Origin of the sequence: Deinococcus aerius, assembly GCF_002897375.1 — a bacterium.
In the GTDB taxonomy this organism is placed as follows: domain Bacteria; phylum Deinococcota; class Deinococci; order Deinococcales; family Deinococcaceae; genus Deinococcus; species Deinococcus aerius.
Map to the genome: position 1 here is coordinate 115,060 of NZ_BFAG01000010.1, position 55,993 is coordinate 171,052.

Annotated in this window: 52 protein-coding genes (2 of these 52 running past the window's edge); 22 read left to right on the top strand and 30 right to left on the bottom strand. The window is 71.4% G+C overall.

Translation table 11 applies throughout. The annotated features are described in order from the left end of the window. The 8 genes from DAERI_RS14210 to DAERI_RS14245 all read right to left on the bottom strand — a co-directional run. Positions 1 to 222, bottom strand: the beginning of a protein-coding gene (locus DAERI_RS14210) for an ATP-binding protein (RefSeq protein WP_103130088.1). It extends 2,850 nt beyond the left edge of the window; the window shows 222 of its 3,072 coding nt (coding positions 1-222); it begins with the start codon at positions 220 to 222; its stop codon lies beyond the left edge, outside the window. Positions 223 to 434: 212 nt separating this feature from the next. Beyond that, entirely contained in the window at positions 435 to 1,364 is a 930-nt protein-coding gene (locus tag DAERI_RS14215; RefSeq protein WP_103130089.1) for a glycoside hydrolase family 43 protein, read from the bottom strand. A gap of 19 nt (positions 1,365 to 1,383) precedes the next feature. Next, positions 1,384 to 2,394 carry a glycoside hydrolase family 43 protein gene (locus DAERI_RS14220; RefSeq protein WP_103130090.1) on the bottom strand — a complete coding sequence of 337 codons (1,011 nt, stop codon included), beginning with the start codon at positions 2,392 to 2,394 and terminating at the stop codon, positions 1,384 to 1,386. Next, positions 2,391 to 3,275 (bottom strand): carbohydrate ABC transporter permease, encoded by an 885-nt coding sequence (locus tag DAERI_RS14225; protein ID WP_103130091.1) that lies wholly within the window; start codon positions 3,273 to 3,275, stop codon positions 2,391 to 2,393. Before DAERI_RS14225 ends, DAERI_RS14220 begins: the two co-directional genes overlap by 4 nt. Before the next feature lies 1 nt (position 3,276). Beyond that, positions 3,277 to 4,218, bottom strand: coding sequence for a carbohydrate ABC transporter permease (locus DAERI_RS14230; RefSeq protein ID WP_103130092.1), 942 nt, complete (start codon positions 4,216 to 4,218; stop codon positions 3,277 to 3,279). A gap of 235 nt (positions 4,219 to 4,453) precedes the next feature. Then, entirely contained in the window at positions 4,454 to 5,758 is a 1,305-nt protein-coding gene (locus tag DAERI_RS14235; protein ID WP_103130093.1) for an ABC transporter substrate-binding protein, read from the bottom strand. A gap of 322 nt (positions 5,759 to 6,080) precedes the next feature. Next, entirely contained in the window at positions 6,081 to 7,700 is a 1,620-nt protein-coding gene (locus DAERI_RS14240; protein WP_103130094.1) for a catalase, read from the bottom strand. A gap of 171 nt (positions 7,701 to 7,871) precedes the next feature. Next, positions 7,872 to 8,699, bottom strand: coding sequence for a hypothetical protein (locus DAERI_RS14245; RefSeq protein WP_103130095.1), 828 nt, complete (start codon positions 8,697 to 8,699; stop codon positions 7,872 to 7,874). An 83-nt stretch (positions 8,700 to 8,782) separates the two neighbouring features. Between DAERI_RS14245 and DAERI_RS14250 the strand changes: the two genes are divergently transcribed. Further along, complete coding sequence (locus DAERI_RS14250) at positions 8,783 to 9,178, top strand: hypothetical protein (protein ID WP_103130096.1); 396 nt, start codon at positions 8,783 to 8,785, stop codon at positions 9,176 to 9,178. A 47-nt stretch (positions 9,179 to 9,225) separates the two neighbouring features. Beyond that, positions 9,226 to 9,456, top strand: a complete 231-nt coding sequence (locus tag DAERI_RS14255; RefSeq protein WP_103130097.1) for a hypothetical protein — start codon at positions 9,226 to 9,228, stop codon at positions 9,454 to 9,456. An 8-nt stretch (positions 9,457 to 9,464) separates the two neighbouring features. Here the strand turns inward: DAERI_RS14255 and hutH are convergent, their stop codons facing one another. Genes hutH through hutU form a run of 4 tightly spaced genes read right to left on the bottom strand, consistent with a single transcriptional unit; the run spans position 9,465 to position 14,776 of the window. Then, a complete protein-coding gene (gene hutH, locus DAERI_RS14260; protein ID WP_103130098.1) occupies positions 9,465 to 10,979 on the bottom strand; it encodes a histidine ammonia-lyase in 1,515 nt (504 codons plus the stop codon). After that, a complete protein-coding gene (hutI, locus tag DAERI_RS14265) occupies positions 10,976 to 12,196 on the bottom strand; it encodes an imidazolonepropionase (protein ID WP_103130099.1) in 1,221 nt (406 codons plus the stop codon). Before hutI ends, hutH begins: the two co-directional genes overlap by 4 nt. Then, positions 12,189 to 13,100: an arginase family protein gene (locus tag DAERI_RS14270; RefSeq protein ID WP_103130100.1), complete on the bottom strand. Its 912-nt coding sequence runs from the start codon at positions 13,098 to 13,100 to the stop codon at positions 12,189 to 12,191. Before DAERI_RS14270 ends, hutI begins: the two co-directional genes overlap by 8 nt. Further along, the gene (gene hutU, locus DAERI_RS14275) at positions 13,097 to 14,776 is read right to left on the bottom strand and encodes a urocanate hydratase (RefSeq protein WP_103130165.1); all 1,680 of its coding nucleotides are present in this window, start codon (positions 14,774 to 14,776) and stop codon (positions 13,097 to 13,099) included. Before hutU ends, DAERI_RS14270 begins: the two co-directional genes overlap by 4 nt. A 109-nt stretch (positions 14,777 to 14,885) precedes the next feature. Between hutU and DAERI_RS14280 the strand changes: the two genes are divergently transcribed. After that, on the top strand, positions 14,886 to 15,638 hold the full coding sequence (locus DAERI_RS14280) for an IclR family transcriptional regulator (protein ID WP_103130101.1): 753 nt from the start codon (positions 14,886 to 14,888) through the stop codon (positions 15,636 to 15,638). 9 nt (positions 15,639 to 15,647) lie between these two features. On the opposite strand, the gene DAERI_RS14285 is transcribed toward DAERI_RS14280, so the two are convergent. Beyond that, positions 15,648 to 16,595 carry a LysM peptidoglycan-binding domain-containing protein gene (locus DAERI_RS14285; protein ID WP_235610402.1) on the bottom strand — a complete coding sequence of 316 codons (948 nt, stop codon included), beginning with the start codon at positions 16,593 to 16,595 and terminating at the stop codon, positions 15,648 to 15,650. A gap of 612 nt (positions 16,596 to 17,207) precedes the next feature. Here DAERI_RS14285 and DAERI_RS14290 point away from each other — a divergent pair. Beyond that, on the top strand, positions 17,208 to 17,417 hold the full coding sequence (locus tag DAERI_RS14290) for an N-acetylmuramoyl-L-alanine amidase family protein (RefSeq protein WP_235610403.1): 210 nt from the start codon (positions 17,208 to 17,210) through the stop codon (positions 17,415 to 17,417). A gap of 266 nt (positions 17,418 to 17,683) precedes the next feature. Here the strand turns inward: DAERI_RS14290 and DAERI_RS14295 are convergent, their stop codons facing one another. Continuing rightward, on the bottom strand, positions 17,684 to 19,618 hold the full coding sequence (locus DAERI_RS14295) for a pectate lyase-like domain-containing protein (RefSeq protein WP_201262764.1): 1,935 nt from the start codon (positions 19,616 to 19,618) through the stop codon (positions 17,684 to 17,686). A gap of 442 nt (positions 19,619 to 20,060) precedes the next feature. Between DAERI_RS14295 and DAERI_RS22440 the strand changes: the two genes are divergently transcribed. Next, positions 20,061 to 20,219 (top strand): hypothetical protein, encoded by a 159-nt coding sequence (locus DAERI_RS22440; RefSeq protein WP_165794217.1) that lies wholly within the window; start codon positions 20,061 to 20,063, stop codon positions 20,217 to 20,219. Between the two features lie 95 nt (positions 20,220 to 20,314). Here DAERI_RS22440 and DAERI_RS22595 read toward each other — a convergent pair whose 3' ends face one another. From DAERI_RS22595 to DAERI_RS14310, 5 genes are all read right to left on the bottom strand, one after another. Further along, a complete protein-coding gene (locus DAERI_RS22595) occupies positions 20,315 to 20,644 on the bottom strand; it encodes an NmrA family NAD(P)-binding protein (protein ID WP_201262765.1) in 330 nt (109 codons plus the stop codon). 35 nt (positions 20,645 to 20,679) lie between these two features. Further along, a complete protein-coding gene (locus DAERI_RS23130) occupies positions 20,680 to 20,802 on the bottom strand; it encodes a hypothetical protein (protein ID WP_268806549.1) in 123 nt (40 codons plus the stop codon). A 67-nt stretch (positions 20,803 to 20,869) separates the two neighbouring features. Continuing rightward, positions 20,870 to 21,163, bottom strand: a complete 294-nt coding sequence (locus DAERI_RS22600) for an NmrA family NAD(P)-binding protein (protein ID WP_201262766.1) — start codon at positions 21,161 to 21,163, stop codon at positions 20,870 to 20,872. An 80-nt stretch (positions 21,164 to 21,243) separates the two neighbouring features. After that, positions 21,244 to 21,459, bottom strand: coding sequence for a hypothetical protein (locus DAERI_RS14305; RefSeq protein WP_103130103.1), 216 nt, complete (start codon positions 21,457 to 21,459; stop codon positions 21,244 to 21,246). A 50-nt stretch (positions 21,460 to 21,509) separates the two neighbouring features. Continuing rightward, the gene (locus DAERI_RS14310; protein ID WP_133162042.1) at positions 21,510 to 24,494 is read right to left on the bottom strand and encodes an ATP-binding protein; all 2,985 of its coding nucleotides are present in this window, start codon (positions 24,492 to 24,494) and stop codon (positions 21,510 to 21,512) included. Positions 24,495 to 24,625: 131 nt separating this feature from the next. Between DAERI_RS14310 and DAERI_RS21800 the strand changes: the two genes are divergently transcribed. The 9 genes from DAERI_RS21800 (at position 24,626) to DAERI_RS14360 (ending at position 32,358) form a co-directional block, all read left to right on the top strand. Next, on the top strand, positions 24,626 to 26,059 hold the full coding sequence (locus tag DAERI_RS21800; RefSeq protein ID WP_165794218.1) for an FAD-binding oxidoreductase: 1,434 nt from the start codon (positions 24,626 to 24,628) through the stop codon (positions 26,057 to 26,059). Between the two features lie 9 nt (positions 26,060 to 26,068). Beyond that, on the top strand, positions 26,069 to 26,683 hold the full coding sequence (locus DAERI_RS14325) for a winged helix-turn-helix transcriptional regulator (RefSeq protein WP_103130105.1): 615 nt from the start codon (positions 26,069 to 26,071) through the stop codon (positions 26,681 to 26,683). A 189-nt stretch (positions 26,684 to 26,872) separates the two neighbouring features. After that, positions 26,873 to 27,724 (top strand): carboxypeptidase-like regulatory domain-containing protein, encoded by an 852-nt coding sequence (locus DAERI_RS14330; RefSeq protein WP_103130106.1) that lies wholly within the window; start codon positions 26,873 to 26,875, stop codon positions 27,722 to 27,724. A 23-nt stretch (positions 27,725 to 27,747) separates the two neighbouring features. After that, the gene (locus DAERI_RS14335) at positions 27,748 to 28,266 is read left to right on the top strand and encodes a hypothetical protein (protein WP_133162043.1); all 519 of its coding nucleotides are present in this window, start codon (positions 27,748 to 27,750) and stop codon (positions 28,264 to 28,266) included. Positions 28,267 to 28,643: 377 nt separating this feature from the next. Next, the gene (locus DAERI_RS14340) at positions 28,644 to 29,684 is read left to right on the top strand and encodes a LacI family DNA-binding transcriptional regulator (RefSeq protein WP_235610404.1); all 1,041 of its coding nucleotides are present in this window, start codon (positions 28,644 to 28,646) and stop codon (positions 29,682 to 29,684) included. 158 nt (positions 29,685 to 29,842) lie between these two features. Next, a complete protein-coding gene (locus DAERI_RS14345; protein ID WP_103130108.1) occupies positions 29,843 to 30,349 on the top strand; it encodes a hypothetical protein in 507 nt (168 codons plus the stop codon). A gap of 53 nt (positions 30,350 to 30,402) precedes the next feature. After that, positions 30,403 to 30,606: a hypothetical protein gene (locus DAERI_RS14350; protein ID WP_103130109.1), complete on the top strand. Its 204-nt coding sequence runs from the start codon at positions 30,403 to 30,405 to the stop codon at positions 30,604 to 30,606. Between the two features lie 290 nt (positions 30,607 to 30,896). Then, positions 30,897 to 31,661: a glutaminyl-peptide cyclotransferase gene (locus DAERI_RS14355; protein ID WP_235610412.1), complete on the top strand. Its 765-nt coding sequence runs from the start codon at positions 30,897 to 30,899 to the stop codon at positions 31,659 to 31,661. Positions 31,662 to 31,791: 130 nt separating this feature from the next. Next, on the top strand, positions 31,792 to 32,358 hold the full coding sequence (locus DAERI_RS14360) for a hypothetical protein (RefSeq protein ID WP_103130110.1): 567 nt from the start codon (positions 31,792 to 31,794) through the stop codon (positions 32,356 to 32,358). A gap of 184 nt (positions 32,359 to 32,542) precedes the next feature. Here the strand turns inward: DAERI_RS14360 and DAERI_RS14365 are convergent, their stop codons facing one another. From DAERI_RS14365 to DAERI_RS14380, 4 genes are all read right to left on the bottom strand, one after another. Continuing rightward, positions 32,543 to 33,949: a LamG-like jellyroll fold domain-containing protein gene (locus DAERI_RS14365; RefSeq protein WP_103130111.1), complete on the bottom strand. Its 1,407-nt coding sequence runs from the start codon at positions 33,947 to 33,949 to the stop codon at positions 32,543 to 32,545. A gap of 145 nt (positions 33,950 to 34,094) precedes the next feature. Further along, entirely contained in the window at positions 34,095 to 34,676 is a 582-nt protein-coding gene (locus tag DAERI_RS14370) for a hypothetical protein (RefSeq protein ID WP_103130112.1), read from the bottom strand. Continuing rightward, positions 34,676 to 39,064 (bottom strand): alpha-2-macroglobulin family protein, encoded by a 4,389-nt coding sequence (locus tag DAERI_RS14375; protein WP_103130113.1) that lies wholly within the window; start codon positions 39,062 to 39,064, stop codon positions 34,676 to 34,678. Before DAERI_RS14375 ends, DAERI_RS14370 begins: the two co-directional genes overlap by 1 nt. A 165-nt stretch (positions 39,065 to 39,229) precedes the next feature. After that, positions 39,230 to 39,838 (bottom strand): TetR/AcrR family transcriptional regulator, encoded by a 609-nt coding sequence (locus DAERI_RS14380; protein ID WP_103130114.1) that lies wholly within the window; start codon positions 39,836 to 39,838, stop codon positions 39,230 to 39,232. An 86-nt stretch (positions 39,839 to 39,924) separates the two neighbouring features. Between DAERI_RS14380 and DAERI_RS14385 the strand changes: the two genes are divergently transcribed. Beyond that, complete coding sequence (locus DAERI_RS14385; protein WP_103130115.1) at positions 39,925 to 40,935, top strand: glycoside hydrolase family 113 protein; 1,011 nt, start codon at positions 39,925 to 39,927, stop codon at positions 40,933 to 40,935. Between the two features lie 134 nt (positions 40,936 to 41,069). Here the strand turns inward: DAERI_RS14385 and DAERI_RS14390 are convergent, their stop codons facing one another. Then, positions 41,070 to 41,777, bottom strand: a complete 708-nt coding sequence (locus tag DAERI_RS14390) for a DUF1175 family protein (protein ID WP_165794219.1) — start codon at positions 41,775 to 41,777, stop codon at positions 41,070 to 41,072. A gap of 769 nt (positions 41,778 to 42,546) precedes the next feature. Here DAERI_RS14390 and DAERI_RS14395 point away from each other — a divergent pair. The 3 genes from DAERI_RS14395 to DAERI_RS14405 all read left to right on the top strand — a co-directional run bounded on the left by DAERI_RS14395 (position 42,547) and on the right by DAERI_RS14405 (position 46,085). After that, entirely contained in the window at positions 42,547 to 44,292 is a 1,746-nt protein-coding gene (locus tag DAERI_RS14395) for an ABC transporter ATP-binding protein (RefSeq protein WP_103130169.1), read from the top strand. 240 nt (positions 44,293 to 44,532) lie between these two features. Then, entirely contained in the window at positions 44,533 to 44,853 is a 321-nt protein-coding gene (locus DAERI_RS14400; protein ID WP_103130117.1) for a hypothetical protein, read from the top strand. 263 nt (positions 44,854 to 45,116) lie between these two features. Then, positions 45,117 to 46,085, top strand: a complete 969-nt coding sequence (locus tag DAERI_RS14405) for an SMP-30/gluconolactonase/LRE family protein (protein ID WP_103130118.1) — start codon at positions 45,117 to 45,119, stop codon at positions 46,083 to 46,085. Between the two features lie 160 nt (positions 46,086 to 46,245). Here the strand turns inward: DAERI_RS14405 and DAERI_RS14410 are convergent, their stop codons facing one another. Together DAERI_RS14410 and DAERI_RS14415 are read right to left on the bottom strand one after the other, a co-directional pair. Beyond that, entirely contained in the window at positions 46,246 to 47,370 is a 1,125-nt protein-coding gene (locus DAERI_RS14410) for an NAD(P)/FAD-dependent oxidoreductase (RefSeq protein WP_103130119.1), read from the bottom strand. Further along, the gene (locus DAERI_RS14415; RefSeq protein WP_103130120.1) at positions 47,367 to 48,188 is read right to left on the bottom strand and encodes an SDR family NAD(P)-dependent oxidoreductase; all 822 of its coding nucleotides are present in this window, start codon (positions 48,186 to 48,188) and stop codon (positions 47,367 to 47,369) included. Before DAERI_RS14415 ends, DAERI_RS14410 begins: the two co-directional genes overlap by 4 nt. A gap of 230 nt (positions 48,189 to 48,418) precedes the next feature. Here DAERI_RS14415 and DAERI_RS14420 point away from each other — a divergent pair, with 230 nt between their 5' ends. Then, positions 48,419 to 49,336 (top strand): aldo/keto reductase, encoded by a 918-nt coding sequence (locus tag DAERI_RS14420; protein ID WP_103130121.1) that lies wholly within the window; start codon positions 48,419 to 48,421, stop codon positions 49,334 to 49,336. Between the two features lie 11 nt (positions 49,337 to 49,347). On the opposite strand, the gene DAERI_RS14425 is transcribed toward DAERI_RS14420, so the two are convergent. Continuing rightward, complete coding sequence (locus tag DAERI_RS14425) at positions 49,348 to 51,153, bottom strand: putative bifunctional diguanylate cyclase/phosphodiesterase (RefSeq protein WP_103130122.1); 1,806 nt, start codon at positions 51,151 to 51,153, stop codon at positions 49,348 to 49,350. Between the two features lie 480 nt (positions 51,154 to 51,633). On the opposite strand from DAERI_RS14425, the gene DAERI_RS14430 reads away from it, so the two are divergent. Then, positions 51,634 to 52,014 carry a hypothetical protein gene (locus tag DAERI_RS14430; protein WP_103130123.1) on the top strand — a complete coding sequence of 127 codons (381 nt, stop codon included), beginning with the start codon at positions 51,634 to 51,636 and terminating at the stop codon, positions 52,012 to 52,014. A 524-nt stretch (positions 52,015 to 52,538) separates the two neighbouring features. Continuing rightward, entirely contained in the window at positions 52,539 to 53,579 is a 1,041-nt protein-coding gene (locus DAERI_RS14435; RefSeq protein ID WP_103130124.1) for a zinc-dependent alcohol dehydrogenase family protein, read from the top strand. On the opposite strand, the gene DAERI_RS14440 is transcribed toward DAERI_RS14435, so the two are convergent. The 3 genes from DAERI_RS14440 to DAERI_RS14450 all read right to left on the bottom strand — a co-directional run bounded on the left by DAERI_RS14440 (position 53,576) and on the right by DAERI_RS14450 (position 55,556). After that, positions 53,576 to 54,703 (bottom strand): cytochrome P450, encoded by a 1,128-nt coding sequence (locus DAERI_RS14440; RefSeq protein WP_103130125.1) that lies wholly within the window; start codon positions 54,701 to 54,703, stop codon positions 53,576 to 53,578. The genes DAERI_RS14435 and DAERI_RS14440 overlap by 4 nt on opposite strands. Before the next feature lie 224 nt (positions 54,704 to 54,927). Continuing rightward, positions 54,928 to 55,317, bottom strand: coding sequence for a type II toxin-antitoxin system VapC family toxin (locus tag DAERI_RS14445; protein WP_235610405.1), 390 nt, complete (start codon positions 55,315 to 55,317; stop codon positions 54,928 to 54,930). Beyond that, a complete protein-coding gene (locus tag DAERI_RS14450) occupies positions 55,314 to 55,556 on the bottom strand; it encodes a type II toxin-antitoxin system Phd/YefM family antitoxin (protein ID WP_103130127.1) in 243 nt (80 codons plus the stop codon). The genes DAERI_RS14445 and DAERI_RS14450 overlap by 4 nt, the downstream gene beginning before the upstream one ends. Before the next feature lie 388 nt (positions 55,557 to 55,944). On the opposite strand from DAERI_RS14450, the gene DAERI_RS14455 reads away from it, so the two are divergent. Then, positions 55,945 to 55,993, top strand: the 5' portion of a protein-coding gene (locus tag DAERI_RS14455) for a tyrosine-type recombinase/integrase (RefSeq protein ID WP_103130128.1). Its footprint extends 902 nt past the window's final position; 49 of the gene's 951 nt are visible here — the first part of the coding sequence; it begins with the start codon at positions 55,945 to 55,947; the stop codon falls past the right edge of the window.

Genomic DNA, 55,993 nt, shown 5'->3' on the forward strand with positions numbered 1-55,993 from the left:
CCAGCGGCCCAGCAGCTCCGCGCGCTCGCCGGGGTGCAGCACCTCCGTAAAGGCCCGCCCCAGCACGTCCGCCTCGTCCCGGCCGGTGTAGGCCCGCCACGCGCGGTTGACCAACGTGAGGTTGCCGGAGGCGTCCACCAGCCACAGCGGGTTCGGCAGCGCGTCGTAGAGGGGGCGGGCGTGGGAGGGGAGCAGGGTCTCGGCCCCCGCGCTGGGCTTCATGGGCGGATTCTAGCGTTCCCGCCCGTCCCCCGCAGGAGAAAAATCCCCGCCCCCGGAAGGTCGGGGCGGAGACGGGGCCGCGGCGAGTCAGGCGAAATGGCGGCGAGTCGAAGACGAGGGCCGAGCGGAGCGAGTGGCAAAGCATACGGCTGGCGGCGACGGAAGAACATCCGGTGCTTTCCCGGATGTTCTGGAATCAGAGCCAGCCCGTATCAGACGGGTTCGGGCAGCGCGGTGGGCCTCCCGTTCACCCACCGCAGGGGTGCGGCGTGCAGTTGGCGCCGGGTGCGCTCCTCGTTCCAGGCGTGAAACACCAGGATGTCCTCCTCGCCCCGCCGGGTGACGCTCGCGTGCCCCGGGCCGCGCAGGTGCCCGGCGGTGCGCAGCACGTTCGCCCCGGGCTGGGGCTCGGTCCAGGGCCCCAGCGGGTGATCGGCGACCGCGTGCCCCACCCCGTACGTCTCGTTCGTCCACGCGCCGCCGGAGTACAGCAGGTGGTACCGCCCGTCCCGGAACAGCACGAAGGGTCCCTCCAGCGTGTGCCAGTCGTACACCGCCCCGTACATCGGGCGGGCGCGCTGGTACACCTGCCAGTCGCCGCTCGCGCGCAGGATGGTGCGCGTCTCCCCCAGCCGGGTCATGTCGTGCAGCGGCGCGGCCGCCAGCAGCGTCCCGGGCCGCTCGCCCGTCAGGTCGTCCCGCGCGTAGAAAAGCCACCACGAGCCGTCCGGCGCCCGGAAGGGGTGCGGGTCGATGGCGAAGGGCTCCTCCGGGGTGAGGTTGAGCCCCTGGTCCACGAAGGGGCCGAGCGGTGAGGACGCCTTGGCCACCCGCAGGTGGTGGCCCTTGTCCCCCCGCCCCACCGAGTAGTACAGGAAGAAGGTGTCGCCATTGCGCGCGACCTCGGGCGCCCAGTAGTCCTGCTCCTCGTCGCCCAGCGGCTCCAGCGCCCCCCCGTGCGAGGTCCAGTGGACGAGGTCGGGCGAGGACAACACCTCGAAGGCCCGCTGCCCGGCCTTGCCGTTGAGACCGGTGCCGTAGGCGTAGTACGTGCCGTCCACCAGGAGTACGAAGGGGTCGGCAAAGTTGCCGGGATACAGGGGGTCTTGCGGCAGTGGGCCGGAGTGAAGGGTATGGGTCATCGGTGGTGCCTTTCGGGAGTCAGGGCGTCGGCGCCCGCTGCGGGGTCAGGGTCGGTCCCGCCACCGTCACCTTGCCGCCCGCGAAGGTGATGGGATCGAGCCGCAGGCTGCGGTATCCCGCCGCGTCGCCGATCCGCCCGGCGGTCCAGGCGTGGTAGGCGAGCCAGGTTTTCCCGGCGCCGTCCGTCACGACCGTCTGGTGCCCGGGTCCCGCCACCGCGCCCTTGCTGACGAGGATGGGGTTCTCGGGGGCCTTGCGGTACGGCCCGGTAATGCGGCTGGCCGTCGCGTAGCCCACCGCGTAATACTCGCTGTCGAACGGCCCGCCCGAGTACAGCAGGTAGTACACGCCGCCCTGGCGGTAAAGGGTCGGCGCCTCGATCACGTTCCCCTCCCAGAGCTGGAAGTTCTGGATCAGGGCGGTCGCCTTGCCGGTCAGCCGCAGGCCGGTCGCGTCGAGGGGTTGCAGGTAGATGTGGGTGGCCTGGTTGCAACAGTTGCCGTCGTTCTTCCACAGCAGGTAGCGCTGGCCGTCGGTGTCGAGGAAGGGGCTGGCGTCGATGCTCCCGCCCTCCCCTACCTGGCAGACGAGCGGCTTGCCCGAACTGTCCCTGAAGGGCCCGGCGGGCGAGGTCGCCGTCGCCGCGCCGATGCACTGCCGCCCGCTGTCCTCGTCCTGCGCGGTGTAGTACAGGACGTAGCGGTTGCCGACCCGCGCCACCTCCGGCGCCCAGGTCCGCCCGCCCTGCGCCCACGTCCCCAGCACCGGCATCGCGTCCCCCACGAACTCCCAGCGCACGAGGTCGCGGCTCACCGCGTGCGGCACGTTCGCGTTCGCGCTGTTCGTCGCGTAGGCGTGATAGGTGTTCCCCACCTTGAGGATGAAGGGGTCGGGGAAGTTCTCGTCGATCACCGGGTTGCGGAAGGTGGTGGGCGCGGCGGGCCGGGTGACCGCGGGGCCGCTGCCGCCCGCCAGCATTCCCGGGGGGGCGAGCAGCGCGCCGAGCGTGAGGGCCAGGGCGCGGCTCATTCCTTCAGCCCGGTTGTGGACAGGCCCGAGATCAGGTAGCGCTGCGCGAGCAGGTACGCGATCAGCACCGGCACGCTGGCGATGGCGGTGGAGGCCATCAGCTTGCCGTACTCGGTCACGTAGCGCTGCGAGAAGGTGTTCACGCCGACCGGCAGCGTGAGCTTGTCGATGTCGGTCACCACGAAGGTCGGCCAGATGAAGTTGTTCCACGAACCCATGAAGGCGAACACGGCCAGCGTGACGAGCGCGGGGATGCTCAGCGGCAGGATCACGTGCCACAGCACCTGCAGCGAGTTTGCCCCGTCAAGCCGCGCGGCCTCCTCCAGCTCCTTGGGCAGGGCCATGAAGAACTGCCGCAGCAGGAACACTCCGAAGGCCCCCGCCAGTCCCGGCCAGATCAGCGAGTGAAACGAGTTGATCCAGTTGAACTTCAGCATCATCAGGTACGTCGGGATCAGGCTGACGACCCAGGGGATCATCATCGAGCCCAGGATGATCCAGAAGATCGTGTCGCGCCCCTTGAAGCGCATGCGGGCGAGGGGATAGGCGGTCAGGGCGCACAGGGCGACGTGCAGCACCGTGAAGACGCTCGCCACGAAAAAGGAGTTCCACATCCAGCGCAGGATGTTGCCGTCCGGCGAGGTGAACACCTCGCGGTAGTTGTCCAGGGTGGGCCGCAGCGGGACCCACTGGGTCGGCGTGGCGATCACGTCCGTCTCGGCCTTGAGGGACGTGGCGACCATCCAGTACATCGGCGCCAGGAAGATCACGGCGAGCAGGCACAGCAGCAGGAAGCGCGGAATGTCGCGCGGACCCCGGCGGCGGGGCCCACTCTCGCGCGTGGTGGTGACGGCCGGCAGGTCACGGGCGGGTGCGGCCATCTCAGCTCCCCTCTCTGGCGTCGCGCGCCATGATGCGGAATTGCAGGAACGTGAAGATCAGCATGACCAGCCCGAACATGAACGCCATCGCCGAGGCGCTGGAGAACTGGTTGTTGGTAAACGCCTCCTCGGTGATGTACTGAATCGCGCTCTGGGTGGTGCGGTTGGGCCCGCCAGCCGTGATCACCAGCGTCTGGCCGAAGAGCTGGAAGCTCGCCAGCACCGTGGTCACGAAGACGAACAGCGTGACGGGGCCCAGCAGCGGCCAGGTGATGAACCGGAATTTGGGCCAGGCGGTCGCGCCGTCGATCTCGGCGGCCTCGTACAGGCTCTGCGAGATGTTGCCCAGCGCGGCGAGGTACAAGGTCATGTTGAAGCCGATGGTCCACCACAGGGTGCCGACGATAATCGGAATCCAGGCGAGGCCCTCGGTGGACAGGAAGGGCAGCGGCTGCAGGTGGAAGATGTCGGTGCGGACGGCGTTGACCAGGCCGATCTGGTTGTCGAACATCCACCGCCACAGAATGCCCATCACCGAGACGGTCAGCACCCCCGGCAGGAAGAACACCGCCCGGAAAAAGGCCCGCCCGAAAATCGGCCGGTACAGCAGCAGCGCGAGGCCCAGTGCCGTGGCGACGAGCAGCGGCACGCTGACGATCGTGAAAAAGGCCGTGTTCCTCATCGAGTTCCAGAAGAACTGGGCCTGCGGAGTGCTGAAGTCGAAGAGGTTGCGGTAGTACTCCAGGCCGACGAAGGGCCGCGTCTCGGCGAGCAGGTCCCAGCGGTGCATGCTCACGTAGAAGCCGTACCCCACCGGGTAGACCACGAAGACGAAAAACAGCAGCGCGAAGGGCAGCAGGTACAGGTACGGCACCAGGCCGCTGCTCTCGCCGCCGCGTCTGCGGCGGGGCGGAACATTCTCGCGCGGCAGGCTGAGGCTCATGGGCGGCCTCCCGCGGCGCCCGCAGGCGGGCAAGGCAGGCGCGAGTACCGGGGGGCGCGGCACTCGCGGGGGGCGTGCTGGAAGGTGTGTGAGGTCATCAGGCACCTCTTCTTTCCGGGAGCGGGAGGCCGGGGAAGCGCAAGGCGCCGGTCACGGCCTCCACTTTGGACATCTGAGCTTGTCCTGGGCTGCGCGCGTGACCGGCGTGCTGGGTGAATTCAGGCCGTCAGAAGCTTTACTGGAAGGACTTGCGGGCCTGCTGGATCTGCTTGTTCGACTCGCTCACCCCGGCGTCCAGGGCGGCCTTCACGCTCTGCTTGCCGCTGTAGGCGTTCGCCCAGGCGTTGTCGAAGGGGCCCAGCACCTGGCCGCTCCAGGGAAAGCCGCTCGTGGCGTAGATGGAGCCCAGCTTGGGGAAGATGCCCGCGATGGGACGGCCCGCGAACTTGGGGTTGCTCGCCACGGCGGGCATGGTGGGCAGGCTGCCCGCCTCCGTCCAGGTCAGATTCTGGGCCGGGAGCGTCATCCAGTTGATGAACTCCAGCGCGGCGCGGCGCTTGTTGGCGTCGTACCCGGCGCGCTGCTTGGGCAGGGTGAGGTGGCTGCTGCCACCCCACGCGGCGTCCTTTTGCGAGCCGACGCGCGGCACAAAGGCCACGCCGAAGTTCATCTTCTGCTGCTCGAAGCGGTCGGTGTACCACTGCCCGCTGGGGAAGAAGCAGACCTTGCCCTGGCTGAAGGCCGCGAGTTCCGCCTCCTCGGTGGAGTTGGGGCGCGCGACGCCGTGCTTCTGCACCAGGTCGACCAGGAACTGCACCGCCTCGACCGCCTGCGGGGTGTTGAAGTTGGCGTTCAGGTTCTTGTCGACGAGCGAGCCGCCGTTTTGCAGGATCGCGGCGTAGGCCATGCGCGACCCCACCCAGTTGTTGTACAGGCTGACGCCCCAGGTGTCGAGGTTCGCCTTGTCAAAGCCCGCCTGACCGGCCTTCTTGCCGCTCTTGTCGGCCGTACACTGCTGCGCGGCCTTCAGGAACTCCGCGCGGGTGGTGGGCACCTTGGTGATGCCCATCTTGTTCATGAGGTCCTTGTTGTAGAACATCACGTACGCGACCGAGGAGATGGGCACCCCATAGGACTTGCCCTCGTAGTCGGCCGTCTTGAACAGGGGGCCGTAGAAGCGCGCCTTGTTGATCGCCGCCGCCTTCAGCTCCGCGTCGGTCAGGGGGGACACGGCGCCGCGCGCGATGAACTGGGTGATCTGGTCCTCGTTGATCACGACCACGTCGGGCGCGCGGCCCGAGGCGACCAGCGAGGGGAGCTGCTGCCAGGTTGTGCCCCAGGGCTGGGCCTGGGCGCGCACCTGGATGTTGGGGTGCGCCGAGTTGAACTGCGCGATCAGGCGCTCCATCACCGGGCGGTCGGCGCCGGTGAAGCCGTGCAGGAAGGTGAGCTGCACCTTGGGGCCGGAGTAGGTCTGGGCCCCGGCCCCGCCGAGAACGAGCAGGGCCAGCAGCGAGGTGCGGCGAAGGGAGTGGGTCATAACAGGAAATCCTCCGGGGAATGGGCCCCGCGCGGGGGCGGCGAAACGCCAGACCGGGACATCCGGCGGGCAGCGAACGGTCAGGAGGTATAGATGAGTGTTCGTCTGGCAGACTACACCTCGCCCCGAATGGCGTCAAACCCCACTGACACGCTCCCGCCCGCGCCGGGAGAGCATGAACGGCCCCTCTAGGCAGAGCTAATCCTGGCAGGACCGTGATGAGGCACCCAGTGCGCCGCCGCGGGCCTTGGCGCCCCTCTCCGGGGAGGCCGACAGCCGGGGCCGCCGGGAACAGGCTCCCTGGCGGCCCCGCTGGCCCGTGTCAGTAGGGCTGAGCTTCCCGGCTGCGCTCCCCGGCCTGCTGCACCGCCTCGCGCTCGCGCTCCTCGCGGCCCCGGCGGACCTGCTCCAACCCCTCGGCGACCCGGCGGCCATAGTCCTCGTCGCATTGAGTAAACAGCTCGACCATGCGCGCCTGCACCTCAGGGGTGGCCGCCGAGATGTTCTCCACGAGGTTCTGAATCAGGTCGTCGCGCTCCCAGTCCTCGAAGGCGCGGTACTGTTCGCCCGCCTGCTTGAAGTTGTTCGTGCGCTCGATGGGGGCGCGCTGGAGGTGCCCCTCCACCCAGGGGGTGTACTCGATCACGTCGCGCGGGGCCTCGACGAGGCCGTTCATGCTGGAGGGCTCGTAGTTCACGTGCGGGTTCTGCCCCGGCGCGGTGTCCACCCGGTAGGTCATCTGCCCGTCGCGCTGGTTGGTCGCCACGTGCTTTTTCGGCGCGTTGATCGGGAGCTGGAGGTAGTTCGGCCCCACCCGGTACCGCTGCGTGTCCGAGTACGAGAAGGTCCGGCCCACCAGCATCTTGTCGTCACTGAAGTCCAGCCCGTCTACGAGCACGCCCGTCCCGAAGGCCGCCTGCTCGACCTCCGCGAAGTAGTTCTCGGGGTTGCGGTCCAGCGTCATCCTGCCCACCGGCAGCCAGGGGAACTGGTCGCGCGGCCAGATCTTGGTGTCGTCGAGGGGATCGAAGTCCAGCTCCGGGTGGTCGCCGTCGGGCATGATCTGCACGAACAGCTCCCACTGGGGGAAGTCGCCGCGCTCGATGGCCTCGTACAGGTCCTGGGTGGCGTGGTTGATGTTCTTCGCCTGAATGGCTTCGGCCTCGCGCTGGGTGAGGTTCCTGATGCCCTGAAGCGGCTCCCAGTGGTACTTGACCAGCACCGCCTCGCCCCGGTCGTTCACCCACTTGTAGGTGTTCACGCCCGAGCCCTGCATCTGGCGGTAGTTCGCCGGAATGCCCCAGGGCGAGAACAGCAGCGTGAGCATGTGCACCGCTTCGGGCGTATTGCTCATGAAGTCGAAGATGCGCCCGCCGTCCTGCCGGTTGGTCACCGGGTCGGGCTTGAGCGCGTGGATCACGTCCGGGAACTTGATCGCGTCGCGGATAAAAAAGACCTTGAGGTTGTTCCCCACGAGGTCCCAGTTGCCGTCTTCCGTGTAGAACTTCACCGCGAAGCCGCGCGGGTCGCGCATCGTCTCCGGCGAGTGGCTGGAGTGGATCACCGTGGAGAAACGCACGAAGACGGGGGTGCGCTTGCCGGGCTCCTGAAAGAGCTTGGCCCGCGTGTATTTGCTGGCGGGCTCGTCGCCGACCTTGCCGTAGGCCTCGAAATAGCCGTGCGCCCCGGCGCCGCGGGCGTGGACCACCCGCTCGGGGATGCGCTCGCGGTCGAAGTGGCTGATCTTTTCCAGGAAGTGGTAGTTCTCCAGGGTGGCCGGGCCGCGGGAACCCACCGTGCGCTGCTGCTGGTTATTGCGAACCGGGTGCCCCTGGCGGGTGGTCAGGGTGCGGCCCTGCTCGCCCTGGCCCATGCGGGAATCCTGGGTGCCGCCCACGCCCTCGGCGGCGGTGTTGTGGTCGGGAAGCGGGTGGTCGCTCATAGCGTCTCCTGGGTGGGACCGGCCACGGGGGCGGGGAGAAACGGTGGGGCCGGGACTCTGGCCCGCTGAAGGCTTCCCGGTCCCGTTGGGCGCCAAAATCATAATGACGCGGCCCCGTCCTGTCCACCGGGCGGCTTCCTGTCTAAAGGGAAAGCGAAGCCGCGGCGCGCCTCACTGCGCCGCCCAGTTCGTGCGGACCCAGGCGCGGAAGCTGGGGTACTGCCCGCCCAGCAGGCGGCGCAGGGCCGCGTCCTGGTCCCGCAGGAAGGCAGTCATGCGGGCGCCCAGGGCCCCCGGATCGGAGGACGCCCCCGCCGCCGCGTTCGCCCGCACGAAGGCCGCGTCCCGGGCCACCAGCCGGTCGAAGGCGGCGCGCTGCGAGGGGGTCAGGTCCAGCCAGCGGTCCAGGCCGTAGGCGGCGCGCTCGCCCCCCCGCAGGAAGCTCAGCACGGGCTTCAGGCCCCACACGTCGGGAACGAGCGTGAGCAGGCGCGGAATGCGCTCGTCGCGGTACAGCCGTACCGTCAGGGACCAGTCGGGCCCCGCGCCGCTGTCCTCCACGACCTGCACCGTGTAGACCGCCCCGCCGCGCAGCAGATGCACCACGAACGGGCTGACGTTCTCCTCCCGCGCCCGGCGCACCTCGTCCGGGGAGGCGCGGCTCGCCCGCCGCACGTCGCGCTCCGTCACCGGCACCCCGGCTGCGGCGGAGAGGAATTGCGCGATCACCGGGAATTTCGCCCCGCCGCCCCCCTCCGGGCGGTGCAGGACGTAGGTGGCGCCGGGCACCCCGCTCCCGTCCCGCCAGACCCGCAACTCGGCCCGGCTGGGGCCGCGGAAGGTGTACAGCTCCAACCGGGTGCCCGGCGTGACGGTCAGGCTGCCGACCGCCACGCACCCGTACCGCTGGCAGAAGGCCGTGTTCTGGAACGCGGGGGGCGCGGCGAGGGCGGTGGGCAGCACGGCGAGGACCGTCAGGGCGGCGCGCACGGGAACCATGGGGATCGGGACAAGTCTGCCACAGCGGAGCGACGCTGGGTTGATCCTCAACATCGGGGGCCGGGCAGCCGCTACGGTGGGGCATGGGCAGGCTGTGGGGCAGGCGGGGACACGCGGCGGTGGACTACCTGACGGCACCCGCGCTGTTCGTCCTGGCGCGCCGCACCGGTCTGCGGGGCACGCCGCTGCGCTTGGCCGACACCTTCGCGGCGCTCATCCTGCTCGCCGTCACGACCACCCGCACGCCCCTGGGGGTGGTCCCCCTGGTGCCCTTCCGCTGGCATGGCCGGGCGGAACTCGTCAGCGTCCTCGTTCAGTACGCGCTGCCCTGGCTCGCGGGGTTCTCGGGCGAGCGCCGGGCCCGCGGCTTTTTCCTGGGCCTCGCCACCTACAACCTCCTGGTGTGGTGGGCGACCGACTGGGCCGCCCCGGAGCCAGCGCCGCGCCCTTCCCGTAAGGCTCGCTCAAGGCCGCGCTGAGAAAATGCCATAGCCGGGCGCCCCCGCCCCCTCCTACCCTGACCCCCATGAACACCCCAGCAAACGAGGTCCTGGGCCGCGCGTGGGACTTCCTGAAAAAGGCACACTGCGAGCTGAGGGAAAGTGATGTCCGGGTGCTGTCGGGAGACCGCCTGGAGTGCGTCGAGGTCCGCCGGGCCGGTGTCCCCATCGCCAAGGGCTGCGGCCCGGACTTCGAGAAGGCCGCCACGCTCGCCTTTCTCGCGGCGGCGCAGCAGGTGCGGGACGAGGGCAACTGACCCGGCCCTCAGGCCCCCCGCGCCGCCCGCAGCAGTTCCCCACCCGCCACCAGGTCGCGCAGCCGCAGCAGGTCCGGGCGGTAGTAACGGTCCCCCTCCAGCGGGGCCACCTCCCGCCGAATCCGCTCGTGGGCCGCCCTCACCCCCCGCCCCGCCGCGAGGGGCTGGAAGTCCAGCGCCTGCGCCGCGCACAGCAGCTCGATCGCCAGCACCGTCCGGGCGTGTTCCACGATCTGCCGCAGTTGCCGCGCCCCGTGCGCGCCCATCGAGACGTGGTCCTCCTGGTTGGCGGAGGTGGGGATCGAGTCCACGCTCGCGGGGTGGGCCAGCACCTTGTTCTCGCTCACCAGGGCGGCGGCGGTGTACTGCGCGATCATCAGCCCGCTGCTGAGCCCCCCCTGGGTCGTCAGGAACCCCGGCAGCCCCGAGAGCGCCGGGTTGAGCAGTTGCTCGGTGCGCCGCTCGGAGATCGAGGCGAGTTCGGCGACCGCGACCTTGAGCGCGTCGGCAGTCAGCGCGAGCGGCTGCCCGTGGAAATTCCCGCCCGAGATCACCTCGCCCCCCGCCGGGTGAGCACTGTCGGGGAAGATCAGCGGATTGTCCGTCACCGAGGCGAACTCGACCTCCAGCACCCGCGCGGCCTGCGTCAGCGCGTCGAGCGTCGCCCCGTGAACCTGCGGCACCGCGCGCAGGCTGTAGGCGTCCTGCACCCGCCCGCAGTTCGCGTGCGCCGGGGCGATGGCCGACTCCCGCAGGAACGCCCGCAAGTCGGCGGCCACCTCCAGCGCCCCGGGGTGGGGCCGCAGCCGCACCACGCCCTCCGAGAAGGGCCGGTGGCTCCCCGACAGCGCCTCCACCGTCATCGCGGCGGCGAGGTTGGCCGTCCCCAGCAGCGTGCGGGCGTCGTGCAGCGCGAGCGCGAGCAGGCTCCCCATGAGCTGCGTCCCGTTGATCAGGGCCAGCCCCTCCTTCGCCTCCAGCACGAGCGGCGCGAGGCCCAGCTCAGCAAGCACGTCGGCGGCGGCCCGCACCTCACCCCGGTACTCCAGCTCGCCCAGCCCGATCAGCGCCAGGGCGAGGTGGGCCAGCGGCGCGAGGTCCCCCGACGCCCCCACGCTCCCCTGGGCGGGCACGACCGGATGCGCCCCCGCGTTCAGCAGCGCGAGCAGGAGTTCGACGACTTCTGGCCGCACCCCCGAGTGCCCCAGGGCGAGCGACTGCGCCCGCAGCAGCAGCATCCCGCGCACGACCTCCCCGGGCAGGGGATCGCCCACCCCGACCGCGTGCGACACGATCAGGTTGTGCTGAAGCTGCCGCAGGTCCCCCCGCGCGACCCGGACGGTGGCGAACTTGCCGAACCCCGTGTTCACCCCGTACACGGCCTCGGGGCCGTCCACGATCCGCTCGATAACCTCCCGTGCTCGCCCGATCCGTTCCCGCGCCGCGCCGGGGAGCGTCACCTCCTCCCCGCCGCGCACCACCCGGATAAAATCCCCCAGCGTCAGTTGCCGATCCAGAATCACAGCGTCGTCTCCTTGATGTGTTGCCCCCCCACGACCACGTCGCGGACAGGATTCTCCCCCAGCGTGTAGACCAGGTCGCGCCAGTCGGCCGAGTGCAGGGCCAGAAAATCCGCCCGCGCCCCCGGCACCAGGGCCCCCCGGTCCCTCAATCCCAGCGCGGCGGCGGCGTTCACCGTGCCCGCCGTCAACGCCTCGGCCGGGGTCAGGCCGCACAGCCGCACCGCGAGCGCCAGGGCCAGCGCCGCGCTGAAGAGGGGCGAACTCCCCGGGTTGAGGTCCGTGCCGACCGCCACACACGCGCCCGCGTCCACCAGTCTCCGGGCGGGCGCGGCGGGCAGCCCCAGGTGCAGCGTCACCCCGGGGAGGACGGTCGCCACCGTGTTCGAGGCCGCCAGCGCCGCGACCTGCCCCTCCCCGCTCGCCTCCAGGTGGTCCACGCTCAGCGCCCCGAGTTCGCAGGCGAGTTCCACCCCGCCGAGCGCGTGGAACTGGTCGGCGTGGAGCTTGACGCCCAACCCGCGCGCCCGCGCCGCCATCAGGATGGCTCGCGTCTCCTCCACCGTGAACGCCTCGCGCTCGCAGAACACATCCACGGCGGTGGCGAGGCCCCGCGCGGTGACGGCGGGAATCAGCTCCTCGCACACGCCGCGCACGTACTCTTCCCGGCCTTCAGTGGGCGGGACGTGGATCAGCAGCGTGGGAGCGAGGGTGCCCGGAAAGGTCGCCTCCAACTCCCGCACTGCTTCCAGCATCCGCACCTCGGCCCCGAAGTCCAGCCCGTACCCGCTCTTGACCTCGGCGGTGGTCGCGCCGGAGCGGAGAAGGGCTTCCAGCCGGGGCCGGGCGAGGTGGACGAGTTCCCCCACCGAAGCGGCAGCCGTCGCCCGCATCGTCGAGCGGATGCCGCCGCCACGGGCCAGAATCTCCTCGTACGGCACCCCCGCCAGCCGCGCCTCGAAGTCGGCCAGACGGTCCCCGGCCCAGATCGCGTGCGTGTGCGGGTCTATCAGGCCGGGAACCACGGCCACGCCGCCGAGGTCGTGGGTCTGGCTGACCTTCGGAGCGTCCTTCTCCGCTCCCACCCACGCGATCACCCCATCCCGCACGAGGAGCGCCGCGTTCTCCAGCCTCGCCAGCTCCCGCATGGCCGCGCCGCGCTGCGGGCCGGGCGCCGGGGTCACGAGCTGGGCAATCCCCGTGAACAGCGTCTCAGCCATCCAGCGCCTCCGCCAGCGTCTCCAGGATCAGCCGCGCCCCGATGAGCGAACTGCGGCCCGAGGGGTCGAGGTTGGGGGCGAGTTCCACCAGGTCCATCCCGACCAGGTGATGCCGCCGCACGACCTCCCGGATCACCCTCATCGCCAGCCCGTACGTGAAGCCGTCCGGCTCGGGGCTGCTCGTGCCCGGGAGCACGGCGGGGTCGAAGGCGTCGGCGTCCACGCTGAGGTAGACCGGGCGGCCCTCAGGAAGCGCCCCGATCACGTCCCGGAACAGGTCCTCCACCTCCTCCATGGGCACGAGCGTGTGGCCGCGTTCCCCCGCCGCCGCCACCGCCTCGGGGTCGAAGCGCAGCCCACGCAGCCCCAGGGTCGTGATGTGGACGAGGTTGGGAAGGTCCTCCACCGCCCGCCGGAAGGGGCTGGAGTTGCTGTAGCGCGTGTCATTCCGCACGTCGGTGAAGTCCAGGTGCGCGTCGAGCTGGATGATATGCAGATCCGGTACATCATGAAAAGCGCGCAGCAGCGGATAGGTGACGCTGTGATCCCCACCCAGAAAGACGGGGAGGCGGGAGCGCGACCGGACCTGCCCCGCCGCCTGGGTGATCCGCTCCCGCGCCAGTTCCGGTTCCAGACTGGGCAGCACCACGTCCCCCGCGTCGGCGAGGGTTACGCCTGCCAGCCGGGTCCGGCCCGAGAGGTCGGTGAAGGGTGGGACGTAGCGCAGGCTGGCTTCCCGCAGGGCTCGCGGCGCGTACCTGGCCCCGGGCCGGAACCCCAGCGCAATGTCGAAGGGAATCCCCAACACCGCCACGTCCGCGCTCCATTCTCCCCCGGGCTCGACGACGGGGGCCCGGGCGAAGGAGGCGATGCCGCTGTAAGGGAGGTGGGAGGGTTGACTCATCGCCGGTCCGTGACCCCCAGGCTCGGCAGGTCCAGCCCCCGCTCCCGCGCCACGCCCAGCGCCCGCTCGTACCCCGCGTCCGCATGCCGGATCACGCCCATCCCGGGGTCGTTCGTCAGGCAGCGGCTGAGCCGCAGGGCCGCGTCCGGCGTCCCGTCCGCGACCGCCACCAGCCCCGAGTGCTGCGAGAAGCCCAGCCCCACCCCGCCCCCGTGGTGGAAGCTCATCCACGCCGCGCCGCTGGCGATCCCCACCCCAAAGTTGAGCAGCGGCCAATCTGACACCGCGTCCGAGCCGTCCGCCATCGCCTCCGTCTCCCGGTAGGGGCTGGCGACGCTCCCCGCGTCGAGGTGGTCGCGCCCGATCACGACCGGGGCCTTCAGCCGCCCGTCCGCCACCATCTCGTTGAACAGCAGGGCGGCTTGGTCGCGCTCCTTGTACCCCAGCCAGCAGATGCGCGCGGGCAGGCCCTGGAAGGTGATCTGGTCGGCGGCGTAGGTGAGCCAGGCTTGCAGCCGGGTATCTTCTGGAAACAACTCCAGCAGCGCCCGGTCGGTCGCCCGGATATCCCCCGGGTCACCCGAGAGCGCCACCCAGCGAAAAGGGCCCCGCCCCTCGCAGAACGAGTCGCGGATGAAGGCGGGCACGAAGCCGGGGTAGTCGAAGGCGTCCTCCACCCCCGCCTCGCGCGCCCGGTGCCGCAGGTTGTTCCCGTAGTCGAAGGCGACCGCGCCCCGCCGCTGGAGTTCCAGAATCGCCCGCACGTGCGCCGCCATCGCCGCGTAGGCCCGCTCGCGGTAGAGCGCGGGTTGCTCCGAGCGCAGCGTGTCCGCGTCCTCGTCCGGCTTCAGGACCGGGATATAGCCCCACATCGGGTCGTGCGCGCTCGTCTGGTCGGTCACGAGGTCGGGCGTGTAGCCGATCTCCACCAGCCGGGGCAGAAGCTCGGCGGCGTTGCCGAGGAGCCCGATGGACCGGGCCACCCCCTCCGCCTTGTACCGCTCGGCCCGTCCGATAGCGTCCTCCAGCCCCTGGGCCACCTCGTCCAGGTACCGCGTTTCCAGGCGGCGCCCTATCCGGTGCGGGTCGATCTCGATATTGATGCTCACCCCGCCCGCCAGCTTCACGGCGAGGGGCTGCGCGCCGCCCATCCCGCCCAGGCCCGCCGTGACCGTGACCGTCCCCTTCAGGCTGCCGCCGAAATGCTTGTTCGCCGCCCCCGCGAAGGTCTCGTAGGTCCCCTGGAGGATGCCCTGGGTGCCGATGTAGATCCAGCTCCCGGCGGTCATCTGGCCGTACATCATGAGCCCGGCGGCGTCCAGGCGGTCGAATTCCTCCCAGGTCGCCCAGTTCGGCACGAGGTTGGAGTTGGCGAGGAGCACCCGCGGCGCCCACTCGTGGGTTCGCAGCACCGCGACCGGCTTGCCCGACTGGATCAGCAGCGTCTCGTCGTTCTCCAGCCGGTCGAGCGTCTCCACGATGCGGTGAAAGGCTGCCCAGTTCCGCGCCGCCTTGCCCCGCCCGCCGTACACGATGAGTTCGGCGGGGTTCTCGGCCACCTCGGGGTCGAGGTTGTTCATCAGCATCCGCTTGGCGGCCTCCTGAATCCAGCCCTTGGCGGTGCGTTGGGGGCCTCGGGGAGCGCGGATCACGGGGGGAGCAGTGGGTTCGGTCATGGAGGTGTCCTTTCGGGAGGGGCGGGAGATGTGGCCCATCGTCCCCCCGGGCCGCCCCGCCCACAAGCCGACTTTCCGGTATCCCCGGAAAAGACGCTACCCTCGCCCCATGCCCCGCACCCTCAGCACCGTGGACGGCGCCGTGCGCGTCCTGGAGGCCTTCGACGCCGACCACACGGAATGGACGCTCAGCGACCTGGCGCGGCACCTGGGGCAGCCCACCTCCACCCTGCACGAGCACCTGACCACCCTGATGGCCTCCGGGCTGCTGACCCGGGTGGGGCGGGGGCGCTTCCGGCTGGGGTGGCGGCTGCTCAAGCTCTCCAGCGCCCTGTACGGCAGCGTGCCCTGGTACGCCGCCGCCCACGACGCGATGACGGCCCTGGCGCGCGGCACCCACCTCCTCGCCTTTGTCTGCGTGCTGGAGGATGGGGACACGCCCCGGGTCCTGTGCGTCGCCCGCTCGGTGCAGGGCCGTGACGGTCCCCCGGTCGTCGGCGAGACGCAATTCGAGCTGCCCGCCCACGCGACCGCGAGCGGGAAACTGCTCCTCGCGCTCAGTGGTTTGCCCCTGCCGGCGGGAGGCGCGCCCTTCACCCCCCACACCCTGACTGGCCCGGCAGCGTGGCAGGCCGAGGCGGCGACCATCCGCGCTGCCCGCTTCGCCCTGAGCCGCGACGAGTGGGCTCCCGGCACGAGCGGCCTGGCGGTGCCCCTGCTCGGCCCGGGGGGGGAAGTGCTCGCCGCCCTGGGCGTAAGCTTTCCTACCGGACGCCTGCGGGAGCGCGAGACCCTCCTGCGCCGCCTGCGCGACGCGGCGGACGGGGCGACCTGGGCGCTGGGCTACCGCCCGCCGTCCTGACCCGCCGCCCTACCCCGTCCGGGTGAGCTGCCGGACCGCCGCGTCGTAGCCCTTGGGGTAGACCGGGAAGAGTTGGCGGCCCTGGGCGTTCCACAGGGCGTCGAAGCTGCGGTAGCTCAGGTAGGCCAGCGGGCCCACCATGCTGTCACTCACCCAGAACACCCCGGCCTGGTCGTCGTAGCCGCGCACCACCCGGAAGTGGGGGATGTGCCCGGGGCGGTCGTACCATTGCAGGACGATCACCGGAATACCCAGCGCGAGCAGCCGTTTGACCTGCGAGAGCCGCCCCCCGCGGATGGTGAGGGTCCTGAGCCCGAACTTCGCCAGCTCCGGCGCGATGGCGCTGATCTGCATGTAGCCGCCGCCGGGCCGGGCGGTGCGCTGAATCACGTCCTGGCCGATCTTCACCCGGTAGAAGCCCAGGACCGCCGAGAGGGCGCTCGGCCCGCAGTTGTTGTAGGTCTGGAAGTCGAACGCCAGCCCCCGCAGGTAGGTCCGCACCGGCAGCGCGTCCCCGATGGGCGAGGCCGTCAGCGGAAACCAGCCGATGAAGCTGGCGACGGTCGGTGCCGGGGGCACGCCCCACACGACCGGCCCGGCGACCTGGCTGGGGTCCGGCCGGGGCAGGGGGGCCGCGGGCTGCGGTTTACCCCGGGTGGGCGCCGCCGGCGCAGGCGTGTTCGGGGCCGGTGCTGCCCGGGCCGAGTTCGCGCCGGGCAGCCGCAGAACCTGCCCCGGCCGCAGCGCCGTTCCCGTCAGGCCGTTGAGCCTCACCAGTTGCTGGACACTCGTTCCGGCACGCCGGGCCAGGCTGTACAGGGTGTCACCCGCGCGGACGGTGTAGGTGCCCGGTCCCGCCTGGGCCGCGCCGCCCAGCGCGAGAAGGACCAGCAGGGCGCCCGCCGCGCGGCGGGCCATCCCGGAGGCGCCCCGAGGGTCGAGTGGTTCACCGTTCATGCCTGCCCACCTTACGTCAGGGCAGGGGCTGCACACCACCCCGTGGCCCAGGCACGCCGTTTTCAGGCGCCGCGGCCCTCCCCTACTCCCGGAAGCTCCCCACTCAAGTAATTAATACAACTGGGATAATGGGAAACCTGGCCGACCGTCATCCTCGTGATTAACGTGGGTAATCTCCAGTCCCGGGTAGCGTGGGTACAGGCTCTTTTGAGTTCCCGGCAAGCGGCACTGGCTTTGTCAGGTAGATTCCCCCAGATCAAAAGCCCCTGGAGACCCGGGTCACTCCAGGTCAGAGTGCCCCAACGGAAATTTTGAAACCGTTCGGATGCCCTGGCTCCTGCCGGACGAGTCTTCCCGAACCGCCCGGAAACCCTATTAACCGCTCCGGCAGCGCAAGCGGGCGCTCCCGCATCCCCTGTTGAACCTGGTCGGCAAGCAGTGATCCGGCCAAAGTTCTCCTGAGACGAGGGGGGAATGAAGGAAGGGCAGAGATCTTGTATTAATTTATGGACCTTGGATCAAGTGGGGCAGCGACGTGTACTCCTATCAGCCGCAGGCCCGCGCGCTGGCCCACATGGTGCTCGCCAGCCTGGTGGGGGGCAGCTCCCCGAGGTGGGGAACGACGGGGTCCACTATCAGAACCTGGCGCTCGCCCGGCCCACCACACAACCCAGCATCCTGATCGAGACGGCCTTCCTGACCGACAAGGGGAACCTGCGGCTCTTGATGAGTGCGGCGGGGCGGGAACGCTTCGCGCAGGCGATTGCGCTGGGGATCGAACGCTTCTACCGCGACGCGGCGCTGGGCCGGGCCGGACGGTAGGCCAGACAGGCAGGGGAAGTGGGCCGGAGACAGGCTTGTATCCCAACCCAGGGCGACGCGCTTGAGCCCCTTCCCCTTTGGCTGTTCTGATCCTCCCCCCGCGTGGGAAAGGGTTGGGCGCCGCCAGGGGTGGGGGGCGCCCAACAGGTGAAGTCAGCTCAAGAGGGCAGCTTCCAGAGCCGGGACAGCGTGCAGGGCAAAGCCTGGGACGGAGCAGGAAGTGCGCTCCGTCCCAGTTCCCTTGTATTAATCCTGCCTCTGGTCGGTCATGGGGTCGGGTAATCGGTGACGTAGACCGGCTGGCCGACCCTGCTGGTATCCGCCGGACCACCCACGCCGTTCACCACGTGGTCGATCGTGCCTGCGCCGAGGTTGACGGTCATGATGTGATGCAGCCGGACACCCGGGGTGATGGGCACCTCGAAGCCGTTCGCGGTGTGGATGGACGGGTTGTTCTGGTTGAAGACGTAGACACCGCCGCCGTAGAGCCGGTGCGTCTTCACCGTGTCGCCGACCTTGTAGCCCGCCCAGCCCAGGACGCCCCCATGCCCCCAGTCGGCCTGGGTCGGCGGGTCGTAGGGCAGCTCGTTCTGGTACAGGATCGTCGTGCCGTTCTCGCCGTTCCAGACCGTGTTGTCCTGCTGGAAGTGTTCGACGAACAGGCCGGTCGCCGTCACGTTGTCCCCGCTCACCACCACGCCGTTGCGGCCGAGGTTGGTGGTCCAGCGCTCGGTGTCGCCGGAGAAGCCCTCGACCCCGTGGTCCGCGCGCCACACCCAGGCGTGGTCGATCAGGACGTTGTTGCTGCTCACCTCCAGGCCGATGTCCGCCTTGCCGACATGCGGCCCGCCGACGCGGAAGTACACGTCGCTGAGGGTGATCGGGTTGCCGGGGTCGCTGAACCGGCGGGGCAGGCCCCACGCGCGCCGCGCACCCACCCGCAGGAGGGCGGGCGAGGTCTCCCCCCCGGCGTCGAACATCAGGCCCGAGACCGTCGCGCCGGTGGCCGTGTCCGCCACCACCAGGGGGACGGCACCGCCCCGCGCGGTCAGGGTGGCCAGGCCCAGCCCCAGCACGACCGTGTTCGCCCGCCACACCACGAGGGGCAGGTTGATGTCGTACACGCCCGGCGTGAAGAGCAGGTGGCGGCCCCGCGCGAGTTGCCCGTTGATGGTGGCCGCCGAGTCGCCCGGCCTCGCGACGAAGAAGTCCGAGAGCGGAATCGTGCGGCCCGCGCCCGGCCCACCCCGCCAGGAGACGCCGCGCGAGTTCGTCCTCGCCTGGGGCACGACCACGCTCAGGCGCCCCCCCGCGTCCGTGGTCAGGTACGGCTTCTCGCGGCTGACGGGGGTGGTATCCAGCGTCGTGTAGGGCGGATTCGGGAACCCGGCCTCGCTCGGCGCGCCCTCGACCCCCGCGAAGACCTGGTTCCACACGCCGTTCGACCACTGGCCGATGACGCTGTTGCGCGTCAGGAACTGCTGCTGCGACCCGTTGATGACGGTGCCCGCCCTGGAGTCGGCGATAAAGCCGCCGCTGGCGTACTGCGGCCCGGCGGTGCAGTAGTCCATCAGGCTGAGGTTGCCCCCGACGATGTCCACCCGCCGCATGGGCGCGGCCTGCGAGACCGCCCAGAAGTTGGCCGAGGCGCGGCAGCCGTCCTGGCCGGTGCCGTTGACGTTGATGGTCAGGTTGGACAGCGAGCGCCAGAAGTTCACGAGCGCCAGGCAGTTGCTCGTCCCGCCGCCCCCCAGACAGCGGTTGTAGACCTCGACCTTGCCGTTGATCGTCACGTCACCCGGCGAGGCGCCCAGGCCCGCGACCTCGGTGTAGTAACCGACCTGGATGTGCAATGGCCGGGTGGCCGTGCCGTACACACCCGGCTTGAAGAGCAGCGCGTACCGCCCGGAGCCCATCTCGCTGTCGACCTGCCGGGCGCTGACCGCGTCGACCTTCGCCTGAATCTCGGCGAGCGGCATGCCCGGATCGAAGATGATGACGTTCGGGCCGAGGTCGCCCTGCGCCTGGGCGGCGAGGGCCGGGTGGTCGGCCCCGGCGACCGGGGAGGGCTGCTGCCCGCAGGCACTCAGGGCCAGGGTCAGCCCCGCCAGCAGGGTGACGGCCCGGCTTCTGGCCTGGCCCGGACGGCTGGGCTCGGAAGCGTTCCGGGAGAGGTGACCCACCTGGTGATGGTGTCGCATCGGCATCCTTTCGGGGGGCGAACCCCTGTCTGAGTGATCGGCTCTTCCCGGGCTGGGCGGCGGGCAACGGGGTCCGGCGTGTTCTCCTTTCCGCCCCCGGTTCGGCGCCTGGTGAGGCGCGGGGACACCTCTCGCGGGAGGCCGCCGAGCTGTCAGGGCTGTTCGGGCGGGGAGCAGGCTCAGGACGCACCATACACCCGAAACTCGGGGACGAGGAGCGAGGAGATCAACTGGCTGAGGACTCCAGAATTGTAGCGCTATAACTGCGCAGGAGCAACCCCCGGAGTGTGGTCCAGGGCCGCTGCGGAGGTCCGCAACGCTGGCCCTGTGTGCACTCGTCAACGCCGGACCAATCCCCGCCACCCGATAGTGATATGGATCACAATACGAGTTGGTGGAGACCGGCGAGGCCCGGCCCGCTTCTCGCCGGCAGGAGGAAGGCATGACCCCAACGCCTGTTGCGGAACAACTTGCGGCGGTGGCGGAGGCGCAACGCTTCTCGGGCGCCGTCGCCCTCTCCCGCGCGGGGGAGGTTCTGTTCGGGGGGGGCTGCGCCGGGGCCATGCGGCGGGCCGCCCTCGACCTCGCTCGGCTGCTCTGAGGGTCGGCCGCTGACAGGGCGCGGTGGGGAGGATGGCGGGCGCCCCCCGTCGGCCCACCACGGGTGCGGGACCGCGCAGAGGGGGCCTGACCCCGTCAGGAGAAGTGGGTGTCGAGGTCGCGGTACGCCTGGAACATGTTCCCGAGATCGTCCGCCCCGGGGAAACCGAGGCGGCGGTACGCCTCCGGGCTCACCTCGTGGTACACCACCTCGCGCCCGAGCGCCTCTCCCAGAATCCGGGCCATCTCCGACCCCGAGAGGTGTTCCCCGGCGACCCCGATGCGCTGCCCGGCCAGTTCCAGCCCGCGCTTGAAGATGCCGTAGGCGACCCTGCCGATATCCCGCGCCGCCACGCCCGCCATCTTCTTGTCGCCCAGCGGAAAGGTGAGGGCGAGCCGCCCGTCCGGGCCCGGCCTGGGGCCCATGCCGAACCGCACGAGGTTGTCCCAGGAGGACGGGGCTACAGGAAGGTGGTGGGCACGCCCAGCCCGGTGAAGAGCGCGTTGGCCTCGCCCTTGCCGTCGAAGTGCGGGACCTTGTAGCGCCCACGCAGGGTGGGCATCCGGTCGTCGTCCAGGGGCACCAGGGTGCGGATGTCCTCCAGGGTGGACCAGACGACGTGCTGGATGCGGGCGTCACGGGCCGCCCGCCTAGGTCAGCTCGCGCTCGGGCGAGAAATGCTCCCAGAAGTTGGTGACGGCAAAGAGGCCATACGCCCCCTGAAACGCCGCCCGCAGGCTCCCCGGGGCGTCCATGTCGGCGGCGACCACCCCGGCGCCGAGCTCGCGCAGGGAGCGCGCCCGGTCGGACTCCGGGTTCCGGGTGACGGCGCGCACCGCGAACGTCCGTTCCGGGTCTTCCAGGATGGCGCGGACCAGCCCCCCGCCCTGCGCTCCTGTGGCGCCCAGCACCACGATGATGGGTTGCTCTGCCGTGTGGGTCATCCCCGGGCCTCCTCGTGCCGCCGGGAACGAACAATCATGGCCGCCCTGCTCACGCCGCTCCATCCCTCCCCGGCCCCCCTTCACCGCCCGGTCCAGTGCTCATCGGCCTCCCCCTCGTCCGGCGCGGTGGGCGCCTGGGGCTCCTCCACCAGCCTCTGCAAGAGGTCGAGGACATCCGGCAGGTTCCTGACGTGCCACACGCGGCCACTCTGCACGTGCTCCAGGTGGTAGCGCCGCGCTCCTCCCTCGTCAAAGTGCCACCACCGCACCAGGCACGAGTCGTAGTGTGTGCCCATCCCTCCCTCCGGCCGCTTCCGGCGACTACGGCGAGTGTCGGGACGGCCACTTACCCCGCGCTTACCTCTTGCCCCGCCCCCGGCTCGCGGGCCGCGGCCAGGAGACGCTCCGGCGGCCACCACTCGCAGGCGCGCAGGGTCTCCCGCCACCGTTCCTCGCCGGTGGCCGCGCAGACCCGCCTGGTCAGCGCCTCGGTCCTCCGGTCAAAGGGCACCGGGCGGCGACGTCCCAGCCGCCCCTGCCAGGTGCGCGCGGCGGCCAGCAGCCGCGCCGCGTGGGTCCAGTGCCCCCGCTCGGCGGCCACGCCCGCCAGGCCCTCCAGGCAGAGGTCCGCGCCCTTGTCCGCCCCCGCCTGCTCGTACCCGGACAGCGCGGACCGGAAGTGCGCCCCCGCCTCCGCCGGTCTCCCGAGGGCCAGCGCGGCCAGGCCCCGCACCCGCTCGCAGATGGCCTCGCCCCACACGTCCCCAAGCTCACGGTTGAGCGAGAGAGCCGTCTCCGCCAGGGTCCAGGCCTGCTCCGGGTCGCCCAGGTCCAGCACGACCTCGGCCAGGCAGCCGTACGTCGAGGCCAGGTTGCGGGTGTCGCCCAACGTCTGGAAGCGCGCGGCCGCCTCGCGGAACAGGGGTTCGGCCCCCGCCGAGTCACCGCTCAGCCAGAGGGCGCGGGCGAGCTGCATGGTGGTGTTGGCCTCCTGCCAGGGCTCCCCCAGCACCCGGAAGAGGGCGAGGGCCTCGCGGGCGCGCGCCGTCATCTCCTCGTACTGCCCCTCATCGCCCGCCAGCACCGCGAGGTTGTTCAGGCTCTTCGCCATTCCCAGGACATCGCCCAGCGTGCGGCGCAGGGCGAGGCTGGCCTCGTGGTATGCGCGGGCCTGGGCGGGGCGGTCGCTGTCCCGCGCGAGGTTCCCCGCCGCGTTGAGGGCCAGCGCCCGCAGGGGCGGGGGGGCGTCCGTCGCCCGGGCCAGGGCTTCCTCCAGCCAGCGCAGCCCCTCCCCGAAGTGGTTGCGGATCTCCCAGAAGCGCCACAGGGCCACGGCCAGCCGCAGGCCCGGCTCGGCCCCCTGATCCACCGTGGCCGCGAAACGCAGGGCGGCGCGCAGGTTGTCGTGCTCGCGCCCGAACAGGTCAAGCCACCGTTTCTGCCGGGGGCCGTACAGCTCGGCGCCCGCTCCCTCGGCGAGGGCCAGGAAGAAGCGCAGGTGCCGCTCGCGGACGGCCTGGCCCTCCCCGCTGGCCTCCAGCCGCCGCGCCGCGTACTGCCGCACCGGTTCCAGAAAACGGTAGCGCCCGCCTTCCGCGCCCGGCTGCGCCTCCACCAGCGACTTGTCCACCAGGCCCGGCAGCACGTCCAGCAGGTCCCCCGGCGCGTCCCCGCACACGCCCTCGGCGGCCTCCAGCGTCCAGCCGCCCGCGAAGACCGCCAGCCGCCGGAAGACGACCTGCTCGCGGGAGGAGAGCCGGTCGTGGCTCCAGTCCAGGGCCGCCTCCAGGGTGCGGTGTTCGGGCCGGGCGTCGCGCGCGCCGCGCACGAGCAGGCGCAGGCTGTCCTCCAGCCGCGCGGCGATGGCCTCCAGGGGCAGCAGGCCGACGTGCGCGGCGGCGAGTTCCAGCGCCAGGGGCAGCCCGTCGAGCTGCCGGACGATCTGGCCGACCGCCCCGGCGTTGCCCTCCCCGACCTCGAAGTGTGGGGCGGCGCGCCGGGCGCGGTCCCGGAACAGGGCCACGGCGTCCAGCGCGCGGAGGTCAGCCAGGCTGCCGGTCTTCCCCTCGGGCACGGGCAGCGGGGCCAGCCGCCACGCGACCTCGCCGGAGACGTGGAGCGGCTCCCGGCTCGTCGCCAGGACGGTGAGCGCCGGGCAGCGCGCGAGCAGGGTGGCGACGAGATCGGCGCACGCCCCCACCACATGCTCGCAGTTGTCGAGGAGCAGCAGGGTCGGGCGGTCGTCCAGGTGGGCGCCCACCGCCCCCACCGGGTCCTGCCCGGGGCGCAGGGTCACGCCCAGCGCCGAGACCACGGTGCCCACCAGCTCCGTCTCCGTGGAGGGGGCAAGCGGGACCCACCACGCGCCGCCCGCGAACGCCCCGGCTACACCCCGCGTGAGTTCGAGGCCCAGGCGGGTCTTGCCCACGCCGCCCGGACCCGTCAGCGTCAGCAGCCGGGTGACGCCCAGGAGCTGCGCCAGCTCGCCCAGTTCGCGGGTCCGTCCCAGGAAGGGGGTGGCGGGCACCGGGAGCGCGGAGGGGACCGCCGCTGGGCTGGGGGAGGCCGCGGGCGACCGCGCGGTGAGCAGGTCCTCGTACAGCGCCCGCGCCTCGGGTCCCGGCTCGATGTCGAGCGCGTCCCGCAGGGCGCCGCGCAGCACGTGGTACTGCCGCAGCGCCTCGACGGGCCGCCCCTGCCGGACGTGCAGCCGCATCAGGGCCAGGTGGGCGCCCTCGCCCGCGGGCTCGCTGGCCGTGGCCCGCTCCAGGGCCCGCGCCGCGCCCGCGGGGTCCCCCGCGTCCTCCAGCAGCGCCGCCAGCGCGACGAGCCCCTCCACGTGACGGGCGCGCAACTCGTCGCGGCGCGCCATCGCCCAATCCTCGTAGGGGTCGTCGGGGAGCAGGTCGCCCCGGTACAGCGCCGCCGCCTCCCGGTACAGGGCGGGGTCCGGCCGCCTCGCCGCCGCCGTCAGCGCCGCCGTGAAGGCGTCCACGTCCACCCACGCCTCTCCGCGCTCGTCCAGGCACAGCACCTCCCCCCGGAAGCGCAGGAAGGGCGAGGGGGCGCCGGGCGCGAGGTCCGGCGTGAGGACCCGCCGGGCCACGTGCAGGGTGCGGTGCAGGTTGTTCAACCCGGCGTCCAGGTCGTGTTCCGGCCACAGCGCGTCGAGCACCTGCTCGCGGTGGCGGCGCTGCCCGGGGGACAGGGCGAGCAGCTTGACGAGGTTCGCGGCCTTGCGGCGGCGCCACTCGCCCGGGGCGATCTCCCGCCCGTCGGCGCAGACCTGGAACTGTCCCAGCAAGCGAATTCGGAGCGCGGGTCCGTCCACCTTGTCCTCCCGGAAGGGCGTCAGGTACGGGGCAGGTAAGCCGCCCTGGTCATGCTCGGGCCATGACCCAGGATAGGAGATTCGGACCGCCGCCACGAGACACCCAGCCCACCCAGGAAGGAGACATCGCCATGACCCACCCGTCCCCCGCCGCCCTGCTCGAGCTGCGCCTGAGTCTCGCCGGACGCGCCCTGAGCAGCGAGCAGCCCGAGTACGAGGTCCGCCGCCCGGTCTGGAACGCCCAGGTCGACGCCCACCCCGCCCTGATCGTCCAGCCGCAGGACGCGGGGGACGTGGCCCGGACCCTGCGCTTCGCCCGGGGCCAGCGCCTCCCGGTCGCCGTCCGCAGCGGCGGCCACAGCCCGGCGGGCTTCGGCACCGTGGAGCGCGGCGTAGTGATCGACCTGTCGGGCATGAGGGGCATCGAGATTGATCCCGACACCCGCCGGGTGCGCCTGGAACCCGGCCTGACCTGGGGCGAGGTGGCCCGCGCCCTGGAGCCGCACGGCCTCGCCATCACCGCCGGGGACGTGCCCACGGTGGGCGTCGGGGGCCTCACCCAGGGCGGCGGCATCGGCTGGTTCGTCCGCAAGCACGGGTTGAACATCGACCGCCTGCGCGCGGTGGAACTCGTCACCGCGGACGGCCAGTTCCTGCGGGCCAGCGCGACCGAGCGCCCCGAGCTGTTCTGGGGCCTGCGGGGCGGCGGGGCGAACTTCGGGGTGGTCACCGCCTACGAGTTCGAGGCGCACGAGGGGGGCACCGTCCTGGGCGGGCTGGTGATGTACCCGGTGCGGGATGCCGCGCACGCCCGGCAGTTGCTGAGCGAGTACGCCCGGATCGCGGGGTCAGCTCCCGACGACCTCTCGACCCAGGGCCTGCTCGTCGCCGCGCCGCCGCTCCCCTTCATCCCGGAGGAACTGGTCGGCAAACCGCTGGTCGTCGTCTCGCTGTGCTACAGCGGCGACCTGACGGAAGGCGAGCGGGTGGTTTCTCCCCTGCGGACCCTGGCCGAGCCGCTGCTGGACACGGTCGCGCCCATGCCCTACAGCGGGCTGCTGGAGATGCCGCCGTACGGGCAGGCGGGCGACCACGGCTTCCATCACGCGCTGCGGGCCGCCTTCCTCAAGGAGTTGCCCGAGGAGTTCTTCGGGGCGCTGACGGACTCCGCGCTGGGGGCGGGCCACCCCGGAATGCTGATCCAACTTCGGATGCTGGGGGGTGAGATGAGCCGCGTCCCCGCGTCCTCGGCGGCCTTCGCCCACCGGGACAAGGCGGCGATCCTGATGATCTCGCACATCACCCCGGTCGGGGCTCCCCCGGAGGTGGAGGCGTGGGGCCAGCGGGCGACGGAGGCGGTCTTCGCGGCGGTGCGGCCCTTGGCGTCGGGGACGTACGGCAACTTCCTCTCGGTCGGGGAGGAGGACCGGGTGCGCGAGGTCTTCCCCGGCTCCACCCACGCCCGCCTCGCCGCCCTCAAGGCCGAGTACGACCCGGAGAACGTCTTCGCCCGCAACGCCAACGTGAAGCCCGTGCGCGCGACCGCCGCCGTGACCCCGGCGTGAGGTGAACCCATGCCCGCGACCGCCGAGATTCCGGCAGAACACGCCTACCCGGAGGCCCTCGCGCTGCTCCAGGAGAAATGGGTGCTGTTCATCGTGGACGCGCTGCTTGCGGGCGCGGGCGGCTTCAACGACCTCGCCCGGCGCCTGGACGGACTGAACTCGGCCACCCTCGCCCAGCGCCTGAAACGGCTGGAGCAGGCGGGCCTGGTGACGCGGCGCGTTCACGGCCTCATGCCCCCGAGGACCAGCTACGAACTCACGCCCCGGGGGGCGGCGCTGCGCGGGGTGCTGGACGCCGTGCGCGACTGGGCCGGGGAACCCGGGCGGCCCGCACCCCGCCCTTCGCCCGCCCCTTTGCCGCCCGAGGAGGCACTCCCGTGCGGCACCTCACCGCCCGGCGGCGCGAGCGGCACCCTCAGGACCGCCGCCGAGATGCAGGTGGACCTTCGCGCCGGGCCGCCCGGAGCAGGGCGTATGGCGCATGGACGCATGGCCCACCCCGGATCAGGCCGCCCGAACGGTCAGCATGCGGACCCGCCCCCTCAGCGACTGGTCGAAGGTGAAGCGGCAGATCGAGGCCACCGGTCAGGACACCCGCCGGGAGAATTGCCCGCCGGTGGGTGATTGACCACGCCTTCAGCTAAGCGGCCACTTCCCCCCTCGGCGGTGGGAACACCGGGAAGGGCGCTGTGCCCACCGCACCCACGTTGCCGCGGAACCTCTCGCAGGGGCCGCAGGTCCCGCGCGGCGCCGCCGGAGTTCCCCGAGGCCCCCACATGCGGCGCCGAACCGGGCGCCCGGAAGGAGACACCGATGTCACGCAGGATGACCAACAAGACGCTGCCGGGAACGGTCCTGGCCCTCATGGCGCTCGGCCCCGCCTGGGCGGCCCCCGGCAAGCCTGCCCCGGGCAGCGTGCAGGGCCAGGTGCTCGACACGCGCGGTCAGCCGCTGGAGGGCGTGAAGGTCTGGATCAAGCCCGTCGTGACGACCGGCGTGGCCGAGACCCTGACCGACGAGCGGGGCCGCTACGAGGTGACCGGCCTGCCCCCCGTGGGCTACCGCGCCTATGCCTGGTTGCAGGTGCCCTTCAAGGGTCAACAGTTCTGTTACCGCCTCGCCCACCCCCGGGTCTCGGACTACAACGCCTTCAACCCGCGGGACGGGTTGATTCGCAACTTCGTCTGGAAGCTCTCGGGCCGCATCCCCGGCAACGAGGATTACAGCGACCTGGGCTACTTCGGCGGCTCCCTGCCCCTGATGCAGGGCTCCTCGCAGGGCCGCTTCCCCGCACAGCAGGACGAGATCGAGGTGCAGCTCGTCCCTGTGGGCCAGTTGATCGACGGCAGCGCGGGCAAGGCGCTGACGAGGACGGTCCCCGCGCGCGGCATGGTGCTGGACGTGCCCATCGGGACCTACCGGGTGCGGGCGACCTTCATCGGCGCGAACGGGCGGCGCGAGCCCCTCCGGGTATCCGGCTTCGACGGGGACTACGCAAACGAGGCGACGGTCAACTTCAAGGCCCACGGCGGCGGCTGCGCGGGCACGACCGGAGGCGCCCCGGGCCGCGCCTACGTCTACTGGCAGTTCCGGCGGGGGGCCCCGTCCCCGGCCCCTGCCGCGCCCAGCCCCGATTCGGTGCCCCCAGACGAACCCCTCATGTAAGGCCCTTCGCCCAGGAGAAGACCATGAAAGCATTGTCGCGCCTGCCGACCACCCTCGCCCTCGCGGCCCTCTCCATCGCCGCCGCCGCCCGTTCGCCCGCCAACCTCGAACCCTTCGGCAAGGAGCAGGTCTGCGTCGGGCGCGCCGAGGTCCTGCTGCGCGGCCAGCCCGACCAGGCCATGACCAAGGTGGCCCAGGACAAACTGAACGGTCTGGCCGCCGCCCTGGGGCTGGGCCAGGGCCAGAACTACACCACCTGCCCCGCCTGGCTGGCCTTCCGCGCCGAGGCGGGTGGCGATGGGGGCGGCAGGCTGGTGTATCACGCGACCCTCAGCCTGGTGACGCCGGGGCTCCAGACCAAGGCGTTGGAGAACCTGCGCAGCGAGAGCTTCGAGTACGGCGGCGGGTTCGAGTACGTGACCCTGTGGGACCGCACGCACGCCAGCATCGCCTTCGACGCCGGGAACCTGTCTTTCAGGCTCGGGGCCGAGGTCGTCTCGCAGATGGGCGACTTCTCCGCCGACTGGCAAAAGACCCACTAGCCTGCCCCGGCACCTTCACGCGCGCAGATGAGTTCATGGCCAGCCTCCGCGTTCCCCGCCCCCTGCTGGCCGGTCTCCTCGTGGCGCTGTGGTTGCCCGGCGCCCTCGACACGGCGGGGGCAGCCGCGGCGGCTCGTCCACGGCGGCCCGCTCGCCCTCCACCCGGGGGCCGTCCTCGCCGAGTTCGCGCGAGGGCTCGGTCAGCACGCCGGGCGGGATGGGCTGCGGCAGCCCGACTCGGCCAGCAGGGGGGCGGCGCCCTGCTGCACCACTTCCACCGGGCTTTGCGGAGTGGGTTGGGCCCGACCTGCCAACACCGGACCCCGTGGTGGCCCGGATTGAGTTTCGCGCCCGGGTGTGGAAAAGTCCGGGCACCTGTGGCCCCAGACAAGCGCCCCCCGACGACCCTGAGCGACGTGGCCCGGCGGGCGGGCGTCTCGCCCATGACCGTGTCGAACGTGATCAACGGCAAGGGGGGCGTGCGGCCCGACACCCGGCGGCGGGTCCTGGAGGCCATCGAGGCGACCGGCTACCGGGTCAACGCGGTGGCCCGGGCGCTGGCGGGGGGACAGAGCCGGGTGATCACGGTCTTCTCCCCGCAGCTCAACCGGCCCTACGCCGCCGAGGTGATTCAGGGCGCGGCCCTGGCGGCCGAGCGGCTGAACTACGACCTGATCGTGATGATGCTCAGCGAGCAGGGCCGCTCGGACGTGTCGGTGGTGACCCGCCTGGCCGCCGGGGCGCTGCTGATCCAGCCGTCAAGCGAGGGCCGCTGGCGGCGGGCGGACCTGCCCGCCCACGTCGTGAGCGTGGACGGCCCCGGGGAGAGGCCGCTCACGGTGGACAACTACGGCGGCGCCCGCCAGGCGGTGGGGCACCTGCTGGGGCTGGGCCACACCCGCATCGGCTTCATCAGCGGGCTGGAGTCGGGGGACCGCCAGCCCTTCCCCCACCCGCCGGGCCCGCACGACCGCGACGACGCCGATGAGCGGCTGCGCGGCTACCTGGACAGCATGGCGGCGGCGGGGCTGGAGGTCCCGGCGGGCTACGTGCAGCACGGCGACTATTCCAAGCCCAGCGGGGAGCGGGCGGCGGCGCGGCTGCTGGGCTTGCCGCAGCCCCCCAGCGCGATCTTCGTCTCCGGCGACGCGATGGCCCTGGGCGCCATGCACGTCGCCCAGGACCTCGGCGTGCGGGTGCCGGGGGACCTCTCGGTGGTGGGCTTCGACGACCTGCCCATCGCGGCGGCCTCGCGGCCCGGGCTGACCACGGTGCGCCAGCCCCTGCAACGGATCGGGGAGGTCGCCGTCCAGATGCTGGTGGCGCTGGCGGAGGGGCGCGATCCGGGGCTTCCACCCCCCTTTCCCACCGAGCTGGTCGAGCGGGAGTCGACCGCCCCCCCGCGCCCGGCCCGCTGAGGTCCACCCCGGGAGTTCCGCGCCGGGCGTCAGGCCCGGTCAGGCAGGCGCATATGGCGACGAGAAGGCTTTGCTGATGAAGCCAGGCCGGATGACGACCGGGGGCAGGCCCCAACCCCATCCTGTCCTGGGCAGCTCTGCGCCGTCCAGTCCGGGCGGTGCAGCAGGGTGGTGAGGTCGGGAGGGCGGAGGCGGCGCGGCGCGAGCAGGCGTTCTCGTACTCGCGGGGCGCCCTCCTGCTCGCCCGGGCGGAGCTCGCCCCCGACCGGGAGGCGCTGGGGCTGACGACCCGCGCCCTGGACCTCGCCCGGGCCCACGGGCACGCCGACCCCATCACCGCCGCGCCCTGCGCCCGCGCCGAGGTGCGGCTCGCACTCGGTGAGGTCGCCCCGGCCCACGAGGACAGCGCCGCCTCCGCCGCCCGCTGGCCGGAGCAGGCCCCGCGGGACGACCGCGTGCGGCCGCTGCTCGTGCACCGCCGCGTCCTCTCGGCCCTGGGGGACCCGAACGCCGACGTGCCCCTCCGCCAGGCCCTCGCGTGGCTTGGCCGGGCGGTGCGGAACGTCCCACCGGAGTTCCGGGCCGCCTTCCCGGAGGACCACGCGACCCGCCGGGCGCTGCGGGCCCTGGCTCAGGTCCGGCTGTCCGGGGAAACGGCGCCGTGACCTCCCGCCCGCGCGTCATGCCCCGATCATCCACCCCCCGTTAGGGTGCGCGCATGGACGCCCTGATCGACCTGAGCCTGCGCGCCGTGTTCCTGGCCCTCCTCCATCCCTTCACCCGGGGCCTGCTCTTCGTGCTCGTCGCCCTGTACGGCGCGGGGAGCGGCTGGCCGGGGTGGGTCTCGGGGCTGTGCGGGGGGCTCGGGGTGGGCTTCTGGCTCGCGCCCCTGTGGGGGCTGTGGCGGGACCGGCGCCGCTGATGGGTGGGGACGATGGCCTATGCTCGGGGGGCACCGACGAGGAGGTTCCCATGCGACTTGAACCAGGGCTCCGCGAACCGGGGCCGGACGCACCACAGGCGACGCCGGGCCGGACGCGCCACCCCTTCCGGGACCTCGCGCGGGCGCTTCTCCTCGTCGTCGGCGCCGCCCTCCCCCTCGCCTGCGGGGGCGAGCCGCAGACCCGCACGGACGCGCCCCCCTCCAGCCCGGCGCCCACGCCGCCGTCCCCACCCCCCACGCCGCCCGCCCCACCGCCCGTTCAGGCCGGGATTCCCGTGGTCAGCCCCGTGGTCCTCGCCCGGTATCCGCATGACCGGGACGCCTTTACCCAGGGCCTCCAGTACGTGGGGCAGGGCGTCCTGGTCGAGAGTACCGGGCTGGTCGGGGCGTCCGGGGTGCGGCGGGTGGAGCTGGAAAGCGGGCGGGTGCTGCGGGGGGTGCCCACGCCAATCCGGGAGGCATTCGGCGAGGGGGTGACGGTCCTGGGCGGCGTGGCGTACCACCTGACCTGGCGAACGGGCGTCGCCTTTGCCCTGGACGCGGTCACCCTGCGCGAGGTGGGCCGCTTCACCTACTCCGGCGAGGGCTGGGGCCTGACCCACGACGGCCAGAGCCTGATCATGAGTGACGGGTCGAGCACGCTCGTCTGGCGTGACCCGAAGACCTTCGCCGTCACCCGCCGCGTGCAGGTAACCGGTGGGGGTCAGCCCGTGCGGAACCTCAACGAGCTGGAGGAGGTGCGGGGGAGCCTCTACGCGAACGTGTGGCCCACGAACCGGATCGCGCGCATCGATCCCGGGACGGGTCAGGTCACCCTCTGGCTGGACGTGGAGGCCCTGACCCGGGAGGTGAGCGCGGCGGCGGACCAGGCGGGGCGCCCCCTCACGGCGGAGGATGTGCCCAACGGGATCGCCTTTGTCCCCGAGCGGGGCACCCTCCTGCTCACAGGCAAGCGCTGGCCCACCATGTTCGAGGTGCAGCTTCCCGGCGGGCCGGACGAGGGGCAGGCCCCCGCCGGGGACTCCCCCCGGTGACGAGCGCCGGGTCACCGCGGTTGGGCGGGAGTCCCGTGTGTCACGGTTCATCACAGGTCGGTCCACATGATAAGCCGTGCGGCCCTCGCCCCCTTCGTGAGGGCCGCCCCCACCCAGGAGGCCACACCTCATGATCAAACGCTCAGCCCAGGCCCTCGTGTTCCTCGGCGTCACCGCCCTGAGTCTGTCGGCCTGCGGCCTCACCGCCCAGCCAGAACCCGCCGCACCGGGGACGGCCCCCGCCTCCGTCCTGGATGCAGAGGCGCCCACCTCTGCTCCCCTGCAAGCGCTCAGCGGCGTCAAGCTCTCCGACGCGGAGGCCAGGTCGCGCGTCCGGGCCGCCGGGATCACCGTCTCCTCCAGCGGGAATTGCAGCGACCGGTACACCAGCACCTGCACCTCGCTGGAACAGGTGAATTCGGGGACCATCGACGGCATCCTGACCCTCAAGCGGGCCTCGGGCTGCGCGGTCACCATCACGGGGGGCACAGAGACCGGGCACGCCAGCGGGACGTACAGCCACTGGAACGGGTACAAGCTCGACATCAGCAAGTCCAGTTGCATCGGTAACTACATCCAGAACAGCTTCACGCGCATCAGCAACCGCGGCGACGGCGCCCCGCGTTACCAGAGTGCGGCGGGCAACATCTACGCCGACGAGTATTGGGCCAACCACTGGGACATCCTGTACTACTGAGCCGCGGGGGGCGCCCAACGAGCCTCGGTTCAGCGCGGCCAGCGGTTCTCGTGATAAGTAGCTGTCGGGTGATGACAGGGGCATCACCCCGAACGGAGTGAGCAGGCAAAAAGTGGCTGGTGGTGGAGGTGGAGCGTTTCCCGGCGCCCTTTCCGGGAAGGGCGGAACCGGAGCCGCCAGCCACTTACAGGGTGGCGATCTCCTCGTCGCTCAGCGGGCGGTTGTAGACGCGCACGTCGTCCGCCTGGCCGCCGAAGCTCGTGGGGGTCAGGGCGCCGCGGCAGCTCGTGGAGGAGACGGCCGGGCCGACCACCAGGCGGCCGCACTCGAACGCGGAGGGCGAGGTCACCCCAGCGGGGAGGACACTTTCCGCCACGTTCACGCCGTCCACGAACAGGCTCAGCACGTAGCGCCCGTTCACGAAGGCGGTGCGCCCGACCACGAACACCCAGCGGTTCGTGGGCATGAACTCGCCGCTCTGCGGGCCGGAGAGGCCGATGAAGTTGTTGTCGGGGTACTTCGTGCGAATCCAGTACTGCAAGCGGCCGCTGGCGACGCTGAGCGTCGGCCCCCGCTCCAGGCCCATGATGTACTTGCTGCCTTCCGCGCTCATCCAGTTGTCGGCCTTGACCCACGCGGCGAGGGTGATCTGGTTGTCCACCGTCTCACCCGTGCCGAGATTCGCGGTGAAGGCGGTCGGCACGTTCCCGGTGGACCCGGCGTTGGCGAAGGTGAAGGCCTCCTGCGGGTTGCCGAAGCGGTCGGCGGCGGGCACGGGGGCGGGCGTGACCATGCCGTTCAGGCCACCCGGGCCGGCATCCTGGGTGCTGTTGTTGAACCGGTAGTAGGCGCGCAGGCCGTTCGTCGGGGGGCAGGTCACGGCGGCGCCCACGGCGGCGGTGGTCGTGCCGCCCCGCGTGTCGGTGGCCGTGACGCGGATCGGCTTCGGGGCGCAGAGGGCGTAGTCGTGGGTCAGCGAGAAGGGCGAGAAGTTGTCGTTGAGTACCGTTGGGGTGCCGCCGTCTCCCCAGTCGATGGAGACGGTCTTCAGCGTGCCGTCGGGGTCGCTCGCCCGGCCCGCGAGGGTCACCCGGAACCCGAAGGGCGTGGCGCTTACGTCGCTCACCACGGGCGGGAGGTTGCGCGGCACCAGGGGCTCGGGGTCGGCGGAGTCCCTCAGCCCGTCGCCGTCGGTGTCGGCATTCCGGGGGTCGGTGCCCTGCGCCTTCTCCTGGGCGTCGGAGAGGCCGTCGCCGTCCGTGTCGGGGTTGGCCGGGTTGGGGTAGACCTGGCGGGGATACCCGGGCACTCCCTGGGCGTTCACGGTCCAGCCCACCCGCGCCTCGTCCGCGTCGGAGAGGCTGTCGCCGTCGGTGTCGGGGTTGGCGTCGTCGGTGCCGTGGAAGTATTCCTCGGCGGCGGTGAGGCCGTCCCCGTCGCGGTCCTGCACGCGCAGCACCCGCACCTCGCTGCCCGCCGTGAGCACGATGTCGTCCACGTTGGTCGCCGGGGTGACGGTCATGCCGTTCGACCCCACGACCGCCCAGAGGGTCTTGTCGGCGGCGGTGCTCGCCACGTCCGCGCCCAGCACCGCCAGGCGCAGGCAGACCGCGGGCTGGTCCTCGGCGGCGCAGAGCTGCGCGAACAGGGCCTCCCCCCGTGCGGAGTCCCCCGAATTGTGGCATAGCGGGGCGCCAGCGGCAGGAAGGGTCAGGCCCCGCGGGGCCGCCGCCCCCTCACCTCGGCGCGAGAACCCGTGCCCACCCCCGCGCCCGCACGAGTTGCCGGGCGCGGCGGGTGGCCTCGCGGTAGGCGGCGGACAGGTCCCCCTCCCCCCGCGCGGCGAGCCGGGCGCTCAGGGTCCCCTCCGGCAGCCCCTCCAGCCCGGTCGGGCCCGGGGGGTCGCGCCCCGCCTCCCCGCTGAAGAGCCGCGCGAGGCCCTCGGCGAGCCAGCGCGGGAGGTCCCGGGGCTGGGCGACGTGGAAGGCCTCGTGGCGGATGGTGAGGGCGAGGGTGCCGCGCGCGGCGAGGGCGCCGAGGCGCTGGGTGTGGATGACCGCGCCCCGGGTCGTCGCGGCGACGAACCACGGCTCCCCGGTGCGGCGCGCGAAGTCCGCGGCACTCGCCGCCGCCGCCAGGCGCGTATCGGGCAGCGTGAGGCCCAGGGCGCTGAGGTCCCGCCCCGCCCCACGCCAGGCCCCAAACACGGCGGGCAGGTAGGCGCGGTCCCGGGGATCACTCACCGCCACATCAAGGCGCCCCCCCTGCGCGGAGGCGACGCCCAGCAGCCCCGCGAGCAGAAGGGCGGGGAGGCGCACTACTGCCCCCGGTCCCGCACGGTGAGGGTGGCGGCGGGTGCGTAGCCCTCCACGTCGGGCTGGTACATCAGGAAGGCGTGGGTGGGCAGGGCGGTGAAGGTGCCGGGCGTCTGGGCGCGCAGCACGTAGGTCATCTTCCCCGTCCCGCTCAGGAAGTCGGCGTACAGGTCCACCCGGTCGTCCAGGAGGTCGCGCCCCGCGTACCAGTAGTTCCAGGCGAAGGGGTCGTCCTCGTCCACGCTGTTCAGGCCGGAGATGGCGAGGGAGCGGTCGTCGAGCGCCTTCATGCCCGCCGGGATGGGGTCACTCACGAGGAGGTAGCGGGCATTCTTCTCCCGCGGCTGCACGGTGAGCGTCACGAGGATCAGGTCGCCGACCGTGACGGGCTGGAGCCGTCCGCCGCGCAGGAGGGGCGTGCGTGCGTAGGTGTACCGCTTGTCCTTCGCATTCCAGGTCGGCACGAGCCGCTCGTAGGTCCGGGTGAGGGCGAAGCCGCGTGAGGGGTCGCCGGGCAGGGAGCGGGGCTCGCGGGCGAGGGTCAGCTCGGCGGAGAAGGAGGCGCCGCGCGGCCCGGTGACGCGCAGGGTGTTTTGCCCGCGGGCGAGCTGGGAGAGATTCGCGCCCGTGAGGTTGACCTCGCCCGCGCCCGTCACCGTTCCGGCGGGCTGGCCGTTGAGGCTGACCTGGGCGGGGAGGGGCTGACCCGCCGCAGGTTTTAGGGCGAGGGCGGCGACGACCACGCTCGTGGTGTCCTGGGTGCTGACCCAGCGCGGTCCCCGGCGGTTGGCGAGGAGCCACTGGGACGCGCGCGGGATGAGGAGGCTCCCCGGGTCGAGCCGCGCGAGGGCCTCCAGGGCGGCGGCGGTCGTCTGCACGCTGTTGTCCTCCCAGGACCAGAACCAGCCGGCGCGGCGGGGGGCCTCCCAGTGGACGGGGGCGCCCTGCCCACCCTCGACGCGGCGGGCCTTCAGCCGGTCGAGCAGATCGCGGGCGGCCTGCTTCCGTCCGGCCCGGTCCAGGGCGAGCGCCGTGTGCGCGAGGGCGTAGGGGGCGAGTTCGGCGCGCCCGGCGAAGGCGGCGAGCTTGGCGGCATTCACCCGGCCCGCCTCCGCCAGGGCGCGGTAGGCGGTGGCGCGGGCGCCCTGCGGCTCCTTGCCATCCTCCACATGCCGGGCGAGGTACACCAGGGCCCGGTCGAGGACCCGGTTGTCCACCCGCACGCCGAGCCCCCGCGCCCGCAGCAGGCCGCGCGTCACGTAGGCCGTCATCTCCAGGGTCGAGCCGTCGAACTGCCAGAAGCCCCAGCCACCGTCGTCGTGCTGAAAGTCGGAGAGGCGCGCGAGGCTGAGGTCCATGATCTTGGGGAGGTCTCTCCGCACGCCTTCGGGGAGGGCATCTGGTCCCAGTGCCTGACGGGCGAGGAGGGCGGGCAGGAAGCGGCTCATCGTCTGCTCGGTGCAGCCGTAGGGGTAGCCGACGAGGTATTCGAGCGCGGGCGTCACCGCGTCCAGCAGCGACGGCGTGACGAACACCCGGAGCCGGGCCGTGGCGAGGTTGGCGTCCTGGGGAACTCGCAACGGGACGGCCTCACCCCCCGCGCCCGCCACCGTGAGGCTCGTGTCGTACCCGCGCGCCTTCACGGGCAGGGGGAGCCGGAGACTATCGTTCGCGTTTCCAGCCTGCACGCCGAAGGTGACGCGGGCGGTGCCTGCGGTGTTGGCACGCACGTTGAAGTCCTGGCGAGTCCGTCCCCCGGCACTCACGGTGACCGGCGAGCCTGCTGCACGGAACAGCCCGAGCGGCGCGACCGGCGTGAGGCCCTGCACCCGCGCCGTCACCTGACCCTTGGCCGTCTGGGGCAGCGTGTTGTTCACCACCCCCGCCAGCGTCGCCGTGTCCCCCCGCACCAGGAAGGGCGGCAGGCTCAGCCGGGCGATCACGTCCTTGGTCGTCATGGTGATGGCGGTGGTCTGCCCAAAGCGGGCCGACACCGTCTGCGCCCGGGCCGTCGCCACCCAGGTCGTCAGGTTGTCGGGGAAACGCACGCTGAGTTCGGCGCGGCCCGTGTCGTCCGTCACGAGGTTGGGCACCCAGAGGATCGTGTCGCGGAAGTCCTCGCGGGGTGTCCCCTCCTGCGGGCGGTCCCCGGTCTTCCCCTGCCCGAAGGCGGCCTCGGTCATCGCCGGGGCGGGGGCGGGCAGGCGGCCCGTCTCGAAGTAGAAGGACACGCTCGAATCGGTGCCCACCACGTTCTCGCGCGGCGCGTGGAAGACGTTCAGCATGGGCGTACTCGTGTCCGGGCGGATGAGGTAGATGGACTGGTCCACCACCCCCAGGGTCAGCTCGGCGGGCACGCCCTTGCCGGAAGCGTCGCTCACCTGCACGGTCAGGCGGCCCGTCTCACCCGGGCGGTACTTCGCTTTCGCGGGAGTGACCCGCACGCTCAGCTCTGCCCCCCGTACCGGCACCCGCACCCGCGCCGCGTTGGAGTAGAAGTTGCCGTCGCCCAGGGCCGCCGCCCCCACGAACACGTCCCCGCCCATGTCGGGCGTCACCCGGAACGAGTAGGTGAGGGCCGAGCCGCGGCCGCGCAAGACCGTCGAGCGGCGCAGGCGGTCGCCCTCGATGGTGACCAGGACCGGGGCGCCGGGGCGCGGGTTGCCGATCAGGACCGTCGCGGTCTCCCCCGGCGCGTACGACCTCTTGTCGGGCCGCAGGGTGAGGTCGCGGTAGTTCCAGCCCCAGTCCTCGCCGGGCTTGAGGACCCAGGCGAAGTTCTCAAAGGTGGAGGTCCGCCCCTGCTCGTCGCGCACGGTGGCGCGCAGGAGGTAGCCGCCGCCACGCCGGGCGGTGAGGGTGGCGCTCCCCTCCCCTTTCGCGTTCGTGCGGGCGGTCACGCGGGCCTCGCGGGTCTCGCGCAGGGTGTACTCGCCCCGCACCTTCACCCATTCCTGCCGCACGAGGTCGAGGGTGACGGGGGCCGCCCGACCGGCCCCGGCGAGGTCACGGGTGTCCAGCGTGACCTGAATCGGCTTCCCCGCGTCGTACACGTAGGCGTCGGTGCGGGCCTCGACGTTCACGCTGGCGGGAAAGGCCAGGACCCGGGCGAAGCCGCTCACCGGGCGGCGCGACTCGTCCTCGACCTCGGCCTCGATGCGGTAGCTCAGGGGCTGGCCGTTCTCATCCCGCTCCAGGGGCAGGGTGAGGTCGAGATTTCCCGCCGCGTTCAGGCGCGTCTCGCCCTGCACCACGAGGTCGGAGCCGTAGTCCTGCCCGTCCATGCCCGGAGGCAGGTAATCCTCCGCATCGAAGCCGGGCGGGTAATACGGCGCGCGGGTGACGTTGTAGGTGACGCGCGCCCCGCCCACGCTCCCGCCGAAGAGGTAGCGGGCGCTGACCCGCACGCCGAGCTTGTCGCCCTGCACCGCCCGCTCCCGGCCCGGCGTCACCGTCACCGCGTACTCGGGCTTCTGGTAGGCCTCGACCGCGAAGGTGCCGCCCACGCCCTCGCGGTCCCCGCCCACTCCCGACACCCGCGCCTCGAAGCGGTACTCGCCGAGCTTGGCCCCCGCCGGGAGGTCGAAGCCCGCGCTGAAGGAGCCGTAGCCGTTCGTGGTCAGGCTCTTCTGGAACACGCTCTCGTCGAAGGGGGAGAAGACGGTCACCCGCACCGCCCGGTTCGCCAGGGGCTTCAACGTCTGCCCGCTCCGCAATGTACCCTTGAACTCCACGTGCTGCCCGGGGCGGTACACCGGGCGGTCGGTGTAGACGAAGCCCTTCACCCCCGGCGCGGCGTAGCTGTTCCAGTTCGCACCCGACACCGCCCACTGGGTGCCGAAGCGCGCGAGGAAGAATTCACCCTCCTTCGCGGGGGCGGTGAACTTCGCCAGGCCGTCGGGGCTGGCGAGCGTGCTCGTCCCCCCCGTCCCCAGCCGCCACACCCGCGCCGCCCGCGTCGCGCCGCTCGCCCGGTCCGCCGCGTAGACGAGCGCCGTGTCCCGGTCACGCTTCACCACCAGGCCGAGGTCGCTCACCAGGATCAGGGTGCCCGCCCGGCCCGCGCGCAGGACGTACAGGCCGGGGGAGAGCCGCCCGAGCTTCACCTCACCGTAACCCTTGCCCCCCGTCCGCAGGGTTCGCACGGGGGTCGTCCGCGTGCCGGGCGGCAGGTCGGGCTGGTGGGGGTCGGGCACTCGGCTGAACACCGCGAGCGGGTCGGCGACGCGCTCCAGGCGGAGCTCGGTGCGGGGCGGGGCGTTGACCCCGATGCTCACGTTCTGACCGGGACGAAAGACGCCCCCGTACAGGCTGACGGGGGGCTGGGCGGGCGCGAGCGTGACGGTGAGCAGGGCGGCGAGCAGGCCAATGCGGGCGGGGGTTCCCTTCATGCGTCCTCCGGGGCTTGACGTGGCCCCAGCGTACAGCCGAGCTGGCTCCGGCGCGCCCGCACGACCGGACCACGCCGTTCCAACAGAGCGCGGCTGGAAGAGGCTGGTGATCGGTGGGGCGATGGTGCGGTCTGAAAGTGCAGCCTGCCGCGCCGTCGCCCCCCACTACGACCGCACCGGACCGGGCGCGCGAACGAGCGGCAGATACACCTCGTCCACGATCTCCATCAGAACGGCGTCCGGGACTTCGGGCGCCCCGCGCATGAAGTACTCGTGGCGCAACAATGCCAGGGCCACGCCCGCCACCCGCGGCCGCAGAGCTTCCGGGCGAGCCTCCCCCCGGGCCACGGCACGTTTCAGGACGGGCAGGAACAGTTCCGCGCCGCCCTCCGCCCCCCGGGCCTGCACCTGCGCCCGGACTTCCGGGTCGTTGGGGATGCCCGCCAGCAGGCCGCGCAGCACTGCTCCCAGGGGGGAAGCCCAGTGCCGGTTCGCGCCGCGCATGATGGTGAGAATGTCCTCGCGCAGGTTCCCCGTGTCCGGCGGCGTGAACTGTTCGGCGGCGAGGTGCCCGTAGGCCGCGAACGCGAGGGCGGCCCGGCTCGGCCAGCGGCGGTACAGCGCGTTTTTATTGGTGCCCGCCCGGCGCGCCACTCGGTCCATGTTGAAGTTGACGTACCCAGCAGCCAGGAGTTCGTCGGCGGCCGCCCGAACGATGGCCTGGTCGAGGGCCGCCCCGCGGCGGCGCTTAGAAGTGGGGATGTCGTCGGGCATGGCGCTGGCAGGTCCACTGTACGGCCTGACCTTCAGCGTTTATGCTGTTTAATAGGGTACTCTAAGTACCCTATGGGGGAGGACGTATGCGAGGCAGGGGCGTTACCTACGACACGGGTTTCTTCAACGGGATCACCAGCACCCACGAACCCTTCGACCCGGGCGCCGTCCGGCGCGACCTCCAGGTGATCCGGGACGAACTGCACTGCACCGCCGTTCGCCTTACCGGGGGCGACCCGGAGCGCCTCGACCTCGCCGCGCGCCACGCCGCCGACCTGGGCCTGGAGGTCTGGTTCTCACCGTTCACCTATGAACTCAAACAGGAAGCGCTACTCGACCTCCTTCTTGACTGCGCCGACCGCGCCGAGCGGCTGCGCCGGGAGGGGGCCCGCGTCGTGCTCGTGACCGGTGCCGAATTGAGCCTGTTTACCCACGGCTTCCTGCCCGGCGACACCGCTGAAATCCGCCTGAGTGGCCTGCTTGGGCGGGACCCACAGGTGCTCGCGGGCCTGCCCGAACTGCCCACACGGATCAACACCTTCCTGCGCCGCGCCGTCACCGCTGTACGTTCGCGCTTTGCCGGACCCGTGACCTACGCCTCCATCCACTTCGAGGGCGTGGACTGGGCCCCCTTCGATTTCGTGGGCATGGACCTCTACCGCACCAAGGAGACCGCCCCACACTTCCGGGGTGCGCTGCGGGCTCTGAAGGTGCCCGGCAAACCTGTGGCGGTCACCGAGTTCGGGTGCGCCACCTACCACGGTGCCGCAGACCGGGGGGCGGTGGACATCGTGGAGTACGAGGGCGGTCACCCCGTTCGCCTCAGGGGAGAGTACGAGCGCGACGAGGCGGAACAGGCGCGGCTCATTACGGAACTCGTGACCCTCTTTGAGGAAGAAGGCGTGGACAGCGTGTTCGTGTGTACCTTCGCGTGCTTCTATCTGCCACACCATGACGACGGGCGGCCTGACCTGGACCTGGCGAGTTTCGGGGTCGTGAAGGTCCATCCCACCGGGCCGGACCAGGCGGGGGAGCCGAGATGGACGCCCAAGGCGAGTTTCGCTGCCCTCGCCGCTTCCTATCAGGAAGGAGCTTGAGCGCCAGACTGTTCAAACCTACCCTTGGCACTATCCAGGTTGGGGAACAAGGGGGTTGGCTGAACGGCCAGACCTACCTTGAACGGTGAGGTGCGGCGCGTCAGGTGTGCGGGTCACGAGCACACCCCCATGCCCTACCGCAGAATCTGCCAGCGATACACCCCCAGGAAGTTGGGGTTGCCCGGCGTGGGGTGGAAAGCCGGGTCGGGGTGGCGCATCAGGGTGGCGAGGGTCACCAGCCGCACCTCGCCGCCCTCGTCGGGGCGGGCACCGGTGTGGTACACGACCCGCCCGTCCCCCAGGGAGACCATGCTGTGGTAGGCCCCGAGTGCGGGGCGCAGGAAGAACAGGAGGTCGCCCCGCTGCGCCCGTGAGGGGTCGCGCGTGACGAGGGCGGCGGAGAAGTTGGCGAGGAAGCGCGCGGAGGTGCGGCCCACCAGCCGCCCGGCGTCCACGTCCCCCGGGCGATACGGCCCGGGCGCGACCCGGAAGACCGAGCGCGACACGAGGGGCGCCGGGTAGGTCAGCCCCCGCACCTCCGGCAGCCTGGGACGCGGCAGGAACTTGAACTTCGCCCACCACGCCGCGTCATGCGGCATCAGCGCGTTCACGAAGGCGTAGCGCACCAGCCCCGCGCAGTCCTGGTCCTCCGTCCTCCAGTCGGCGGAGAGGCCGTAATACTGGCTCTCGGCGATGCTGGCGAACCAGTCCGCAAAGGACGCCCGGTCCTGCCCGACGAGTTCGAGCGCGTCCGGGTAACCGTCGCGGTCGGCGTCGGCGGCGCTGACGGCGGGAGTGCCCATGGTCAGCAGCGCGGCGAGCGCGAGGAGGGCGGCGAGCATGTCAGGAGTATCGCGTTTCTGGAAATGCCCTTCGCAGGCCCCGCACGGATAGGCAAATCGGCCTACTGCACTACGCCAAAAGGCGGTTGGTCTTCCCGGCCCGCAGTGCCTAAGTTGCAAAAGATTTCCCGGGTACGCCGGAAGGAGCCCCCCCATGCCTCAAGGATGCCGATTCGTCCAGCCACACCAAGCCCCCTTTGCTGGAGGTCGTGACGGTTCATGCACATCCTTGACTTGGGAGTTCTCGCCCAGGTAGACGCGGGGACAAACAATCTCACCGGGCAGCCCCCACAGGTCAGCGTGGGGTCGCCCTCCGGCCTGTCGTGGTTGCCCCGGGGTCCCAATCATTCCTGATGTGGAAGGGCGCAGCCCCAGCCGCAGGCCAACGTGTCGTCATGCCGAGCGCCAGCGAAGCATCCCTAAGTCTGGGACCCTTCGCGCCGCTCGGGGTGACCAGCTCGGTGAGCCCGACCAGGGGTTTCCCACGCAGCCTCGGGCGTCCGTCCAGTCGCGGAGGTGCCGAGTCACGCCTCCCGGCTGGCGGGCATCTTCCCGGCGGCTCGGCACGGAGCCCGGGCGCGCAACCGTGCCCGCTCCCCGCGGAAGAGGCGCGCCGATGATCACGCTGCCCTGTCGTGGGCACTTGGCCGACTCGGCTGCGCGGCTCAACCCCCTGTAACCGCGGGGCCTGCTACAGCCTTGGCAAACGATTCTGAGCCGCGACATGTGGGCACAACTCAAGCTCTCCCTTGACACAGAGGAGTTTTCCTTGACTTCCCGACTGGGCATCTTCTTGTCGTACTACCGACCCTACCGGCGCACGCTGGTCATCGACCTCTTCTGCGCCTTTCTCGTCGCGGGGATCGCGCTCGTCTTTCCGCTGGGCGCGGGGTACATCACCCGCACGCTGCTTGGGCATCCCGGCGAGGGGACATTGGAACAGATCGTGACGGTGGGCGCCGCGCTGCTGGGGCTGGTGGCCCTCCAGATCGCCGCGAACACCTATGTGGACTACCAGGGGCACATGATGGGCACCCTGATCGAGCGGGACATGCGGCGCGACCTGTTCCGGCACCTCCAGTCGCAGCCCTTTCAGTTCTTCGACGGACAGCGCACGGGCCAGCTCATGAGCCGCCTGACGAACGACCTCTTCGCCATCGGGGAGCTGGCGCACCACGGCCCCGAGGACCTCGCCATCGCCGTGTTCAAGTTCGCGGGGGTGTTCCTGATCCTGCTGGGGATCAATGTCAAGCTGACGCTGCTGCTGTTCTGTTTTCTCCCGCTGATGGCCGTCTACGCCCTGTACTTCAACCGCCGTCTGAACGCCGCCATGCTGGGCAGCAAGGCCCGCATCGGGGACGTGAACGCGCAGGTGGAGGACTCGCTGGCGGGCATCCGCGTGGTGCAGTCGTTCACGGGCGAGGCGGTCGAGCAGGGCCGCTTTGGCCGCGCGAACGACCTGTTCGTCGAGAGCCGCCGGGAGGGCTACCGCAGCGAGGCGTTCTTCTACCAGGGGATGACGGCCTTCACCCAACTGATGACGGTCGCGGTCCTGGTGTTCGGCGGCCTCGCCATCCTGCGCGGGGAGTTGCGGCTCGACGCGCTCGTGACCTACCTGCTGTGCGTGGGCATCCTGATCGAGCCCATCGGGCGGTTCGTCAACATCGCCCGGCTGCTCCAGGAGGGGCTGACCGGCTTCGAGCGCTTTCTGGAACTGATGGCGGTGAGACCGGAGCTGGAGGACGCCCCGGGGGCTGTGGAGCTGGAACACGTGCGCGGCGACATCCGGTTTGAGCACGTTTCGTTTCAGTACCCGTCGGGCGCCGGGCCGGTGCTGAGGGACATCAACCTCCACATTAAGCCCGGGGAATTCGTCGCGCTGGTCGGGGCCTCCGGCGTTGGGAAAAGTACCCTCTGCGCGCTGATTCCCCGCTTTTACGACGTGACGGGGGGGCGGATTCTGATCGACGGCGTGCCGGTTCAGGACCTCCGCCTGCACTCGCTGCGGCGCCAGATCGGCGTGGTGCAGCAGGAGGTGTACCTGTTCGCCGGAACCGTTCTGGAGAACATCCGCTACGGGCGCCCGGAGGCCAGCGAGGCGGAGGTCGTCGAGGCGGCCCGGCGGGCGGGGGCGCACGACTTCATCCTGGCGCTCCCGCAGGGCTACCACACCGACATCGGCCAGCGCGGGGTGAAGCTCTCCGGCGGGCAGAAACAGCGCCTGAGCGTGGCGCGCGTCTTCCTGAAAGACCCGCCCATCCTGATCTTCGACGAGGCGACGAGCGCGCTGGACAACGAGAGCGAGCGCGTCGTGCAGGACGCCCTGGAACGGCTGGCGCGGCGGCGAACCACGCTGGTCATCGCCCACCGCCTCTCCACCGTGCGAAACGCCGGGCGGATCGTGGTGCTGACTGCGGACGGCATCGCCGAGGAGGGCACCCACGACGAACTCCTGCGCGCGGGCGGGGCCTACGCGGCGCTGCAAAATGCCGGGATGGAGCTCTCCAGCCTATAAAAGCGTCCTGGCGCAGCTTTTTAAGCCTCCGCACAAAGACTCGCGGGAGGGTCCGATCAGCCTGTGATCCTGCTCAAAACCGCGTCCAGCACGGCAAAACCAACCCTTTCTTCTGTTAAAGGTCAATCTAATCCACTTGTTACGTCAATAACGTAATATGAGGATACTTAAGGATGGCCCAGGCTGGTGGATCGGAGTTGCTGCCGGCGCGTCGAGCGCCGCGGAAGGAGAAGGTGGAGCATGCTGGACGTGACTCTCAGGCGGAAGTTCCCGGCATACACCCAGGACGCGACCGGCACCCAGCGGTTCATCGACGGCGTGCAGGCCCTGGGCGAGCGGCTGGGCGGGCAGGCGCACGGCCTGTACCTGCGCGGCCCCAGGGAAGCCCGCGTCCTGTCCATGCAGCCCCTGAACGCGGAGATGCTGGTGATGGAGTGCCTCGACGACGACGGGGGCACGTTCCTGGTGCTGAGCGCCGTGGGGGTGGTGCAGCTCGAGGTGCGGCCAGTTGCGACGCTGCCGGAGGCCGTGCTCCCCGAACTGGTCGCTGTGGGCCAGTAGGCGGGCCGTTCGTGGGTGGGTATGGACGGCCCCATCCCAGCCTTGAGAAGGCCCTGGCGAGGAAAAACCCCTCCCCAAGAGAGAAGGCTTCTTGACCCCTCTACCACGGGGAGAGGGGCGCTGCGAAGCAGCGGGGTGAGGGGTCTTCTTTTCCAAGCATCTGTCCCTTGCGTCCGAATGGGAAGACAGGACATGCGCCGGGCGTGAAAAAGGAGTCAACTCTTCTTTCACCCCCCGGTCGCGCGGGAGCCTATAACCAGGACATGCCCCTACGCCAAGCCGCCCTGCTGCTCCTCGCCGCGAGCGCCCTGACGGGCTGCGGCCTCCTCCCCCGCCCCGGCGCCGAGGTCACCCGCTACGTCCTCCCCGACACGCCGACCAACGCGGGCGCCGTGTTCCCCGAGGGCGTGGCCCTCAGGCCGAACACCCAGACCTTCTTCGTGACGAGCACGACGGACGGCACGATCTACCGAGGCACCCTCGGCAACCCCACCACGGCGGTGTTCCTGCCGGGCGGGGCGGACGGGCGGACAACTGCCGTGGGGCTGAAGGCGGACGGGGCTGGGCGCCTGTTCATCGCGGGGGGCAGCACCGGGAAGATGTTCTCGTACGACGCGAACAGCGGGGCGCTGCTGCGCGCCTACAGCACCCCGGCGGGCGCAAGCTTCATCAACGACGTGGCGCTGGCGGGCGACTACGCCTATTTCACGGACTCGCTGCGCCCCGTCATCTTCCGGGTGCCCCGGACGGCAGCCGCGGGGGGCAGCACCTCCGCCGAGGCGTGGCTGGATGTCAGTACGACGATCCCGTACTCGACGGCCCCCGGCGCGTTCAACCTCAACGGCATCGCGGCGACGCCGGATGGCCGGTACCTCATCGTGGTGCAGTCGTATAGCGGCAAGCTCTTCCGCATCGGGGTGGCCGACCGGTCGGTGGCCCAGATCCAGATCGACGGGAGCGTGGTGAACGGCGACGGCCTCCTGCTCGACGGGCAGACGCTGTACGTGGTGCGCAACGCGGACAAGATCATCGTGCCGATCTCCCTCGCGGCGGATTTCGCCAGCGGCACCATCGGGACGCCCTTCTCGGATGCGAGCCTGCGGTATCCCACGACCATCGCCCAGACGGACGGGCGGCTGCTCGTGGTGAACTCGCAGTTCAACAAGCGCGGCCCCGGGCTGACGCCCGAGTTGCCCTTCACGGTGTCGAGCGTGCCGATCCCCGGGAAGTAAGGACGCTCAGCCGAAATTGCGGTGAGTCGAAGACGAGGGGCGAGCGGACCTGCAAAGCCGCGAAGCCGAGCGGGGGGCGGCGATGGGCGATGAGCAGTCAGCCTCCGCCGCGCTCGGCAAGACAGGCGAGGGGCCGCCCCACGTCTGGGGCAACCCGGACTCAGACCTGAATATCCGGTGACAGCAGCGCCCCGGCCGTGAATCGCTCGTACCGGAGAGGGCCGATGTCGATGAACGGCTCTTCTCCCAACGCTTCCTGGGCGATCACCCGCGCGATCGCCGCCGCCTGCATCACGCCGTGCCCCGAGAAGCCGCAGGCATTGAGCCAGCCGTCCACCCGCGGCATCCGGCCCACGATGGGCTGGTGGTCGGGGGTCACCTCGTAGTAGCCCCACCAGCTCGCGCGGCGGTCCAGGGAGGCCGTCTCCAGCCAGGGGAAGCGCCCCAGCGCCCGCTCCAGGGTGGGTTCGAGCCACGCCCAGTTCATGCCCTCACGCCAGCCCACGTCGGCCTCGTCCGCGCGACCCAGGATCAGCCGTTCCCCCTCGGAGCGCAGCCACACGCCGCTCTCCAGGTCGAAGACCATCGGCAGCGGGCGCGGGAGGTTCAGGGGCCCGGTGGTGAACACCATGCGCCGGGCGGGGCGCACCGGGACCTCCAGCCCGGCGAGCGCGGCCACCTCGCCGGACCAGGCGCCCGCGGCGTTGAGGACCTGGGGCGCCTCGACCTCCCCGGCGGGTGTGGTCAGCCGCCATTGTCCCCCTGCCCGGGAGATGGCCGTCACCGGCGTGTCGAGGGAGAAGCGCACACCCGCCTCCCGGGCCAGGCGGACGTACTCGAGGGTCAGGCCGTGCGGGTCCACGAAGCCGTCGGTCGGGCAGAAGGTGCAGCCACCGAGGCCCCCCGTCTGGAAGGGCGCGTGCCGCTGCGCCCCGGCGGGCGTGAGGACTTCCGTGGGCACCCCGTGGGCGTGCTGACGCCCCACGCCCGCGAGGTGCGCCGCCCACTGCGCCTCGGGCACCAGCATCAGGTATCCGGCGGGCTGGTAGCCGGACCCGGGCATGGCGGCGTACTCCTCGATGCTGTGCCGCGAGAGCAGGATGTTGGTGTCGGTGGCGAACTGGGCGCGCACCCCGGCGGCGCTCCGGCCCGTGGAGCCCCCCGCCGGGTGGCCGCGTTCGAGGACCCGCACCCTCAGGCCGTGCCCCGCCAGCCGCCACGCGCACGCCGCGCCGACGATCCCGGCGCCGATCACCACCACGTCCCACCCGGCCTCCGCCGTCACGCGAGGTCCGCCTCGACCTTCGGGAAGCCCTCGACCGGGAAGGTGTCCACGTTCGCCGACCGCTGCTGGACGAGCACCCCGCCGTCCACCACGATGAACTGCCCGGTGATGTACGCGGCGTCATCGGACGCGAGGAACAGCGCCGCCCCGGTCATGTCCCCCGCCACCCCGTAGCGGCCCAGCGGCACGGTCTTCTCGCGGTCGCGGAGCTGCTCCCCGGTGAGCCCGTAGGTGTTGATGAAGCCCGGCACCACGCCGTTCACCCGCACCCCGTACGGGGCGAGGTCGAGGGCCATCGCGCGGGTCATGGCCTCGATGCCGCCCTTGGTCGCGTCGTAGGCGACGTTGCCGCGGTGCGCCCGGGTAGCCCCACCCGACGAGGTGCTGATGATGACGCCGCGCCGCCGCCGCACCATCACCCGCGCGGCCCGGTGCGAACACAGGAACACGCTTCCCAGGTTCACCCGCACGATGCGGTCCCACCAGGCCTCGTCCGCCTCCAGGAAGTGGCGCGCCGTGTCGATCAGGCCCGCGTTGTTGTACAGCACGTCCACGTAACCGAGTGCCGCCTCGACGCGGGCGAACATGGCCTCCACCCCCGCGGCGTCCGAGACATCGGCGGGGACAGCCAGGGCGGCGCCACCCGCGGCGGTGATGCCCTCCACCACCGCCCGCACGGCGTCTTCCTTCACGTCGTTCACGGCGACCCGGGCGCCCTCGGCGGCAAACCGCTCGGCGACGGCGCGGCCGATGCCGCCGCCCGCACCGGTCACGAGGACCACCTGGCCTGCGAATCGTCCGGGGGAAGGGTTCGTCATGGGTCCTCCTTGAACGGTCGGCGGGGACGGACGGGCGGGAGACGCCGCACTCCCCGAGTTCCGGCACTCTAGCGCCGTGGGCACGTGGGGGCGGGGCGAGGCGGCCTGTCCTGCGATCCGGGGGGCGCCGCCCGGATCGTGCGGGGACAAGGTGCCGCATCCCGGCCCCGCTCGGATAGAGTCACGGGGCGGGTCCCCTCTTTCGCCCACTCCCCCGGAGGTCACTCATCATGCGAACCATCAAGCTCGGCACCAGCTCCCTGGACGTTCCCGTGATCGCCGTGGGGTGCATGCGCCTGGACTCGCTCGACCGGTCCGAGGCGGAACGCTTCGTGCAGGCGGCGCTCGACGAGGGTGCGAACTTCTTCGACCACGCCGACATCTACGGCCGGGGCCGCTGCGAGGAAATCTTCGCGGACGCCATCGGCATGAACGGCACGGTGCGGGAGGGGATCATCCTGCAATCCAAGTGCGGCATCCGGCAGGGCATGTTCGACTTCTCGAAGGAACACATCCTGGCGTCAGTTGACGGCATCCTGCGGCGGCTGAAGACCGACTACCTCGACATCCTGCTGCTGCACCGTCCCGACACGCTCGTCGAGCCCGAGGAGGTCGCCGAGGCCTTCGACGAACTGGAACGCTCGGGCCGGGTCCGCCACTTCGGCGTCTCCAACCAGCACCCGCACCAGATCGACCTGCTGAAGAAATACGTCCGGCAGCCCCTCGTCGCCAACCAGCTTCAACTGAGCCTCACGAACGCCACGATGATCAAGAGCGGCTTCAACGTGAACATGGAAAACGAGGCGGCGGTGGACCGCGACGGCTACATCCTCGACTACTGCCGGCTGCACGACATCACCATCCAGCCCTGGTCGCCCTTTCAGTACGGCTTCTTCGAGGGCGTGTTCCTCGACAACCCCAAGTTCCCAGAACTCAACGCGAAGATCGACGAGGTCGCGGCGAATTACGGGGTCAGCAACACGACGGTCGCCATCGCCTGGCTGCTGCGGCACCCGGCGCGGATGCAGCCCGTGATCGGCACGATGAATGTCGGGCGGCTGAAGGACTGCTGCCGGGCGAGCGAGGTCCACCTGACGCGCGAGGAGTGGTACGCCCTCTACCGCGCGGCGGGCAACGTGCTGCCCTGAGAGGGGGTGGGTCAGGGGCGGAGGTGGCGCGCCTCGAATTCCTCCGCCCCCACCGGGCGCCCCAGCAGGAAGCCCTGGCCGACCGTGCAGCCCAGGCGCCGCAGGGCCGTGAGTTGCCCCTCCGTCTCGATGCCCTCCCCCACCACCGCCGCGTTCAGGCCCCGGGCCAGCGTGACCGCGCTGCGCACGAGGGCCTGATCCTTGTCCCCGCCGGGCAGGGGCTGGACGAAGGAGCGGTCGAGCTTGAGCTGGCCGATGGGCAGGTGCTGAAGCTGCCTCAGGTTCGAGAAGCCCGTGCCGTAGTCGTCCACCGCGACCCGCACCCCCAGGGACGCGAGACCCTGCGCCAGCCGGCGCGCGCCCTGCGGGTTGGAGAACAGCACGCTCTCGGTGACCTCCAGCACCAGCCGCTCGGGGGGCAGCCCGGCCTCCCCCAGCACCCGGCGCACCTGCTCGGGAAAGCTGGGGTCCTCCCACTGGCGGGCGGAGACGTTGACCGACAGGTCCACCCCCAGGGAGCCCCGCTCCCGCCAGCGCCCGAGCTGCGCGCAGGCCTCCCGCAGCACCCAGGCCCCCAGCGGGACGATCAGGCCGCTGGACTCCGCGAGCGGGATGAACTGACCCGGCGGAGTCCAGCTCCCGTCCGGCTGCGGCCAGCGCAGGAGCGCCTCCAGGCCTATCACCCGGCCCGTGCCGAGGTCCACCTGCGGCTGGTAGTGCAGGCGGAACTCCTCCCGCTCCAGGGCCTGGGCCAGGCGGCCACGCAGGTGGAGTTTTTCCTGGGCGGCGCGGGTCATCTCCTCCTCGTAAAAGCAGCACTGCCCCTTGCCGACCGCCTTGGCCTGGTACATGGCGGTGTCTGCCGCCCGCAGCAGCGCCTCGGCGTCGCGCCCGTCCGCCGGGTAGAGGCTGATGCCCACGCTGCAATTGGTGACCAGGGTGTGGCTCCTGACCTGGAAGGGCTCGCGCAGCGTCTCCTGGAGCTTGAGCGCCACGTTCGCCGCGTCCAGCGTCCCGCGCAGCTCGGGGAGCAGCACCACGAACTCGTCCCCGCCGAAGCGCGCGACCGTGTCCTCCGCGCGCAGCACGTGCGAGAGCCGCTCCCCCACCGCGCGCAGCAGCGCGTCCCCCACCGCGTGCCCCAGGGAGTCGTTGATCACCTTAAAGCCGTCGAGGTCGAGGACCAGCATCCCCACCGGGGTGCCGCGCCGGTCGGCCTGCCGCAGGGCCTGCTCCGCGCGGTCGAGCAGCATCAGCCGGTTGGGCAGGCCGGTCAGGGCGTCGTGGTGCGCCAGGTGCTCGCTTCGCTCCTGGGCCTGTTTCCAGTTCAGCACCGTCAGGCGCAGCTCCAGCGTGTCGATCACGATGGCGGCGAGGTCCTGGAGGAAGGTCCGCTGCTCGGGCGTGAACTCGCGGGGGTGGTGGTCATACACGGCGAGGGTGCCGATCCGGTAGCCGTCCGGGGTGATCAGGGGGGCACCGGCATACGAGCGGGCGCCCTCGAATTTCACCATCGGGTCGTTCTGGAACCGCGGGTCGGCGTGCAGGTCCCCCACGACGAAGGGTTCGTCCCGCCGAATGGCCTCCCCGCAGCAGACGCTCTCCCGGTCCATCTCGTGGATGTTCGTGCCGACGCTCGACTTGAGCCAGGTCCGCCGCACGGCCACGAAGCAGATGATGACGATGGGCGCCTCCAGCAGGTGCTTGACGAACCGGGTGATGCGGTCGAACTCGGCCTCGGGCGGGGTATCGAGCACCTGGTACCGGTGGAGACACTCCAGCCGCTGGGCCTCATGGGGGTCCACCGTGCGTTCCATTCTTAAGTATGTGTTATTTCCCTCACATGCCCGTCAGGTTCGAAAACTTGGCCCTATATGTGAAGAAAATATTAAGGCGCCGGATGTGCCTTGCCCTCGTCGGGGCGGGAAGTGAGGCCGACCGTGCCCCGAAGATAAACCAGCCACCCTGAAGAGGCACTATGAAGGACTCTTCATGTCAGCTCCCTCTTTTGTATGCGTTGACACAAACTCGGCGTTAGGCCAAGTGGAGTTCTGGGTATGAGCTCTCCCAGTACCCGGCTGGGTATGGCGACGCCCCGCTGATCTTCCAGGTCTTTGCCCAGGCATGGACGCTCGCCTAGGACCTCGACGATGCTGGCGCCCAGGACCGTCTGGTGGGTCTGCGGCGACGGTCCTGCCGTCTGCCCGAGGACCGCCAGACGGCCATCCTCGAAGAGGTCGCCCTTCTGGCGGAGCAGCTCCGCGGGCGGCAGGAACAGGGCCGCGGGAGGTGGGGCCATGAACGATGAGGACGGGCACCCCGGCACACCGGGCGGCGACCTCGCCCGGTTCCAGCGCGGGGCCCAGGACTGGCTGGTCCTCCTGTCTGGCGGCGTGACCCTGGGGCCGCTCTCCGCCACGGCACTGCTCCGGGCCTGGAGGCATGAGCTGGAGCGGGGACGGGGCCACCGGCTGATGGCGTACGCGATCACGGCGCACGGGCGGACGGTGTACCTGGTGGGGCCCCACCCGGGAGCGGGCCCGCGCGGGCTGCTCGTGGAGGGCGAGCGGGTGTCGCTGTGCGGGCTGGACGAGCGGGGGCAGCCGCTGGCGCTGAGGGGCCTGCCCCTGAGCCGGGTCAACGGCTACCTCTTCATCACGGGGCGCCTCTCCTGGTGAAGGGGCGGAACGTCTCTCTGGCGGCGCGAGGGACGCCGGCCCGCCAGAGGGCTGCACCGGCCCGCGCTCGCCTGCGGGGGAGCGGCCTGGAGATCGGCCAGGCCTTGGGGCGGACGCAGGCCACCAGCAGCGAAGGGAGCCCAGGGCTCCCTCCTCCGGCAACATGCGGGTGACTGGACTCGAACCAGTCCGGGGCCAACACCGACCCGCTCGCGCGCCCGTTTTGAGAGGGTGGGCGCCTCCCCTTAAGCCCTCGGGGAGGAGTATGGCGGGCCGCCTCGTACAGCAACATGACAGCGTAGGGGCGTGGCCTTTGCGGCCGCTCACGTCGGTGGCCCTCCCGCGGGGGTGGGGAGTATCCCCACTCTGGCACCCATTCGGGGACGAGCGGACGACAGGGCTGAACTGGGGGAGGTCGTCCCGGCGTGATGCCGGGGGAGAAGTCAGGCCCAGTCGCCCAGCGCCGGGGCACGTCCCGCCTGGACCCCCGGAATATACGTACCCCCACCCGCTACAGTCTCCCCATGCAGGCCGCCCTGTACCGCGAGTTCCAGACCCGCCCCGAGGTGCTGACCGTCCCCGACCCCACGCCCCCTGGGGACGGCGTCGTGGTGCAGGTCGGCGCGACCGGCGTTTGCCGCAGCGACTGGCACGGCTGGATGGGCCACGACCCCGACATCACCCTGCCGCACGTGCCCGGGCATGAACTCGCCGGAACGGTCGTGGCGGTCGGGAGGGACGTTCGGACCTGGCGGGTGGGCGACCGGGTGACGGTGCCCTTCGTCTCGGGCTGCGGGCGCTGCCCGGAGTGCCGGTCGGGAAACCAGCAGGTGTGCGAGCGGCAGTTCCAGCCCGGCTTCACCCACTGGGGCTCGTTCGCCGAGTACGTCGCCCTGCACCACGCGGAGGGGAATCTCGTGCCCCTGCCGGAGGGCCTGGATTTCGTGACGGCGGCCAGCCTGGGGTGCCGCTTCGCCACCTCGTTCCGGGCGGTGGCCCAGCAGGGGCGGGTGCGGGCCGGGGAGTGGGTGGCGGTCCACGGCTGCGGCGGGGTGGGGCTCTCGGCGGTCATGATCGCCCATGCGCTCGGCGCGGGGGTGATCGCCGTGGACATTGACGATGAGAAGCTGCGGCTGGCCCGGGACCTCGGGGCCGACGTGACCCTCAACAGCCGCATGATCCCGGATGTGGTGGGGGCGGTCCGGGACCTGACCGGGGGCGGCGCCCACGTGTCGCTGGACGCGCTGGGGCACCCGCAGACCTGCTTCAACTCCGTGCAGAGCCTGCGGACCCGGGGGCGGCACGTGCAGGTGGGGCTGCTGCTCGCCGGGGAGCGGCACCCGCCAGTTCCGATGGACCGGGTGATCGCACGGGAGCTGGAGATCTACGGCAGCCACGGGATGGCCGCGCACGCCTACCCGGAGATGCTGGGCATGATCGAGCGGGGCGCGCTGCGGCCGGAGAAACTCGTCGGGCGGCGGATCAGCCTGGCCGAGGCCCCGGACGCCCTGATGGGGATGGACCGCTTTCCCGGCAGCGGCGTGACGGTGGTGGACCGGTTCTAGCCGAACGTGACCGGGAGCCGCTTCACGCCCGAGACGATCTGGCTGGGGATGGGGTCGAGGACGGTACCGGGCGCCACGCGCAGGTTCGGCAGGCGCTCCAGTAAAGCCTCCAGCGCGAGGCTCGCCTCCAGCCGGGCGAGGGGCGCCCCCAGGCAGAAGTGGACCCCGTGCCCAAAGGCGAGGTGCCGGTTCGGCGTGCGGGCGGGGTCGAAGCGGGCCGCGTCCGGGAACTGCGCCTCGTCGCGGTTGGCCGAGCCGATCCAGGCCAGGACCGGGCTGCCCTCGGGGATGAGTTGCCCGCCCAGCTCCACGTCCTGCGCCGTCACCCGGAACATGGACTGGACCGGCGAGCGGAAGCGCAGCGACTCCTCGATGGTCGTGGGGAGCAGGTCGCGGTCGGCGACGACCCGTTCATACGCCTCCGGCGCGCCCTGCCAGCACAGCACCGTGTTGGCGAGGAGGTTGGTCGTGGTCTCGTTGCCCGCCACCAGGAGCAGGATGCAGAAGCCCAGGAGTTCCTGGGTGTTCAGGTGCTCGCCCCCCACCTGCGCGGCGATCAGACCGCTGATGAGGTCCTCGCCGGGCACGTGCCGGCGCTCCTCGATCAACCGCCCGAAGTAGGCGGCCATCTCGCGGCTGCCGCTCAGGTCGCCCGTCACCACCGCGTCCGACCAGCGTTTGAAGCGGTCGCGGTCCGAGGCGGGGATGCCCAGAATCTCGGCGATCACGATAACCGGCAGCGGGTAGGCGAGGTCGAGGACGAAGTCCATCCGCCCGGACCCCTCCACCGGGGCGAGGAGTTCGTCCACGAGTTCCCCGATGCGCGGCGCCAGGGCGCGGACCTGCCTGGGGGTAAAGGCCTGCTCGACCAGGGCGCGAAGCTGGCGGTGCCGGGGCGGGTCGGTGGAGATGATGCTCGACGACAGCGCACTCTCGGCGTTCTCGCCGCGCGGGCGGCCCCGCTCGGAGGAGAAGGCTTTCCAGTCGGAGAGCGTGCGCTGCACCCCCGCGTAGTCGAAGACCATCCACATGCCGGACTGGGGATCGCGGACCACGGGGGAGGCGCGGCGCATGTCGGCGTACCAGGGGAAGGGGTCGAGCAGGGTGAAGCTGGAGGCGGTCATGGGCGGTCCTTTCGGGGAGGGAAGCGGCGAACGGGGGGACCCGCCGCCAAGCTTCGGGCATTCGGGCGTGGCGGAGTGAGGTCCGCGGCGCATTCTGGGCCGTGAGGAGGATGTCTTCCACGGCGAGGGGGCAGCCGGTTCAAGAGTCCGTGCGCCCCGCTTTTTCGCCGCCTCTATCAGGCGGGACGGCCAGCAGGGGGAGCGTCACGGTCGGCCTCTGGGAATCAGCGCAGGATAGGCGCCCCCGGGTAAGACATGATGTTCCCATCGAGCGTGACCAGCCGCAGGCCTTCCGCGAGCGCCTGCGCGACGAGTACCCGGTCGAAGGGGTCGCGGTGGCCCCAGTCGAGCGCCCCGGCCTGCACGGCATGCGCGGGCGTGATGCTCAGCACCCCGGCGCCCAGGCGCGCGGCGATGCCGGAAAAATCGTCCAGGAGTGGCGCGGCGCTGGGGAGCCTGCCCAGGTGGAACTTGATGGACAGTTCCCACGCGCTGGCGGCACTGACCAGGAGACCGTTCTCCGGCGCCTGAAGCTGCGCGGCAAGAGTCGGGGGCAGGCGAGCATCACTGGCGACCAGCCACATCAGGATGTGCGTGTCGAGCAGCAGCCTCACTCCCAGTCCGCCACTTCTTCCTCACCGAGGGGGCGCATGAGTTCGCGGTTCTCCTCGTCACTGAGCTGAATCCGCCCAGCCAGGAACCCAAAGTCACGCGGCTGGGACGGGGCCAGCGGCAGCAGGCGCGCGTAGGGTTTGCCCGCCTTGGCGATGATGATCTCCTCGCCGCCGTGTGCCCGGTCGACGAGCTTGGAGAATTGGGTCTTGGCGGCGTGGAGATTGACCATTTCCGGCATGGACTAAGCTTAGCCCATTGGGGCCCCGGGGAAATGCGGGGAGGTGAACCCCGCACCGAGGCCAGAAGATATGCCGATCCCCCGGGAGGGCTGGCGCGCCGCGGGAGGGATCTGGCCAGAGACGTTCGTTCCACCCGTGGGCACCCGCTTCCGGTCGGCGCTGAGGCGGCGTCACGCCTCATCCTCCCGTGCCCCAGCAGCGTCAGTCGGGTTCCAAAGGGGCGCGGGGGCCAGGTACACTGCCCACATCCATGCTCGCCGCCGAGTGCCTCTTCCCGTCGCTGGTGGGGATGCCGGAGTGGCCAGTTCCCAAGGCCGCCCCCTGCCCACCACGCGGCAGGGCTGGGGGCCGTCCCCCCTCCACCCCGTCCACGAAACCGGAGGCCCCGTGACCCTCGTTCGCCCCCAGGACACGCTCGCGCTGGCGAACCTCACCG

Coding starts and splice junctions, on each gene's coding strand:
- DAERI_RS14430 (WP_103130123.1), top strand. CDS start 51,634: ATGAACGATGAGGACGGGCACCCCGGCACACCGGGCGGCGACCTCGCC.
- hutI (WP_103130099.1), bottom strand. CDS start 12,196: ATGGCTGAGACGCTGTTCACGGGGATTGCCCAGCTCGTGACCCCGGCG.
- DAERI_RS14360 (WP_103130110.1), top strand. CDS start 31,792: ATGATCAAACGCTCAGCCCAGGCCCTCGTGTTCCTCGGCGTCACCGCC.
- DAERI_RS14420 (WP_103130121.1), top strand. CDS start 48,419: ATGCGAACCATCAAGCTCGGCACCAGCTCCCTGGACGTTCCCGTGATC.
- DAERI_RS14270 (WP_103130100.1), bottom strand. CDS start 13,100: ATGAGTCAACCCTCCCACCTCCCTTACAGCGGCATCGCCTCCTTCGCC.
- DAERI_RS14450 (WP_103130127.1), bottom strand. CDS start 55,556: ATGCCGGAAATGGTCAATCTCCACGCCGCCAAGACCCAATTCTCCAAG.
- DAERI_RS14225 (WP_103130091.1), bottom strand. CDS start 3,275: ATGGCCGCACCCGCCCGTGACCTGCCGGCCGTCACCACCACGCGCGAG.
- DAERI_RS14415 (WP_103130120.1), bottom strand. CDS start 48,188: ATGACGAACCCTTCCCCCGGACGATTCGCAGGCCAGGTGGTCCTCGTG.
- DAERI_RS21800 (WP_165794218.1), top strand. CDS start 24,626: ATGACCCACCCGTCCCCCGCCGCCCTGCTCGAGCTGCGCCTGAGTCTC.
- DAERI_RS14385 (WP_103130115.1), top strand. CDS start 39,925: ATGCGAGGCAGGGGCGTTACCTACGACACGGGTTTCTTCAACGGGATC.
- DAERI_RS14245 (WP_103130095.1), bottom strand. CDS start 8,699: ATGGTTCCCGTGCGCGCCGCCCTGACGGTCCTCGCCGTGCTGCCCACC.
- DAERI_RS14390 (WP_165794219.1), bottom strand. CDS start 41,777: ATGCTCGCCGCCCTCCTCGCGCTCGCCGCGCTGCTGACCATGGGCACT.
- DAERI_RS14285 (WP_235610402.1), bottom strand. CDS start 16,595: ATGAACGGTGAACCACTCGACCCTCGGGGCGCCTCCGGGATGGCCCGC.
- DAERI_RS14240 (WP_103130094.1), bottom strand. CDS start 7,700: ATGAGCGACCACCCGCTTCCCGACCACAACACCGCCGCCGAGGGCGTG.
- DAERI_RS14250 (WP_103130096.1), top strand. CDS start 8,783: ATGGGCAGGCTGTGGGGCAGGCGGGGACACGCGGCGGTGGACTACCTG.
- DAERI_RS14400 (WP_103130117.1), top strand. CDS start 44,533: ATGCTGGACGTGACTCTCAGGCGGAAGTTCCCGGCATACACCCAGGAC.
- DAERI_RS14435 (WP_103130124.1), top strand. CDS start 52,539: ATGCAGGCCGCCCTGTACCGCGAGTTCCAGACCCGCCCCGAGGTGCTG.
- DAERI_RS14330 (WP_103130106.1), top strand. CDS start 26,873: ATGTCACGCAGGATGACCAACAAGACGCTGCCGGGAACGGTCCTGGCC.
- DAERI_RS14375 (WP_103130113.1), bottom strand. CDS start 39,064: ATGAAGGGAACCCCCGCCCGCATTGGCCTGCTCGCCGCCCTGCTCACC.
- DAERI_RS22600 (WP_201262766.1), bottom strand. CDS start 21,163: ATGACCCACACGGCAGAGCAACCCATCATCGTGGTGCTGGGCGCCACA.
- DAERI_RS14235 (WP_103130093.1), bottom strand. CDS start 5,758: ATGACCCACTCCCTTCGCCGCACCTCGCTGCTGGCCCTGCTCGTTCTC.
- DAERI_RS22595 (WP_201262765.1), bottom strand. CDS start 20,644: ATGGGCCCCAGGCCGGGCCCGGACGGGCGGCTCGCCCTCACCTTTCCG.
- DAERI_RS14440 (WP_103130125.1), bottom strand. CDS start 54,703: ATGACCGCCTCCAGCTTCACCCTGCTCGACCCCTTCCCCTGGTACGCC.
- DAERI_RS14230 (WP_103130092.1), bottom strand. CDS start 4,218: ATGAGCCTCAGCCTGCCGCGCGAGAATGTTCCGCCCCGCCGCAGACGC.
- DAERI_RS14280 (WP_103130101.1), top strand. CDS start 14,886: ATGCCCCGCACCCTCAGCACCGTGGACGGCGCCGTGCGCGTCCTGGAG.
- DAERI_RS14405 (WP_103130118.1), top strand. CDS start 45,117: ATGCCCCTACGCCAAGCCGCCCTGCTGCTCCTCGCCGCGAGCGCCCTG.
- hutU (WP_103130165.1), bottom strand. CDS start 14,776: ATGACCGAACCCACTGCTCCCCCCGTGATCCGCGCTCCCCGAGGCCCC.
- DAERI_RS14255 (WP_103130097.1), top strand. CDS start 9,226: ATGAACACCCCAGCAAACGAGGTCCTGGGCCGCGCGTGGGACTTCCTG.
- DAERI_RS14325 (WP_103130105.1), top strand. CDS start 26,069: ATGCCCGCGACCGCCGAGATTCCGGCAGAACACGCCTACCCGGAGGCC.
- DAERI_RS22440 (WP_165794217.1), top strand. CDS start 20,061: ATGACCCCAACGCCTGTTGCGGAACAACTTGCGGCGGTGGCGGAGGCG.
- DAERI_RS14295 (WP_201262764.1), bottom strand. CDS start 19,618: ATGCGACACCATCACCAGGTGGGTCACCTCTCCCGGAACGCTTCCGAG.
- DAERI_RS14380 (WP_103130114.1), bottom strand. CDS start 39,838: ATGCCCGACGACATCCCCACTTCTAAGCGCCGCCGCGGGGCGGCCCTC.
- DAERI_RS14220 (WP_103130090.1), bottom strand. CDS start 2,394: ATGAGCCGCGCCCTGGCCCTCACGCTCGGCGCGCTGCTCGCCCCCCCG.
- DAERI_RS14215 (WP_103130089.1), bottom strand. CDS start 1,364: ATGACCCATACCCTTCACTCCGGCCCACTGCCGCAAGACCCCCTGTAT.
- DAERI_RS14335 (WP_133162043.1), top strand. CDS start 27,748: ATGAAAGCATTGTCGCGCCTGCCGACCACCCTCGCCCTCGCGGCCCTC.
- DAERI_RS14350 (WP_103130109.1), top strand. CDS start 30,403: ATGGACGCCCTGATCGACCTGAGCCTGCGCGCCGTGTTCCTGGCCCTC.
- DAERI_RS14305 (WP_103130103.1), bottom strand. CDS start 21,459: ATGGGCACACACTACGACTCGTGCCTGGTGCGGTGGTGGCACTTTGAC.
- DAERI_RS14425 (WP_103130122.1), bottom strand. CDS start 51,153: ATGGAACGCACGGTGGACCCCCATGAGGCCCAGCGGCTGGAGTGTCTC.